This window comes from Geomonas anaerohicana (assembly GCF_016458305.1).
Classification (GTDB): domain Bacteria; phylum Desulfobacterota; class Desulfuromonadia; order Geobacterales; family Geobacteraceae; genus Geomonas; species Geomonas anaerohicana.
The window spans coordinates 230,686-276,483 of sequence record NZ_JAEMHL010000006.1 but is presented as its reverse complement, the minus strand read 5'-3'; the positions used below and the strand labels follow the sequence as shown (position 1 = coordinate 276,483).

Genomic DNA, 45,798 nt, shown 5'->3' with positions numbered 1-45,798 from the left:
CGTCTCTGTAACAGCATATCAGGAAGTTTCTTTGCCTCTTGTTATGCCAGGAGGTGCCTTTAGATGATTATCAGGCTTGCGATGTTGCAATGTCACAAGACATTCCCGCCAATTTAGGGTTCGTAGCCCTGCCCCAATTGTCGCTTAGGTTCCTAAAACGTCTGATACCGCATCATGAAAGTCGATCTCGTGCACTAGTTGCACGTTTCTACCGGTCTTGCGGTAATTTACGGCCGCTTCAACTTTCCTACCATAGCAGGCATAAGCCCAGCACGGGTTCCCCTCTGCTCCGATAACCAAATAGTCGACCTTCCCACTCATTGAGTCAGTAAACTTGCCACCAAGCCGTTCGACCACTTCCTTGAGCTCACGTCGCTTGAATCTGGGTGATGCACCGGTGAAGCAGAACCAGGAACCCTCGAACTTAATGGCAGGGGAAAACGTGCAGAGGCCAACAATTTGGTCCCCCATCAACGTTGGTGGGTTGGTTATAGTTTTATCGTCTGCGAGTTGGATAAATTCCGAAAACAGCCTCTGTAAGAGAAGCTGTTCTTGGTCGTCAATTTTGCCGTCAAGCATCACGCCAGAGACCAAGGACTCAACCTCGTCATAAGGCCAACAGGTCTTCAAATGGTCATGCTCAGAGAGCCAATCCGTGAGTCCCGTCAGTTCTGCTTCAGTAATTTTGCCATCCGCAAGGATACCACCAAGGACGCCGTGTAACTGCTGCATGTCACGTAATACACCTTTGACGTAAACGCCATTGGTATCCAGCCGGTTGCATAGCCAAAGGATATCCAGCTTCTCTTCTTCAGTCAGGACTCCGTCAGCCAATGCAGTATTTATAACTGGTATCAACTCATTGAACGGGTGCAGGTGTCGTACATCGTCGCAATACCTGATCCACTCGTTGAGAAAGTCTATCTCTCTTGCATTTATTATAGAGTCAATAGAAATTCCTTCTAAGATTCCGACGAGCGTTTCCAGCGATTTGTTCAATCTTGATAGTAGAGAAAATCCAAAATAGGTTTCGTGGTCAGAGTGCATAGGCTGCCTCCTCAAATTTATATACTGAAATTCCCGCCCTTCGCCTCTTATGCCTTCGGCAACGCCGCCTGCTTGTTCACCAACGCTGTAAGATCGACACCGGGCAAGAGCCGGCTTAACTGGCCCATCAATCCATCTCCTGCATTTCCGCCGCCGGTGACGAGGACGTCAGGGACGATCTTGATCTTGCCTTCCTGGATGGCAGCGGCGATCAGCTCGACGATCTTGATCTGCTTGATGGCTTCTTCGCCGATCGCTTCCTGCTGCTTGTTGTACGCTTGCGCGGTGGCTTCGCCGATGGCGGCGATCTTCGAGGCCTCGCCATCGCCTATCGCCTTCAATCGCTTCCCTTCGCCTGCACCTTCCAGCGCCTTGGACTCGGCGTTGCCTTCCGCCAGGGTGATCATCTCGGCTTTCTTCTGGGTGGCGACCTTCACGGCGATCTCGGAGGCAACCAGGGTCGGCTGTTGGTCGGCGGTGGCGCGCATCTTCTCCATTTCGGTGCGCTCCGCCTGACTCTTCTGCTCCATCTTGTACATCTCTTGCTGCTGCTCTGCGATGATCCTCTTGGTCTGGGTCTGCATCAGATCCTCGGGGAGCTTGATCTGGCAGATCAGTACGGAGACGCACTCGACGTGATACTTCTCCAGATCAATCCGAGCGCGGGACTCTGCCTTGGCCTGCTCTTCGGAACGGCTCTGCAGGAAGTTCATGGCCGAGGCGGTGGAGGCCTGGTTGCGGAATGAGGAGTCGATCATCGGATGGATGACGTGCTGGATGAGGTTGTCGATGGAGCCGACCTTGGCCACCATGTACGGCGCCTGATCCGGACGGACGCGGATGACGACTTTGACCGACACCTGGATGGGGAAGCCGTCCTTGGAGATGACGGTCAGCTGGTCGAAGCGGGTATCTTCCTGATCGTCCCAGTCGATGGTGATGTTGGTGGTGTCGATGATGTAGGCCATGAAGGCACGACGGTTGAGATAGTAGCGTCCCGGGCCGGCCACTTCTTCCTGGATGCCACGGAACCCTTTGGGGACGACGTACTTCTCCTTCCCCTCTTCTTCCGAGGCGCCGGTCTGGGAGGAACCGAGGCGCCTCTTCATTTCTTCGGTCGGGTCTTCCCCGACGTTGGAAACGATGACACCGACCTGCCCGCGCTCGACCACGGCAACGTCGTCGATGGCGACGCTGAACATGAGCGGGTTGATGTAGTAGGTACCCGGCCGCAGCACGTCGAGCTGCGGGCCGCGCTGGCCATGCTTCAACAGGAATGCGGATCCGTCCTGGTAATCGTTATGGCCGGTGATGGGCGAGGCGACATACTCGCGCTCCGGCAGCGGAATGCCGTCAAGGGCGGTGACGAGACCGATCTTGTTGGCCTCGACCACGGCCGCCGAAGCGACCTGGATATTGAACAGGTTCAGGTTGATGCGGTACGTACCCGGGAGCAGCACATCAATCTGCGGTCCCTTCTGACCACCGTTCTTGAGGAAGGCTTCGCCGTTCTCATAGTTGGAGTGCCCCGGTACACTCTGGGCCAACAGACGCCCCATGGGGATGGGGGCACCGTCCTGGGCGGTAACCATGCCCACCTCCCCTTTCTGGATGATTACGGCCTCGGCCTTGGTCACCTTGAAGAGGTTGGGATGGATACGGTACACACCAGGGGGCAGGATCTCGGTCTGGGGGCCTTTCTGGCCGCCGTTCATGATGAAGTCCTGCCCGGACTGGAAAGAGTTGTGTCCGGAGACCACGGTGGCGAAGATGCGGCCGGCAGGGATGGCCGAACCGTCGGCCGATTCCACGAGACCGATCTCGCCGTCACCTATCTTGGTCGCCGAGCTCTTGGTGACCTTGAAGAGGTACGGGTTGATGCGGTAGTTGCCGGGAGGGATGATCTCGATCTGCGGCCCTTTCTGGCCGCCATTGTTGATGAAGGCCTCGCCGTTTTGGTAGGAGGCGTGCCCGTCCACCGCCTGGGCGAAGATGCGTCCCTCCGGAATGGCGACGCCGTCGACGGACTCGACGATGCCGATCTCGAAGTCCTTGATCTCCGTTACGTTCCCCTTGGTCAGCTTGAAGAGGTAGGGGTTGATGCGGTATTTCCCCGGAGGAAGTATCTCGATCTGAGGCCCCTTCTGGCCGCCGTTACGGATGAAGGCTTCGCCGTCCTGGAAGGAGTTGTGGCCTGGTACGACGGCGGCAAAGATGCGCCCGGACGGGATGGAGGTGCCGTCGACGGATTCGATCAGGCCGATCTCGTTTTCGAGAATCTCAGTGAAGACGCTCTTGGTTGCCTTGTAGATGAACGGGATGAGGAAGTGCAGTCCCGGGCCGAGGGTGCGAGCCTGGATGCCGACCTCGTTGCCCAGGGCCACGACCCGCCCCTGGGGCATCTTGCTGCCGAACCAGCGCCGCTCGATGAGGGCGATCTCGTTGCCGCCAACGATGACAATGGAGTTCCAAAGCAGAATTACGAGAGCGACGAAGGCAAGAATGTAGAGATAGTGATTACCAAGCCAAGTGAAGACATTTACGGGATCCGACATGGTGCCTCCTGGGGGATGTACGGCGGTCGTTGAGACGGCGGTTGCGGCAAAGGCGCTGCGATAAGCGCGCGCCCATTAAAAAAGCCGCCAGTGCGGGTAGGTTGCACTGGCGGCTCCAAAGTTGGACGGTTTTCCTCTTCCTGCTGTCATGCTGACCTCTTAGAAGATTCTGGACGGAATTTGTTTATACTCCCTTTGGCACGGGGGCGTCAATGAGAATGGGTGAAGGTAGGAAAATCCTGATGCAGAAAAGACAAAAGCAAATCCCCTCTGTCTCCCCTTTCTTAAAGTGGGGAACGTTAGGCACGGGCTGAGCTTAAGGGGACAAGGGGGTCAGAGCTGCACAGGAGTGTGAAATAGACAAGGCAAATCCCCTCTGTCTCCCCTTCGCAAAGGGGAGGACGTTAGGGCAAGCGCAGAGGTAAAAGAGCAATGTATTCAGCAAGGCCCAACGGTGGGTCCGGACAAAGCAAAAGAGCCTTCCGGAGTTAACCGAAAGGCTCTTTTTTTATGGTGGCGGTGCAGGGACTTGAACCCCGGACAACACGGATATGAGCCGTGTGCTCTAACCAGCTGAGCTACACCGCCAAGCTCTTATTTGTAATAATGTCAAATACCTACTACACTCTCAACGACTCTTTCGCGCCGCCTCAAGAGACACCCTTTATATTCTAGAGCGGCTTCTTTGTCAATAAAAAAGTCTGCTAAAAGTTTTTCATCTATCCCGGCGCAAAGATCAAAGCAAGCTACTTCACGATATCGAGCAACTCAACCTCGAATACCAGTGTGGCGTTGGCGGGGATGAGCCCGGAGCCGCGCTCGCCGTAAGCAAGATCAGGAGGGCAGATGAGCTGGGCCTTGCCGCCTACCTTCATCTTCTGAAGCCCTTCGGTCCAGCACTTGATCACCTGGTTCAGCCCGAACTCGACGGGCCGGCCGGAGGTGTAGGAGCTGTCGAACTCCTTGCCGTCAACGAGGGTGCCGCGATAGTTCACCTTCACCTTGTCGGTTGCAGTCGGGCTGGCGCCGGTCCCTTCCCTGAGGGACTTGTAGATGATGCCGGAGGGGGTCTTGACGGCATCCTTCTCCTTGGCGGCCTTCTCCACGAATTCCTTGGTTTTGGCAGCCAGTTTCTCGCCCTGCGCATTACGGCGCGAAAGCGCCAGGGCCTGGATCTTCGCCTTGTACGGCTCGACGTCGAAATTGGGGGTCTTGCTTTCGACTCCTTCCTTCACCCCCTTCAGCACCTGGTCCATCTCGTCTTGCGACATGTCGAAGACAGCAAGCTGACGGGCCATGACCTGCCCGATCGCGTAAAAGGTTTTCTGCTCGTCTGCTTTTTTCTCATCGGCCGCATAGGCCGGCAAAGCAAAAAGCGCTACCAATGCAACAATCAAAAGTCTGCTCATAGTTCAGTAATCCTCCTGTAGTGGTTTTTACGAAGGTACAACTATACCAGTTATTGTACGGTGTGCATCCAACAGGTCATACGGGAGAGCCAAACGAAAAACAGCACCCCGACTGGAGGTGCTGTTCTTGATACAAGTGCGGGTCGCGCTACTTCTTGGCCTTGGATGCTGCAGCCTTGGGAGCAGCCTTGGGGGCCTTGGCAGCCTTGGGCGCTTTCGGTGCTTTGGCAACTTTTGCGACTGCCGGCGCCTTGGCCGGTTTTGCAGCCTTGGCAGCCTTCACGGGCTTGGCGACGCCCTCTTTCTTGGCCTCGATGTTGGCCATGCGGACTTCACGGGCCTTGGCGAGGTTGTCGGCCAGTCCGCGGTCCTGGGCCATCTTGCGGCGCGCCTCGGAGTAGCTCTTGGCGGAAAGCGCCTGCTTGCTGGAGATGCCGAACTGCTTCTTGTAGGCGCCCGGTTTCATCTGGTGGGCGGTGCTCAGGTGGCGAGCCAGGGTCTTGAAGCCCCCCTTGCCACAAAGAAGGCAGACCACCTCATTCTTCTTGAACGCCTCCTTGACAGAAACTGAAGGACGCGTCTCTTCTACACCTTCGATTGCCTGGCCGGCTTCGAGGTTTTTGAGTGCTGCATGAACTTTGGCTATTTCCGCAAGAAGCTCGTCCGACGTCATCGGCGTGCTGGAGGCGTGCGATGAGACGAGTTGTGCCGCTATTTCTACCAATGTCGCCATTAATCTCCTCCTCGGTAATATGATTGAGTGATTAATAGCAGAGACGAAAATATTGTCAATAATAAAATACAAATAATGTTGAGCCTGTGTCGGGAATTTCTGAAATAAGGATCATCCGCAGCAAGCAACGCCCCACTCTATCGAGGGCCTGTTGCTTATAGTCGCGCGATGATCTGAGACCTGGCAGGAGTAAACAGTAAAGGCGGGATACACGAGATGAATGTTATGCAAAAACTAGGGATGCAAAAAGATCATCGGGCGTAAAAAGCCGCCCGGCCGGCACCAAGTAGAGCGGTGTCCTCGTTGAGAATGACGTGCACCGGGATTGACTGCACCAGCGGGCTCAGCCTCCCCTTGGCGCTAAAGGAGACCATGAAGGTGGCGCCCTTGAGCAGGTCCAGGATCTTGGGGGCAATGCCGCCCCCCAGGTAAACCCCGCCGGTGGCGAGGAACCTGAGCGCCGCGTTGCCCGCCTCGGCGCCGTAGACGCCGATGAACATGTCCACCGCCTTGACGCACATCGGGCAGCTCCCTTTCAGGGCGGCGCGGCTGATTACCGCAGGGGGGTCCTGGTGCCCCATGGCCTCGGCAACGGCAGGCTGCTCGTCATAGTAGCGCCGGTCGCGCAGGAAACGGTAGATGTCGTGCAGGCCGGGGCCGGAAAGGACCCGCTCGTAACTCACCCGTCCGTGCTTGCCCTGCAGGTACAGCAGCAGCTCGGCTTCCAGGTCGTTGCGGGCTGCGAAATCGGCGTGCCCCGCTTCGGAGGGAAGCGGCCGGTGCGTGTCGCCGTCCCAGTAGGCGAGCGACTCACCCAGGCCGGTCCCGGCGGAAACGACGGCGATGGTGCCGTCGGGTTTAGGGGTTCCGGGGTTGAGGGTATAGAGATCCTGCTGCTTCAGTGCAGCGATGCCGTAGGTGTTGGCTTCCAGGTCGTTGATCAGGCGGACGTCGGAGAGCCCCAAGGTCCGGGCGAGGTCTATACTGTCGATGGTCCAGGGAAGGTTGGGGGTATGGACGCGCCCCTCGATGATGGGACCGGCAATGCCGAGACAGGCGCGTTCGGCGGCGATGCCGTGCTGCTGGGAGAAGTGGCGCAATATCTCGGCGAGACTGCCGTGCGCCGTGCTTTTGTACTGTGCCTGGGACAGCACGGTGAGTCCGGCGGCATCCGCCTCGAAATAGGCCAGTCGCGTCGAGGTCCCGCCCACGTCTCCTGCCAGGATCAGCATACCGCCTCCTTCCGGCCTGGGGCCGGCAACGTCTCAGCATACCATCTGCCAGGGCAGACGCTACTTTCGCAGCATCCCTCACCCGCCCTTCGGGCACCCTCTCCCAAAGGGAGAGGGAACCTGAAACCATCCCTCAGGAACCCGGACAGAGGGGGACAGGCACCTGGCGGAGCCAGTCCCCTCGACCGAGGAACTGGACAATCAGCGGTTACCGGACAGGGTCTTGGCGATCTGGGCGCTTAAACCGGCGAGGGCACGGCTAAAGGCGGCGACAACGGCCTCGTAGTCGGAACCGTTCACCTTCTCCCGTATCTCGGCCCGCCCTTCCCTTCTGTTATTGCCGGCGCCCTTCACCACCCAGCCCGCCTCGACGGTGACGCTGTCGCCGGGAACCGTCTCCAGACGCACGATGTCCACCAGCACGCGGTACTGCGCCGCGGCGGCGGAGACCTGGTCATAGGCGAATACACGGTTAGAACCAAGCAGAGGGCCGAGATCCTGGGCCAAAAGGCGCGGGATCTCGTTTTTCAGGGGCTCGGCCCAGCGGTGCGACTCGAGTACGTCGACCCGGTTAGGCGCCTGCCGCACGACCAGCTGCGGCCGGTTGACCAGTTCGGGGATGGTGACCGGGCCGACGGCGACGGCGCTGGAGAAGTTCTGCTGCACGGCGCCTGCGGAGGTCAACGGGGTCAGGGTATAAAAGGCGACGCGCGGCGACCTGCTGCAGCCGGAAGCAAGCAGCAAGGCGGCGACGATGGCCAGGGAGGCTGTTGTCCTGCGCATGGTTACTTTTCCTCCTTTTTGCCGCGGATCAGCGCTTCGGGGTGCTGTTCGAGGTAATCCCCTAGTACCCGCAGCGACTGGGCCGCACGGGAGACCTCGCGCATGGTGTCGCGCAGGTCGACCTGCACCGGCGCATCGGCGGAGAGGACCTGGCTGGCACCGCCCAGGGTCCCCCTGGCCTCGGTCAGGGTCTTCCTGACGTCCTCCAGCGTGGTCCTGGCATCGCTCAGCACCGACTTGGCCTCGGGCACCAGGGAGCGGTCCATGTTCTTGAGCAGTTGGTCCGCGCTCTTCAAGGTGTCGTCCAGGGAGCGCATGGTGTGGCCGGCATCACCGGCCAGTTTCTCCAGCGGCAGCCGTTCTATCTTCTGGACGATCTCGGTCAGGTTTTTCTGCAGCTTCTCCATGGAGCCGGGAACGGTCGGGAAGCGCGGCGGCGCGGCGCTCCAGTCGATTTTCGCCGGGCGCGCACCGGGGACGAAATCGAGGGCGACGTAGAGCTGTCCGGTCAGCAGGCTGCCGCTTTTGATCTGGGCCCGGAAGCCGTGCGCCACCAGGTCGTCGAGGAGCTTGCGGGTCTGGCCGCCGCCGACGGTGGGCGCCCCCCCTGCCCCGCCCTGGTGCAGATGGGAGAGCAGGTGCTCGGGGTAGAACTGGATCTCCACGGTCACCGAGAAATCGGAGCGGGAACGGTCCAGGGCCACGTCGATGTTGCTGACCTCGCCCACGGTGACGCCGCGCAGGTCGACCGGCGCGCCGACGGCAAGCCCCCGCACCGATTCCCGGAAGCGGAGTGCGAACTTCTCGGAGACCGCAGAGTTTTTCAGCGCCTCGTCATGGGTGTCGTAGAGGGTGTAAGCGGTGTTGGCAGGCGCTGCCTGCGTATCCGGCGCATCGGGGCGCTGCTCGAAAGAAATCCCCCCCAACAGCACGGCCAGCATCGATTCCGTGTTCAGCTTGACCCCGCCCGGGGAAACGGTGAGATCGACGCCGCTTGCGTGCCAGAAGAAGGTGTTGGTGGTGACGAAGCGGTCATAGGGCGCACGGATGAAGACCCGGACGGAAACGCCCTTGCCGTCGCTGTCGAGGTCGGTGGAGACGACCTGCCCCACCTGCATGCGCCTGAAGAAGACCGGGGAGCCGGTATAGAGCGAACCGACGTCGTCGGTGTGCAGTACGAACTGGCGTCCCGGGACGTCCACGGAGACCGCCGGCGGGGACTCGAGTCCCACGAACTGGTCGCGCGCCTCGGTGGAAGCACCCGCCTCGACGCCGATGTAGGAGCCGCCCAAAAGCGTGGTCAAACCGGTGACGTTGCCGCCGGAAATGCGGGCGCGCACCACCCAGAAGCGGGTGTCCTTGACCATGAGCCCCTTGGCGTCCTTGGAGACCTCGGCGGTGACCACGACGTGGGAGCGGTCGTTGGAGATGGCGATGGATTTCACCTCGCCGATCATGACGTCCTTGTACTTAAGCTTGGTCTTGCCCGCTTCCAGACCCTCGCCGGTCTTGAAGGAGATGGTGATGATCTCGCCGCGGTCAATCCAGGCCTTGGCGGCGATGGAAAGCCCGATGATGGCGGCCACGATGGGGATGATCCAGACCAGTTGGACCGAAAAGCGGCGTCTGGGTTCGCTGACCGCTTCCGGCACGTCCTGCATATCGTCTTGTCTGTCAGTCATGAAACTCCTCTTTCTGCACCGGGTCCCAGATCAGGCGCGGTTCGAATTCCATGGTGGCGAACATGGTGAGCACCACCACCGCTCCGAAGGCCACCGAGGCAGGCCCGGCCTTGACCGTGGCCATGGAACCAAGCTGTACCAGAGCGGCCAAAAGGGTTACCACATAGATGTCGAGCATGGACCAGCGCCCCACCGCCTCCACCAGCCGGTACAGGCGGGTACGCTGGCGCGGGTTCCAGGTCGAGCGCCGCTGCACGGAAATGAGCAGCAGGGTAAGCGAAAACAGTTTCAAGAGCGGAATGGCCACGCTCGCTATGAAAACGATGACGGCGATCATCCAGGAACCGGTCTTCCACAGGTGCACCACGCCGCTGACGATGGTGTCCTTGCGGTAGCTGATCAGGGAGCCGGTCTCCATCATGATCAGGACGTTGGCCGGGATGTAGAGAATGTACGAGGCGATCACCAGCGCCCAGCAGCGCTGCACGCTCCCCGGCCTGCGGAAGTGCAGCCTGGCGCCGCAGCGCGGGCAGTGCGCCACCTGTGCCCCCGGTGCACGCCGCGATACCAACTGGCAGACGTGGCACGAGCACAGCCCGCGCGCCGCCGCGATAGGGACCCCCGAGGTCACGGCTCCCCCTGCCCCTGCCACTTGGCATCCAGTTGCGCCCACACGTCACGGGCGTTGAAGGATGCGGCCGCGGCGGCAAGCAGCAGTGTGAGCACGGCGAAGGACCAAAGCGCCATGCCCGGGATGACCCGGAAGTTGTTGGTCAGCTTCACCAGCGAGACCAGCACGCCCAGCATGAGTACCTCCACCATGCACCAGGGCTCGATGAACTGGAGCACGCGCATGAACAGCGGGTAGCTCGGCGGCACCTTGCCCAGTTTGAGCGGCAGCAGCAGACAGGTGAACGAGAGCAGCTCCACGGCGGGGGCGATCATCGCAGTGAAAAACACGAGCAGCGAGATGGTCTTCATGTCCTGGTCCCACAGGGAAAGGACAGCTTCGAACAGGGTGATGGCGCTGCGGTCCCCCTGCACCTCGATGCTGAAGACGGGGAACACGTTGGCGCCCAGGAAAACCATTGCCGCGGCGAGGGTATAGGCGAGGGTGCGATCGACGCTGTCGGTGGCGTTGCGGTACAAAACGGCACCGCAGCGCGGACAACTGGCATAGCAGCCGGGGTTCAACTGTATGTCGCGCTGCAACAGGTCACAGTCGTGGCAGGCGATGAGTTGTGCGGTTCGATCGGGCATCAGGGGGAGAGCTCCCTATGTTAAAGGGACTGGGTTAAAGGGGACAGGCACCTGGCGGAGCCAGTCCCCCAAAAGATACCACAGTTGCAGGCTGAAAACTGAATCAGCCGCTCAGGAAGTCTCCCAAGCGGCTGATTGAAATGGTCGGTGCGACTGGATTCGAACCAGCGACCACTAGACCCCCAGTCTAGTGCGCTACCAGGCTGCGCTACGCACCGATTAAACCTGATAATTACAACTGATCCCTCAAACTGGTCAGTTCCAGCTTCACGTCGTGAAGAAGCGCTGCAAGCGCCTCGCCGGAAAGGTCGGTTTTTCGGTACTTTTTCTTCCCTTCCAGACGCTGCCTCGCTCCCTCGATGGTGAGCTTTTCAACGTAGAGAAGTTCCTTGATCTGTGCGACCAGCTCCACATCCTTCCTGGTATAGAGCCTTTGGCCGCTGCTGCTCTTCTTGGGAGCCAGCGAGGAAAATTCGGACTCCCAGAAGCGCAACACCGAGGTGGGGAGTCCCGTCGCAGCGGAGACCTCGCCGATCCTCAGGTAATGCTTATCCGGGATCCCGGTAATCATCGTTACTGGCTGTTGATCGCGCTCTTGAGGACCTGGCTCGGCTTGAAGGTGAGGATCTTGCGAGCCACGATGGTGATCTCCTCGCCGGTCTGCGGGTTCCTGCCACGACGATCGGACTTCTCTTTCACTACGAAGTTGCCGAAACCGGCAATCTTGATTTTATCGCCGTCTTCAAGAGTGGACTTAATCAGGTCGAAGACCGTCTCAACGAGTTCGGCGGATTCTTTCTTGGAGAAACCGACCTTCTCATAAATTTTTTCTACGATGTCCGCTTTGGTCATAATCCCCTCAACAGGTGAAGCATTTCAGTGTGTTCTCAACAGCGGCTTAATCTAATACCATAGCGTTTTCGATTTCGCAACCGTTTTTATCTGAACGAAACATTTAATTTTTTCTGCAGTGCATCGATAACCCTCTGGTGCAGACGGGTGACTTCGTCGTCGGTCAGGGTCCGTTCCTTGGAACCGTAACGGACACGAATAGCGACACTCTTTTCATGAGACGCGATGTTGCCGCCCATGTACAGGTCGAAGATTTCCACCCCTTCCAACTCGGGCGCCTTGACGCCGTTGACGCAGGAAACCACGTCGGCGACGGGGAGTTCCCTGGGGAGCAGCATGGCGATGTCGCGGAAGGTGGACGGGAAGCGCGACGGCACCTGGGCGGCACCCTGCTTCTTGCGGCAGGCAAGGAGCGCCTCGAAGTTGAGCTCGAGGTAGTACAGGGGGGTCGCGATGCCGTAGTTCTCCTGCACGGTCGGGTGCAGCTCGCCCAAGGAGCCCAGCACCTTCTTCCCGGAGAGGATGCGGCAGGCCTTGCCCGGGTGGTAGTACGGGTCGAGGTCGTCGGCGCTGAAGTTGACGCCCCCGACGTTCAGTTCGGCCAGGAGGTTCTCGGCGATACCCTTCACGTCGAAGAAGTCGATCTCGTCCTTGCCCTGGTTCCACCCTTCCGGATCACGCCTGCCGGTGAGCAGCGCGGAAACGTAGAGCGGCTCCTGCGGCAGTTCCTCCCCTTCCACCGGGAGGTAGATGCGGCGCATCTCGAAGATGCGCAGGTTCAGGGTACGGAAGCTGATGTTCTTGACCACGGTATCCAGAAGCCCGGGGAGCATGGTGGTGCGCATCACCGAGAGCTCGTCGGAGATCGGGTTCAGGAGCACCATGCCGTTGCTGCGCAGGTCTTCCCCGGGGAGCAGTATCTTCTCGCAGGAGGACGGGGCCACGAAGCTGTAGTTGATCACCTCGTTGAGCCCGTGGGCGACCAGGAGGTCCTTGACCTTGGCGGCGAGCCGCTGGGCGTCGGAGGGGAGATCGGAGAAGACGGAAGCCTGCGGCAGGGTCGCCGGCACCTTCTCGAAGCCGTTGACACGCACCACTTCCTCGACCAGGTCGATCTCGCGCTCCAGGTCGACCCTGAACAGCGGCACCTTGACCTGGAATACGCCCGGCTCGGTAGCCGTCACCTCGAACTCGAGGCGGCGGAAAATGTCCTCGACCTCGTCGGCGGAGAGTTCCAGGCCGGAAACGGCGTTGATGCGGCCCAGACGGGCATTGATCACCCGGGGCTCGACCGGCGCAGGGTAGACGTCGATGACACCCTTGGCCACCTTGCCGCCGGAAAGCTCGGCGATGAGCTGTGCGGCGCGGTCCAGGGCCCGGGTAAGGCCGGCGATGTCGGCGCCGCGCTCGAAGCGGTGCGAGGACTCGGTGTGGATGCCCAGGCGCTTGGAGGTCTTGCGGATGGCGGAGGGGTTGAAGTAGGCGCTCTCCAGGAGCACTTCGGTGGTCCCCTCCCCTATCTCGGAGTTGCCGCCCCCCATGATGCCGGCCAGGGCCACGGCCTTCGCACCGTCGCGAATGGTGAGGTCGGTGGCGGTGAGCTCGCGTTCCTGCCCGTCCAGCGTGCCGAACTTCTCCCCCTCACCCGCCGCGGCGACCACGATCTTGCCGCCGGAGAGGAGTTTGAAGTCGAAGGCGTGCAGCGGGTGCCCGTACTCGAGCAGCACGTAGTTGGTCACGTCGACGATGTTGTTGATGGCGCGGATGCCGGCGGCCATGAGCCGGTTGGCGAGCCAGGCGGGGGAATCCGCCAGGGTGCAGCCGGTGATGTGGCGCGCGGTGTAGCGCGGGCAGAGTTCGGGGGCGAGGATCTCGACGCTGGCGATCCCCTCTATCGGGGCGCCGGCCTCGTTCACGTCCAGGCCCGGGTAGTGCACCTTCTTGCCCAGTTTCGCGGCGACCTCGCGGGCGATGCCCACGACACTCAGGCAGTCGGCGCGGTTCGGGGTGAGCCCGATCTCGAAGATGACGTCCTTGGTGCCCAGCGCGTCGAAGAGCGGCGTGCCGACCTGGAAGGTCTCGGGGAGGATCATGATGCCCGAGGACTCGGTGGAGAGGGCCAGTTCCTTCTCGGAGCAGAGCATGCCGCAGGACTCTTCGCCGCGGATCTTGGAGCGCTTGATCTTGAAATCGCCGGGGAGGGTCGCGCCGATCTGGGCCAGGGCGACCTTGTCGCCGGCCTTGAAGTTCTGCGCGCCGCAGACCACGTCGAGGATCTCCTTGCCGTTGTCGACCTTGCACAGGGAGAGCTTGTCGGCGTTGGGGTGCTGGTTCTTCTCCAGCACCTGTGCCACCACCACGTCGTCCATGCCGCCGCCCACTTCTTCCATGCGCTCCACTTCGAGTCCGAGCATGGTGAGCAGGTGCGACAGTTCCGCGGGGGGGAGGTCGCAGTCGACGAATTCCTTGAGCCAGTTGTAGGTAACTATCATGTCTTTGCCATCCATTTGAGAGTCAAAGGCTTCGCACACGGATTTAACGGATACCTTACGGAAAACTTCAGATCAAACGAAATGTTGTCTTAAAGCTTGATCTGTCTCTATCCGTGACGTTTTAGCTGTTTCCGTGTGCGAGCTTTTGACTTTGATTTTAGAACTGCTTCAGGAACCTGAGATCGTTCTCGAAGAGCAGCCGCATGTCGGCGATGCCGTACTTCAGCATCGCGATCCTCTCGATCCCCATGCCGAAGGCAAACCCGGTGTACTGCTCCGAGTCGTAGCCGACGTGACGGTAGACCTCCGGATCGACCATGCCGGAACCGAGGATCTCGAGCCAGCCGGTTTCCTTGCAGACCCGGCACCCCTTGCCGCGGCAGATGACGCAGGCAATGTCGACCTCGGCGGAGGGCTCGGTGAAGGGGAAGAAGGAAGGACGCAGCCTGACGCCGATGTCCTTGCCGAAGAGCTGGCTGATGAACAGGGTCAGGATCCCCTTCAGGTCGGCGAAGGTGATCCCCTTGTCGACCATGAGCCCCTCGATCTGGTGGAACATGGGCGAGTGGGTGGCGTCGGAGTCGCAGCGGTACACGGTGCCCGGCGCGATGATGCGCACCGGCGGCGGCTGCTTCAGCATGGTGCGGATCTGCACCGGAGAGGTGTGGGTACGCAAAAGCACGCTCTCGCCGAAGTAGAAGGTGTCCTGCATGTCGCGCGCGGGGTGATCCTTGGGGAGGTTCAGCGCCTCGAAGTTGTAGAAGTCGAGCTCGATCTCGGGACCTTCGGCGACGGCGAAGCCGAGCGCGGCGAAGATGGAGCAGATCTCCTCGGTCACCAGTGTGATCGGGTGCTTGGAACCGAGCGGGCTTTTGCGGCCGGGGAGCGTCACGTCGATCTTCTCGGCGGCGAGCCGCTGCGCCTTGACGGCAGCGCGAATCTCGGCGCCGCGCGCGTCCAGGGTCTCTTCGAGCTTAGCCTTGACGGTGTTCACCACCTGGCCCACCAGGGGACGCTCCTCGGGAGAGAGGGCGCCCAGCCCTTTCATGACGCCGGTGATGGCCCCCTTCTTGCCCAGGTACTTGACCCGCAGTTCCTGCAGCCCCTCTTCAGTGGAGGCCTGGGAAAGTTCGGCAAGTGCCTCTTGTAAAAGTGCTTCAAGTTGTTCCTTCATTGCAATCGCCCTATTGCGGATAAAAAAAAGAAATGGGACATCGCTATCCCATTTCTTTTTATGCCCGCGGTATGTATTAAAATTTTGCTTTGGCTGCTGCCGCGATAGCTGCGAAACCCTTGGGATCGGAAACGGCCAGGTCGGCCATCACTTTCCTGTCGATCTCGACGTTGGCGAGCTTGAGACCGTGGATCAGTTTGCTGTAGGAAAGGCCGTTGATCCTTGCCGCTGCGTTGATCCTGGTGATCCAGAGAGCCCTGAAGTCCCTCTTTTTCACCCTCCTGTCCCTGAACGCGTAGTTCAGTGCGCGATCCACCGCTTCGGTGGCGCTCCTGAACAATTTGCTCCTTGCGCCGCGGTAGCCCTTGGCAAGTTTCAATACCTTGTTTCTTCTCTGTCTCGCTTTAAAACCGCGCTTTACTCTTGGCATACGAACTCCTTCTGGTTTTTAAATTAGCCGGATCCGCAAGGGGAGACGTTTCCTCACGGTTCTCGGACTTCGGTAAACCGGGGGGCTAGGGGCTGGGGGCTAGGGGCTGGCAACATCACAGCATCCCGGCACCGCCGCAGCACGCACCCTGGTTATAAGTTTTTTAAGTCTCCGGTTCCAGTTCCCGGGTTCCAGGTTTTACTAGCCCCTAGTCCCTAGACCCTAGTCCCTGCCTTCCACCCCTTGCTTACTTGTAGGGAATGAGGCAGCAGATGTTCTTGTGGTCGGAAGCAGCGACGATACCGCTCTTGCGGAGGTTGCGCTTGGTCTTCCTGGTCTTGGAGGTCAGGATGTGGCTGGTGAAGGCGTGAGCCATCTTGATTTTGCCTGTGCCGGTCTTGCTGAAACGCTTGGCGGCGCCCCTATGGGTCTTCATTTTAGGCATTGTTTTACTACTCCTTTGTGGTGGTGTTTATTTTTTTACTTTCGGGGCGACGATCATGAACATGCTGCGCCCTTCCATCTTCTGTCGAACCTCTACTACGCCGATGTCGGCCAGTTCGGCAGCAACTTTTTCCAATGCGGCCATGCCGAGTTCCTGGTGCGTGATTTCGCGCCCGCGGAAAACGACGGTTATCTTCGCCTTGTTCCCTTCTTCGAGGAAGCGACGTACGTGCTTCACCTTGAATTCGAGGTCATGCGTATCGGTCTTGGGACGAAGCTTAACCTCTTTGAGCTCGACCTGTACCTGTTTCTTCTTCGCCTCGGCCTGCTTCTTGGCCTGCTGGTATTTGAACTTGCCGTAATCCATGATACGGCAGACAGGGGGAACGGCTGTCGGCGAAACCTCTACCAGATCCAGTTGCTGGCTCTCAGCCAACGCCAGAGCTTCGCGAAGCGGAAGAATACCAAGCTGCTCACTTTCGGCACCTACTACCCTCACCTCTTTGGCCCTGATTGTCTGATTGATGTTGACTGTAGGTTTAGCTATGACGCCACCTCCTATTTGTAGGTTTTGACTTCGTTTTCTATGAACGCGATGAACTGTTCGGGGGTCATCGCCTCGAGATTCTTGCCGTCGCGGAAGCGCGGAGCGAGCAGGCCGCCTTCGACCTCCTTGTCACCAACCACGAGCATGTACGGTATCTTCTGCAGCTGCGCCTCGCGGATCTTGAAGCCCAGCTTTTCGTTTCTGAAATCCTTCTGCACCCTGACGCCGGCAGCGCGCAGTTTGTCGAACGCAGCCTGTGCGTAAGGGATCTGGTTGTCGGTAACCGTGAGAACGGTCGCCTGAACCGGTGCCAGCCAAGTCGGGAAGTTTCCGGCGAAGTGCTCGATGAGGACACCGATGAAGCGCTCGATGGCGCCCAGGATGACCCTGTGCACCATGACGGGGCGCTTTTTCTCACCGTCTGCGTCCACGTAGGTGAGGTCGAAACGCTCCGGGAGGGTAAAATCGCACTGGATAGTAGCACATTGCCATCTTCTGTCAAGTGCGTCGCGCAGCTTGATGTCGATCTTGGGGCCGTAGAAGGCGCCGTCGCCTTCGTTGATTTCGTAGGGGCGGCCGGAGTCCTTGAGTGCATTCAAGAGGGCGCTGGTGGCCAGTTCCCAGGCATCGTCGGAGCCGATAGACTTCTCGGGACGGGTGGAAAGCTCCATCTCGAACTCGAAGCCGAAGATCCCCATCACCTCGGTGACGAACTGGATGACGCCCTTGATCTCGGCGTCCAGCTGCTCCGGGGTGCACAGGATGTGGGCGTCGTCCTGGGTAAAGCCACGCACGCGCAGCAGGCCGTGCAGAACCCCTGCCCTCTCGTGGCGGTGCACCGTGCCGAGCTCGAAGTAGCGCAGCGGCAGGTCGCGGTAGGAACGAAGCTGCGAGCGGTAGATCATCATGTGGGCCAGGCAGTTCATCGGCTTGACGCCGTAACCCTGCTCGTCCACGGTGGTGAAGTACATGTTCTCGCGGTAGTTCTCGTAGTGGCCGGAACGCTGCCAGAGCTCGGTCTTCAGGATCTGGGGACCCTGGACGATGTCGTAGCCGCGCTTTAAGTGCTCTTTGCGCTCGAAGTCTTCGAGGATGGTGCGCAGCATGGCCCCTTTCGGGTGCCAGATCACCAGGCCGGCGCCGACCTCGTCGTTGAAGGAGAAGAGATCGAGCTCCTTGCCGAGTTTCCTGTGGTCGCGCTTCTTGGCTTCCTCGATGCGCTCCAGGTACGCGTCCAGTTCCTTCTTGTCGGCGAACGCGGTGCCGTAGACGCGCTGCAGCATGGCGCGCTTCTCGTCGCCGCGCCAGTAGGCGCCGGCGATGGAGGTAAGCTTGAACGCCTTGCAGTAGGAGGTCTTGGGGAGGTGCGGACCGCGGCAGAGGTCGGCGAAGTCGCCCTGGGTGTACAGGGAGACGTGGTCGGCGCCCAGGTCCTCGATCAGCTCGACCTTGTAGTCCTCGCCCATCTTCTTGAACAGCTCGATCGCCTCGGCGCTGGAGAGTTCGGAACGCTCGATCTTGAGATCGGCCTTGGCGAGCTCGCGCATCTTGGCCTCGATCTTCTCGAGGTCTTCCGGGGTGAAGGGGTGATCGACGTCGAAGTCGTAGTAGAAACCGGTCTCGATGGCGGGACCGATGGTCACCTTGGCCTGCGGGAACAGCGCCTTGACCGCCTGCGCCATGAGGTGCGAGGTGGAGTGCCTGATGATCTCGAGCGCCTCGGGGCTCTTCTCGGTGATGATCTCCACCTTGGCGCCGTCGGCGAGCTTGGTGTTGAGATCGACCAGGTTGCCGTCGATTTTGCCGGCGATGGCAGCCTTGGCGAGACCCGCTCCGATGGAAGCGGCCAGATCGAAGATAGAGGAGCCTGCAGGCAAGGGCCTTTGGGAACCGTCCGGAAGCGTGACCTTAATCTCGTTCATGCAAGACCCCTTTTGAAAAACTAGTGGCAAAACAGAAAGAGGCATCGAAACTCGATGCCTCCGTCGAACCTCGTACTGAAGGTCTCTTTTGATTGGTAGGCGCGGGCGGTTTCGAACCGCCGACCCCTAGCGTGTCGAGCTAGTGCTCTACCCCTGAGCTACGCGCCTGTTTTTGTTGCCGCTTTGTGCAACTCGGACTTTGTACCAATTCGCCATTTTAAAGTCAAGGCTTTTATTTCAGGCAAATGAATTTTTCTCATTGGAGAAAACGGCTAGCCGCCGTACAGCTCCGTAAGCAGCTGAAGTAGCGTCTTTGCCACTTCGGCGGGATCGGCGTCGATGCAACTCCCCTGGTGCTCGCAGGGCGGGATGGTGCCCCACTTGGCGCAGGGAGCGCAGGGAAGCGTCGAGGCGAAAACGCGATGGCGCTCCCCTTTGGGAGCCCACTTGGCGGGGTCGCTCGGCCCGAACAGGGAAACCGTTGCCGTTCCCAGCCCGGCGGCGATGTGCAGCAAACCGGAATCGCCGGTTACCAGGGCCATGGCGGCCTCGATAACCGCGGCGCTCTCAGCCAAAGTGGTCGCCCCTGCCAGGTTGACGCCTCCGGTAGCACGGGCAATGGCGTCGGCAACGTCTTCGTCTCCTTTGCCGCCGAGTACGACCACGGCGCATCCGGCAAGCACCAGCGAAGCAGCCAACTGCCGATATTTCACACCGCCCCACTCTTTAGCCGGCACACTGGCACCCGGGAAGATGGCGACGAAGGGGCGGTCCCCCAGTCGAGCCAGCAGTTGTGTGGCGCGTTCACGCGCTGCAGCCGGCAGTTCCAGAAACGGGACGGCAAGGTCAGCCGGCGCCTCAATGCCCAGCGGTGCCAACAGGCGGAGGAAGGAATAGGGTTCGTATTCTTTGAGGTCGTAGGGAACGGCATCGCTGAAGAGGCGCTTGCGCTCGTTGGTGGCAAAGCCTATGGAGCGGCGGGCGCGCACCAGGCGGGCGACAAGGGCGGAAAGCCGGTACCACTGCTCGGTGTCGATGACCAGGTCGTAGCGTTTTTTCAGGACCGCGCGCAGTTCGCCCGGCTCGTCATAGCGATGCACGGCGTGGAGCCCAGGGCACATTTCGAAGGCGGCGGCGTTTCTGTGCTCGGCGAGGATGTCGATGCGGCAGGAAGGGTACGCCGACTGGAGGGCGCGCAGCATGGGGATGAGCAAAACGGCGTCGCCGATGCCGCCGGGGCGGATGATGAGGGCGGAGCCGGGCGCCATGGCCGCGGCGGGCTTATTCCGGCGCGGCAGCAGTCGGACCAGGAGCGGACCGGCAAGTGAGTCGAAGCGTTTCAGATGGTTTGCCTGCAAGACAAGCTCCCCTGGACAGGATTTCCGGCGGCGAACGCCGCAGGTGACAATATCTATTACCAAAAAATGCAGGGTGTTGGCAATGGCGGGGTTAAGTCCCTTCCCCCCTCCCGGCCTCCCCCCTCCGGGGGGAGGAGCTAGTGTGCGTGTGACTGGACGGGAAGATAACAGAGAAAGGAGAAATCTACGGGCAGAAATGATGGGCGTAAAGTCCCCTCCCCCGGAGGGGGAGGGACAGGGAGGGGGAAAGAACCGCTACCGCAGGCAAAAAACCTCGCCTACCGCCCCGGCAACTCCAGCTCCTTCATCTTCCTATATAAGGTATTGCGCGCGATGCCGAGGGCCTTGGCGGCTTCGGTGATGTTGCCGTCATACTGGGCCAGCGCTTCCTTGATGGTCTCGGCCTCGGAATCCTTGAGGGCGTGCAGCGGCGGCACGATCTTCTTCCTGCGCATGACGGTGAGCAGGTTGGACTGGGCCTGGCGCAGGGAGGCAAGCATCCCGTTCAATTCGTCCGCCCCCAATCGATCCAGACAGTCGCAACTGCGACATTGCTCGATGAGATCGCCTCCGGCGTGTACCGATTCGGGCTCGGCGAAGCGCTGCGCCGGCTGGGCAACCGAACGCACCGGCGCCGACGGCCCGGCCAGGAAGGTCCCGCCGAGGTGCTCGGGGAGAATGGTGTCACCGTTACAGATCACCACCGCGCGCCGCATCACGTTGGCGAGCTCGCGGATGTTGCCGGGCCAGGTGTAACCCTGCAGCAGGCGCACGGTGCCCGGGGAGAGCCGGAGGTCCCGGTTCAACTGCTGTACGAAGTGCTCGGCCAGAAGCGGTATGTCCTCGTGGCGCTCGGCCAGGGACGGGATCTCCAGGCGCACCACGTTGAGCCGGTAAAAGAGGTCCTCACGGAAGGTCTTCTCCCTGATGGCCTGCTCCAGATCGACGTTGGTGGCGGCGATGACACGGACGTCGGTCTTGATGGGGCGCTCCCCCCCTACCCTCATGAACTCGCCGGTCTCCAGTACCCGCAACAGTTTCACCTGGATCTGCGGGGTGGCGTCGCCGATCTCGTCCAGAAGCAGCGTCCCGTTGTTGGCCAATTCGAAGATGCCGCGCCGGGTCTGGTTGGCGCCGGTGAAGGCACCCTTCTCATGTCCGAAGAGCTCGCTTTCCAGGAGGTTCTCGGGAAGCGCGCCGCAGTTGACCGGGATGAAGGGTTGGCCGGCGCGCGCGGAGGCGGCATGAATGAAGCGCGCCAGCACCTCCTTGCCGGTGCCGGTCTTACCCTGAATCAATACGGAAATATCCTTGCTGGCGACCTTGTAGGCCAGGGACACCATGCGCTTCATGGGCGGCGACACGCCGACCCGGAAACCGACCCCCTGGGCCACCTCGGCCCACTCGTCGGCGGCGGCAAGTCCACGGCCGTGCACGGCGCCCGCGCCGGCTGCCCGCTCGATCATCAGCTCGATCTGGTCGATGTCGTCGAAGGGCTTTTCCAGGTACTCGTAGGCGCCCAGTTGCATGGCGGTGACCGCGGTCTTGACCGTCGAGTACCCGGTCATGATGATCACCTCGCAGGAGGGCTGCCTCGACTTGATGATTTCAAGGAGCGTGATGCCGTCCGTGTCGGGAAGCTTCAGGTCCACCAGGGCGACGCTGAAACGCCCGGCCTCCAGTGCCGCCAGCGCCTCGGGCTCGTTGGCCGCGGTGACCACCTGGTACCCCTTGCGGGTCAAAAGGCGGCGGAAGAAGGTGCACACGTCCCTCTCGTCATCGATTATCAGTATTTGCATTTGAGACTCTGTCACGGCCTGCTCCCAACTATTAGTCGTTGCGTTCGTCTACCGGCAGTACGAGACTGAAACGGCTCCCCTGCCCCAAGGTGCTCTCCACCTCGATGTTGCCGTGGTGCGATTCGGCGATGCCGAGGCTGACCGAGAGACCGAGACCGGTCCCCTTGCTGGCCTCCTTGCTGGTGTAAAACGGTGTGAAGATCTTGGAGACGTTTTCGGGCGCTATGCCGATGCCGTTGTCGCTCACGCTCAGGACGGCCCAGCGCTGGTTGCCTTCGACGCGCAGCGAGGTGGCGACCTCGATCACCTTCTCCTTGCCGTCCACCTCGGTGAGCGCGTCCCGGGCGTTGATGAGGAAATTGGTCAGCACCTGCTGGATCTGCGGACCGTTGGCGTTGATCCTTGGGAGGTCGCGGTCGAAATGCTCGAAGATGGCAATCTGGCTGCGGTTGATCTGGTACTGGATCATGTCCAGCACCCGCTCCGCCTCGGCGTTCAGGTCCACCGGCGAGAAGGGGGCCTGGTCCTGGCGCGAGAAGGTAAGCAGGTTCTGGATGATGCGCTTGCAGCGCAGTCCGCAGTTGATGATGTCGGAGAGCGCCTCGACGTGCTCGGAATCCTCCTCCCCCTGCAGGTCGCGGGCGAGCATCTGGGCGGTGCCGATGATCACGGTCATGGGGCTGTTCAGCTCGTGGGCCACGCCGGCCGCCATGACGCCCAGCGCCACCATCTTGGCCGACTGCACCAGTTGCGCCTCCATCTTCAGCTTCTTGGTCACGTCCTTCATGATGATGGTGACCGCGGCGAGTTGCTTATCCTCGTTGAACACCGGGTAGTAGGAAAGCTCCAGAAACTCCCCTTCCGGGGTATTCCACTGCTGGAACACCGGCTTGCCGGTTTCCTTGATCTCCTGAATGGGGCAGTTCTGGCAGGGCTCGGTGCCTCCCCGCAGTTTGGCGAAGCACTTGTTGCTGATGGCCTGGTTGAAGGCGTCGCTCATGCCCGGGGGGAGCTGGCCGTTATGCAGCAGCACGTTGTAGTCGGTGTCGATCAGGAAGATGGGATCGGTCACGGCGCGGAAGGTCGCTTCCCACTCCTTCTTGGCGCGGGAGACCTGCTTGTACAGCCGCGCGTTCTGCATGCTGATGGCAAGCTGGTCGGCCAGGTGCTGCGCGAAGTTCAACTCGGCACGGGCGTAGGCCGCGTCGATGGTGCTTCCCAGGAGCAGCAGTCCGGTCACCGAGGATCGCTCAAAGAGCGGTGCCGCGGCGAGAGAGCGCAGCGGTTCGACATGTTTTTTGGTCACCTGGGCCAGGCAGAGCGGGTCCAGCATCGGATTGTAGCTGGTGGCCCCCTTGTCCCGGAAGGCGTTCCAGAGGATGGACTGCTTGGGGATGTAGCCCAGGTCGGTGAAGTCGCGCGGGGCGACGGCAATCAGCTTGAGCTTCCCCTCGGTGAGCTTGGCCAGCGCCAGGAAGTCGCAGGGGAGCGCCTCGGGGAGCTTGCGGAACGCCCTCTCGATGATGTCGCCGATGGACATGTCGATGTTGATGTCGCGGGTCAGCTGCTGCAGAATCTCCAGGCGGCTGTTTTGTTTCAGCACGTCCTGGTTCCTCTTTTTTAGCTCGACGTAATAGTTGAGCTTGGAGGAGTCGACGCCGGTCAGCTGTTCGAGGAGTTTACCCCTGTTTTTCACGGCACTTCCTTTGCGGCCCCTGGCCTACATCGCGTTGCGGTAGATCTGCTCGATCTGCTCGCGGGTTGCGTAGCGCGGGTTGGTGACCAGGCAGGCGTCCTTGGTGGCGTTCTCGCTCAAAAGCGGGATGAACTCCTCCTTGAGCCCCAGTTCGGAGAGCCCCTTGGCGAGCCCGATATCCTCGATCAGGCGCTGCACCGCCTCGATGGAACGCTCGGCGGCGGCAATAAGCTCCAGTCCGGTGACATCCTCCCCCATGGCGACGGCGATGTCGCGGAAACGCTCCGGGCAGGCCTGCAGGTTGAAACGCATCACGTGCGGCAGGATGGAGGCGTTGGTTTCGCCGTGGTGCTGGTCGAGCAGGCCGTCGACCTGGTGGGTCATGGCGTGGGCGGCACCGAGGATGGCGTTGGAGAAGGCCAGGCCGGCGGTGAGGCTCGCCATGGCCATGTTGGTGTTGGCTTCCATGTCGCTTCGCACGCTGACGGCCCTTCTCAGGTTGCGGGAGATGAGCGAGATCGCCTTGAGAGCATGGATGTCGGTGAGCGGCGTGGCGGCCAGCGACACGTAGGACTCGATGCCGTGGGTGAGCGCATCGACCCCGGTGGCGGCGGCAAGCTTGGCGTCCTTGGTCTTGAGCAGTTCGGGATCGACGATGGCGATGTCCGGGATGAGGGAGCGCGAGATGATGGACATCTTGAGCTTGCGGTCGGTGTCCACGATGATGGTGAACTGGCTCACCTCGGAGCCCGCCCCCGCGGTCGACGGTACGATGACCATGGGGGGAAGCGGCGTCGAGATCTTGTTGATCCCCTCGTAATCCTTGAGGCGCCCGCCGTTGGAGGCGATGGTGGCGATGGCCTTGGCCACGTCGGTGGGGCTTCCGCCGCCGACCGAGACGATGCCGTCGCAACCGGAGGCCAGGTACTTGGCGGCCCCCTCGGTGACCTCGCAGTCCTTGGGGTTGGTGGTGAGGCTGGAGAAAATAACCGTGTCGAGTCCGGCGGCACGGAGGTAATCCACCGCTGTGTCGACCCATCCTGCCGAGATGACGTCGCTGTCGCTGACCAGGAAGACCTTGGACACGCCCAGGCGCACGACACTTTCACCGATCTGGCTCAAGGAGCCCCGGCCGAAGATGATTTCGGGTGCAACGAACTTGCTGATTTCCATGTGCTGTGACTCCTGAAACTGGCTCTGCACCTGCGCGGTCGCGCCGGTAGACACCGTATACACTGGCAAGATCGATACCAAAATCGGGCCAAGGGTGCCCGGGCGCGGCAGCATCTCTAATGAGGAATACGGGTAATCCATTGAATACAAAACAATGAGACGGTTTTTTACGTAGTGCGAAAAAATGCCGCTTCGATTTGGAACAGTGCACTGCTCAAAGCGGTGACAGTGTCACTATATCTAACAACTGTCTCTTTATGGAACAGAAAAAACGTACCGTTTTGTAACAGGAGGGGGTTGGAGAACGGCGCCGGCGGCGCAAAGATGGGACAAGTCTTTGAGAAAAGGGAGTTTGCACTGCTAGAGGGTATGAACGGGCGACTCAACTCGCCTGCAGGGGCGAAAGGTTCTATTTATGTGTAAACAAAGGCGCAGAGAGGGACTGGCTCCCTCAGGTGCCTGTCCCTATAGCGGAACGCACCTGTCAGCTCAGCCAGCTTCACAAGCGGCAAAGGGGACAGGCACCTGGCGGAGCCAGTCCCCGCTCAGTTACTTTGCCTTTACTTTCAGGTGGGGCTTGAACTCCCAGGGGGGCTGAGGGTTGTCCTGGGTCCAAAGACCGTTGCGCTTGGCGCGCGCAGTACGCTCGGTGGCAAAGTACAGCGGGTGGTCCCCCCGTCCGAGCAGCCTGCGGTAGGCCCAGGCCCAGCCGTCGTTGATCATTTCCAGGTTGATGTTGCGGCCGTCCAGGTAGACGACGGCGACGGCAACCTGTGTGGGTTCCGTCTTGAAGACCAGCGTTTCACGGATCTCGATGCGCACCACCTGGTGCAGCACCTTCAGGGACAGGGCGCGGAAGGCGTCCTCGGCATAGGGTTGGCCCGCCTTGTACCAGCCGGTGAACTTGTCGATCTTGGCAGTCTGGGGAGCGGCGATACCGTAGAGCCGTACCGGTATTTCGGTGCCGTAGGAATTAACGGTGAGGCGATCGCCTTCACTTACCCCCACCACCAGCCCTTCAATGATGTGAACCTGATGATGGGGATCGTTCTGGGCCCGGACAGGCACTACCCAAAGGAGCAGGCACGACCAGAACGCCACTAGACAGCCGGCTTTTTTCAACAACAGCCTCCCTCCACCATCACAACCCGTTAATTTGCGAATACGCGCGCCATGTTAGCAAAAGAGAGTGGGCAAAGCAATGCTCAATAGCGGGCCTGCGGCGCAGGAAGCCGGGGAAGAAACTTAATCAGCAACTGGTAGGCGAGTATTTCCAGCGAAACGATGCCTACTGCGATCATGACCTCGGCGAAAGAAGGGAAATAGTGCCAGCCGTTGCCGGGGTTGAATCCGATCAGGTAGACGTTGAAGCGGTACAGTCCGCCTCCCAAAAGCATCACCACGGCGGCCAGGAACAAGCGGCGCGGGGAATGCCTGGTGCCGACGCCGAAAAAAGGAATGGCGCCGATTCCCATCAGGAAACATTCGGCCAGGAAGAAGATGGAGTAGAAATCGCCGTGAAAGACGGCGGGGACCTGGTCGCGGCGCATGACGTCGCCGATGCGGATCACCAGCCAGGCCATGGTGAGCCAGGGAATGACCCGGCCGACGGCGGCAAGCTGGGCGTTGTAAAAGCCGCGATGCAGAACGAACGAGGAGAGGATCGACACGAAAATGACGATGGCGTAGCCGAAGTAGATGCAATTGATCAGGAACAGCAGGGGGAGAAAGGGGCTGTGCCAGAGCGGGTGCAGTTTGGTGGAGGCGATCAGCATCAGCGAACCGAGCGCGGACTGGTGCATGGTGGGCAGGATGATGCCGGCGCCGGCGGAGCAGATCAGGATCCGGTTGATGATGGTCCCCAGCCGGGGCGACGCGACCGGCCTCCTCCCCTCCCCTGTCGGCTGCCAGTCAACCAGCCCTTTGTGCAGGAGAGAATTGAGCACGATGGTGCGCAGCGACGTCGGCCTGCCCTGCCCCATGAAGGCGAGCAGGTTGGGGAGGTATTCCAGGCTCAGCGCGATCAGGTAGCCGAAAAGGCAGAGCAGGAGTTCGAAAAAGGCGGAGTTGGGTTGCCAACTGGTGGCGGAGAGGAGACCGTGGGCGTTCCAGGGGCGGCCGATCTCCACCACGATGGACAAGGCCGCCAGGAAGGAGCCGAAGAGGCTGGTGAGGATGGCGGATTTGACCAGGGTATGGTAGCAGCCGCGGTTGATTATGTAGCTTAACAGGGCGACCGTGTAGCCGCCGCAGGTCACGGCGGTGCCGATGGCGACGTCGTAGGCGACCCAGATCCCCCAGGGGTAGCCGTCGCTTAGGTTGGAGACGGCTCCGATCCCCTTGGTGAAGCGGACCGCGGTGAAGAAGATGCCGACCAGGGAGAGGATAGACAGGACGAAAAAGGATTTCGTAAAGATATGTCCGTTGGCGCCGGGGGGCCGTGTGCTGTCACCGATCATCTCTGTCCCTGAATGTCTTACGCTGATGAAGCGTCGCAAGTGTAAGGGGTGGAAGGGGCAACTGTCAACAGTTGCGTATACCGGCTGGTTTTAGAAGCAAATCCCCCCTGTCCCCCTTCGCAAAGGGGGGGACGTAAGGCCCAGGGCAGCGCTTCGGGTGGGACGTAAAGAAGCCGACCGTTCCTGGTTCCCAAGCTCCTGCTTGGGAACCTCATATGGCGCAAAGCTCCAGCTTTGCATCCGAGGGAAGTTTAGCTTCGGAGAGGCTTTGCATTCCCAAGGTGGATCTTGGGAACGAGATCAAACGCAGATTGCAGCGCCCTCACCCCACCCCTCTCCCGGAGGGCGAGGGTGCAAGCAGCGAACAATCCCAGGCCGGTAGCGGAGGAGGAGTAGCTTTCGGTAAGTTGGCTGGGCGGAAAGTAGCGCTCCGCTAGAGGGACAGGCACCTGGCGGAGCCAGTCCCTGCCGCAAAAAAAAAGCCCCGGGGGACCCGGGGCTAGGGACAGACTTGAGGTTGTGACGGTTACGCTTCTTCGAAGAGCGCGGTGGACAGGTAGCGCTCGGCGAGGTCCGGGAGGATGACCACGATGGTCTTACCTGCGAATTCGTCGAGGTTGGCGAGACGCACGGCGGCAGCCACGGCTGCACCGCTCGATATACCGACGAGGAGTCCTTCTTCCTTGGTCAGGCGCTTGGCGAACTCGAGCGCCTCGTTGCTGTCGACCTGCTCGACGCGGTCGACGACGGAGAGGTCGAGGGTTTCCGGGATGAACCCGGCACCGATGCCCTGGATCTTGTGCGGACCGGGCTTGAGCTCCTGGCCGGCCAATTTCTGGGTGATGACCGGGCTTTCTTTGGGCTCCACGGCTACCGCTATGACGGGTTTGCCCTTGGTGTGCTTGAGGTAGCGCGCGATACCGGAGATGGTGCCGCCGGTTCCGACGCCGGAGACGATGACGTCCACGGCGCCGTCGGTGTCAGCCCAGATCTCGGGGCCGGTGGTCTTCTCGTGGATGGCCGGGTTAGCCGGGTTCTTAAACTGCTGCGGCAGGAAGTAACGGGCCGGATCGGATGCGGCAATCTCTTCGGCCTTAGCGACAGCGCCCTTCATCCCTGCAGAGCCGGGGGTGAGGATCAGGTTGGCGCCGAGAGCGGCCAGCACCCTGCGGCGCTCGATGCTCATGGTCTCCGGCATGGTGAGGGTCAGCTTGTAGCCGCGTGCGGCGGCGACGTAGGCGAGAGCGATGCCGGTGTTGCCGCTGGTCGGCTCGACGATCTCGACCCCGGGTTTCAACACGCCACGTTCCTCGGCGTCCCAGATCATGTTGGCGCCGATACGGCACTTGACCGAGTAGGCGGGGTTGCGACCTTCGACCTTGGCCAGGACAGTTGCCTTGGCCCCCTTGGTCACATGGTTCAGCCGCACCAACGGTGTGTTGCCAATGGATTGGGAGTTATCTTGGTAGATACGGGACATGTTGAGTGTTCTCCTTTCGGGTGAGTGACCTTCGTTGGCAGCGCCAACTTTAACATCTGTGAAATTATCGGCAATCTCTCAGCGTTTTGGTAATTCTTATATTTAACCTGCAACATTGTCAACTATTTTATTTTGGTACTTGATCGACGTGATGTGTTTTGTCAAAATTCGCGCTGTCGCCCTCCCCTCACGCCCTCCCCTCACGCCCTCCTGCAACGCCATGGTGAGGAAGTGGTCCGCTGGCTGATTCAGGCAACAGTATTCACGCATGATTCGATCAATTTTCAGCATCGCCACCGGCAACGGCTCCGCACTCATCCAGTAAACAACGCTGTCCAACCAGCCGACAATTCGCACTTTGCGAGGCATGCGGCATGGTTGCCCGAGCATTCGTATGACATGATAGCAGCATCGACAAAAGCACAAACCGTGGCAGGAAATGCCGATTCAAATACAACACCTGCACGCTATGACAATTGTTATTTATTTCTTGACAAAAGGACTTTTAAAAATTACCCTCCCCGCAGTCACCGGTACAACAAAAGTATCGGCATGTATTGGGTGAGCCGTGATTCGGCACTGGAGGGGATGTGGCAGAGGCAGCACAAGAACTACGATTCGACACCAAGTTGATTCATGGCGGGACCAGCCTCGGCCCTTCCGGCGCCACCAAGCTCCCCATCGTGCAGGCTTCGGCATTTGCCTACCAAACCGCAGAGGAACTCGAGGACATCTTCAGAGGCCGCGCGATCGGCCAGGTCTACACCAGGATCGGCAACCCCACCCTGGAGGGACTGGAGAAACGGCTGGCGGTGATAGAGAAGGGCATTGCCGCGGTGATCACCTCCTCCGGGATGTCCGCCATCACCACTGCGGTGATGGCCGTGGTGCGCAGCGGCGACGAAATACTCTCATCTTCTTCTCTCTTCGGCGGCACCTACTCTCTCTTCCACGATACGCTGGCCAACTACGGCATCAAGACCCGCTTTTTCGATCCCACCGACCTTGAGGCCCTGGCAGCGGGGATCAACGACAGCACGCGCCTCATCTTCGTAGAAACCATCGGCAACCCGAAGATGGACGTGCCCGACATCGAGGCTTTTTCCCTCATCGCCCGGAAACACGGCATCCCGCTCATGGTCGATGCCACCGTCTCCACTCCGTACCTCGCCCGCATGCGGGACCTAGGCGCGGACATCGTCATTCACTCCACCAGTAAATATATAAACGGCACGGCAAACTCCATCGGTGGAGCGATCATCGACGCGGGAAGCTTCGACTGGCGCAGCGAAAAGTTTCCCCACTTCGAACCGTTCCATCGCAAGTACCGCAATTTCGCGTTTACGGCCCGCGTCAGGAAGCTGATCCACAAGGATTTCGGCGCCTGCGCCGCACCCCTGAATGCGTTTTTGTCCGGCGAAGGGTTGGAAACACTGGCACTCAGGATGGAGCGCCACTGCTCCAACGCCCTGGAGTTGGCGCAATTTCTCCAGGCACACCCGAAGGTCGCCTGGGTCAACTATCCGGGACTGCCCGACTCCCCCTTCCACGAGGTGGCCTCGCGCCAGTTCGGCGGCCGCTTCGGCGGGTTGCTCACCTTCGGCCTTGCCGACAAGGCATCGGCCTTCCGTGTGATCAACGCGCTCAGGCTCGCCAAGAACCTCGCCAACATCGGGGACACGAAGACCCTGGTGATCCACCCTGCCAGCACCATCTGCGCCGACTACACCGCGGAAGTGAAGGCGCTCATGGGGGTGAGCGAGGAACTGGTCCGGGTCTCGGTGGGGATCGAGGATCCGGCCGACATCATCGAGGATTTCCGTGCCGCCCTGGCAGGGGTTTAAAAACTATTTTTTACCATTTTTCTATGCTACTAAACGAGGAGCGCATCTAATGAATCTGACTGTGAACGGCAAGCCCGCCACCATCGCCGAGGGGACCCCGGTCTCCCTCAACCACCTGCTCGAGGCCTTAAAGGTCGAGCAGCGCGAGTATGTCACCGTGGAACTAAACGGGGACATCATGGATCGCGGCGACTTCGAGGCCACCACGGTCAAAGACGGCGACAGCATCGAATTTCTCTATTTCATGGGCGGAGGTAGATAGTGAAGCTCACCGAAGAGCAGATTAACCGGTACTCGCGGCACATCCTTCTCAAGGAAGTCGGCGGCAAGGGACAGTTGAAGCTGATAAACGGCAAGGTGCTGGTGATAGGCGCAGGCGGCCTCGGCTCCCCCATCGCGCTCTACCTCGCCGCGGCAGGGGTAGGCACCATCGGCATCGCGGACGCCGACCAGGTTGACCTCTCCAACCTGCAGCGTCAGATCATTCACAGTACACCCGACGTGGGCAAGGCGAAGGTGCTCTCGGCCAAGGAGAAGATGCTCGCCATCAACCCGGAACTGAACGTGGTCACCTACGAGACCTGGGTCAACGCCGAGAACATACTTCCGATGATCGCCGACTACGACTTCATCATCGACGGCACCGACAACTTCGCGGCCAAGTTCCTGATCAACGACGCCTGCGTCCTGGCCGGCAAGCCCTACTCCCACGGTGGGATCCTGCAGTTCGACGGGCAGACCTTCACCGTGGCCCCGGGCGAATCCCCCTGCTACCGCTGCGTCTTCCCGGAGCCGCCGCCCAAAGACGTCATCCCGACCTGCTCGCGGGCCGGCGTGATCGGCGTTCTTCCCGGCGTGATCGGCACGCTGCAGGCGACCGAGGCGATCAAGTACCTGCTCGGCGCCGGCGACCTGCTGCACGGGCGGCTGCTCACCTACAGTGCGCTGCGCATGCGCTTCCGCGAGGTGCCGATCCGGAAAAACCCGAAGTGCCCGATCTGCGGCGAGCATCCGACCATCACCGAACTGAAGGACGAGCTGGACGCTCTCACCGTCTGCGACCTGGGGCACTGAGATGCTGGAGATCCCGAGGGAGATACTGGACGCGGCGATCGCCCAGGCACAGGAAGGTTTCCCGCTGGAGGTGTGCGGCCTGATGGGAGGGACGGTTAAGCGCGTGGCGAGCCGCTATCCCATGACCAACACCGACGCGAGCAACGAGCACTTCATGATGGACCCGAAGGAGCAGTTCGCCGCGGTGAAGGCGATGCGCGCTGCGGGCGAGGATATGCTGGTGATCTACCACTCCCACCCGGAGTCCCCCGCCCGCCCCTCGCAGGAAGATATCCGGCTCGCACTGACACCCAACGTCTGTCACCTGATCATCTCGCTCGAGAACCGGGAAGAACCGGTCGCCAGGGCGTTCCGGATCACGGCCGGAGTGGTCGAAGCGGTGGCAATCGAAATCATGTAAACAGGATGCATGGGAATAATGTGAGTAATGGGAATTATGGGATTTGGCGAAAGGGCTTGATCCTATTCAGCCTTGAATCTATTGTTTTCAGCCTTAGGAGAGAATTGTGGCAGAGCAGAAAATTGATCTGAGAAACCTGAAGGCCGGCGGCTTCATCAAGGAACGCGGCAAGGACCTGTTCACGGTACGCCTGCGCGTGCCCGGCGGCAGGATGAGCGTGGACCGCCTGTCCAAGATCGCGGCTGTGGCTCAGAAGTACGGCAAAGGGTACGTGCACCTGTCGGTGCGCCAGTCCATCGAACTGATCAACATCAACTTCGCCGACTTCGACGCCGTGGTCGCCGAACTGGGCGAAGAGCAGCAGAAGGTCGCCTCCTGCGGCGCCCGCGTGCGCGTCCCTACCGCCTGCGGCGGCTGCGAGTACAACCCCAACGGCCTGGTAGACACGCAGAAGTCCGCGCTGGAGGTGGACCAGAAGCTCTTCGGGACCGCCACCGGTCACCACAAGTTCAAGGTCTGTTTCGCCGGCTGCCCCTTCGACTGTCCCAAGTCGGCCATCAACGACGTCGGCTTCCAGGGTGCGGTCTGGCCCAAACTGGACGCGGACGGCTGCATCAGTTGCGGGCTGTGCGCAAAGTCATGCACCGAGGGGGCTCTCTCCATGGGTGCGGACAACAAGCCGGTGTTCGACGCCACCAAGTGCATCTACTGCGGCGACTGCATCAAGGTCTGCCCGACCGGTGCCTGGAGCGCCGAGAAGAAAGGGTACACGGTGAGGATCGGCGGCAAGTGGGGACGTCGCCCGCTGGTGGGTACTCTCTACGCCACCTTCGTACCGGAAGAGCGCGTGGTGGATTTCATCTCGGCGGTGCTCGGATGGTATCAGGAAAAGGCAGAGGGTGCCGGTCGCGTGCGCTTGGGGGACATCATCATACGCGAAGGATGGCAGTCGTTGCTGGAGCGCCTGCGCAGCGAGTTCCCGGAGTACGTGGTGCAGGAAACGATCGCACCGCAGGTAATCCAGACCCAACTGCCGCTGCCCGGCCAGCAGGCTTAAAGCAGAAAGCGAGGAAAGTGCATGCAAACTGTAGATCTCAGGGGCGTTACCTGCCCAACCAACTTCGTCATGGCCAAACTGGAACTGGAGGACATCGAGGCGGGCACCACGGTGGAGTTCCTGCTCGATGACGGGGAGCCGGTCAAGAACGTGCCCAGGAGCCTCAAGGATGAAGGACACAAGCTGCTCGGGCTCCACGAGCGGGAGGGGTACTACGTGCTCACGCTGGAGAAGGGCGAGGAGTAAAACGCAAATCCCCCTGCCCCCCCCTTTCACAAGGGGGGGACGTTGTGCCCTTTGTCTCGTTATTGGATGGAGCGCAGGGGTAGTTCCAAGTCTCTGATGAACTTGCCATCCCCCCTCGCCCTCCGGGAGAGGGTGCCCGAAGGGCGGGTGAGGGCAACGCCACGGAGGGAGTTGGTTGCCTTTGGCAGCGCCCTCACCCCAATCCTCTCCCATAGGGAGAGGGAGTAAACTCTATGGAAACAAAGAATGTCAGGTAAAAAACGCGTAGTAGTGGCAATGAGCGGCGGCGTCGATTCATCGGTGACCGCCGCTCTTCTCAAGGAACAGGGACACGACGTGATCGGGGTCTCGCTCCAGCTTTACGAACGCCCGGAAAAGACGCCGTCGGGCGGAAAAACCTGCTGCTCCCTCACCGACGTGATGGACGCAGGACGGGTCGCCAAACGCCTCGGGATCCCGTTCCAGGTGATCGACCTGCGCCAGCGTTTCAAGGAATTGGTGATCGACGACTTCGTGTCGGAGTACAAGGCCGGCAGGACGCCGAACCCCTGCGCCCGCTGCAACGAGAGGATCAAGTTCGGCCTGCTCCTGGAGATGACGGCCTCCTTCGACGCCGACCTCCTCGCCACGGGCCACTACGCCCGCATCGAGCCGGACGCCGCCGGCATCTACCGGCTGCGCAAAGGGCTCGATCCCCGCAAGGACCAGACCTATTTCCTGTTCGGCATGAACCAGCAACAGCTTGCCCGCACCATCTTCCCGGTGGGGCACCTGGAAAAGCCCGAGGTGCGCCAGCTCGCCGCGCGCTTCAACCTTCCCGTGGCGCAGAAGCAGGAAAGCCAGGAGATCTGCTTCATCCCGGATAACGACTACGTCCGTTTCCTGGAGGAGAGCGGCGTGACGCCGCGCGCAGGCGAGATCGTGGACCGCGACGGCAACGCGTTTGGGCGCCACGACGGCATCCACCGCTACACCGTGGGGCAGCGGCGCGGCCTGGGCATCGCCTGGAAGGAACCCCTCTACGTCACCGGTCTCGATACCGATAAGGCGCGGGTAATCGTGGGTCCAAAGGAGGATCTACTGACAGGTAGCCTCTGCGCCGACCAACTCACCTGGACCGACGCACCCATCGCCGGTACCTTCCGGGGCACCTGCAGCATCCGCTACCGGCAGCAGCCGGTGCCGTGCCGCGCCGAAGTGTGCCCGGACGGCAGGCTCCGGGTCGAGTTCGATACACCGCAGGCGGGGGTAACCCCGGGCCAGGCGGTCGTCCTCTACGACGGCGACATGGTGGTCGGCGGCGGCTGGATCCTCTAGCAGCCGTTCCTCAACTCAGGCGGCGGAAGGACGATGCCTTGATAACGGCGTAAACCTCGTTGCGCGCCTGGATGGCCAGGTCGTCGGCCGCCTGCACCACCACCTCCGCGATCAGCGTTTCGTGCCCGCAGCGCAGTTCCACCCCCACCTTGTTTCCCGAGGGGAAGGTATCCATCACGGTGCACTTGAGGAGATTGCGGGCACTCACCGCCTCGGGATGCCTGGTGAACAGGATGATGTCCCGGGAGGATAGCTCGAACACCGCCATCGGCTCCTCGTCGCCGGCAGAGACGAAGATCTCCTCCAGCCCCCACCGGTAGACGTACAGTCCCCCCATCTTGCGCAGTTTTTCCACCTGCAACAGGTTGATGTAGCCCACCTGGCTCTGCCCCATCCGATCACGGGCCAGCTGTTCCGGCGTCGTCTGCCCAAGCACCCTCCCCTCCCCCATGGCCAGCACCTGGTCGGTCAAGAGCCGTATTTCCAGCAGAGAATGAGAAATGAAAAGGTATGGAATCCGAAACTTTTCGCTGGCTCGTTTCAAGTAGTGGATGATCTGCAGTTTGAGGGCGTCATCGAGGGCCGACAGGGATTCGTCCATGAGCAGCAGGCGCGGATTGGTGAGAATGGCCCGCCCCAGGGCGACCCTCTGCTTTTCTCCGCCGGAAAGCCGGTTCACGCCGCGGTCGAGCAGTCCGTCCAGTTTGAGCACCGAGACCAGGGCCTTGACGTCGATCTGCCGGTGCCGGGCCGGACAGCGCCGGTAGCCGTAGAGCAGGTTGGACTCCACACTGAGATGCGGGAAGAGACAACTGTCCTGGAACACGATGGCAACCCGGCGCTCCTGCGGCGGGAGGTTGATGCCGCGCTCGCTGCTGAACAGGCACACGCCGTCGAGGACCATCTCTCCTTGGTCTGGCTCTACCAGGCCGGCGATCAGGCTGACCATGGTGGATTTACCGCTCCCGGAGACGCCGAAGACGCCCACCTGCTCCCCACTGACGGTGAAGTCGGTCTCCAGGTCGAAGCCCCCGGCAAATCTCTTGTAAACCGCCATGCTCAGTTCCATCTCACTGCCTCCTGGTGAGTTTCCTGGTGAGACTCTCGTGCACCAGCAGCACCACTACTGAAAGTGCGATGGCTACGGCGCACAGGACCAGCGCGGCCTGCTCGCCACCCGGCGATCCGGCATAGTCGTAGATGGCCAGGGGGATGGTGCGGGTAACGCCCGGAATGCTCCCGGCGACGATGATGGTCGCTCCGAACTCGCCCATGCTGCGGGCGAACATGAGCGAGGAACCAGCCACGATACCGGTCCGGGACAAGGGGAGGATGACGGTCAGCAACGAGTCCAGCGAACCGGCACCCAGGGTGCGCGAGGCCTGGACCAGGCGGGTGTCGATGGATGCCATGGCGAGACGGATCGAGCGCACCAGCAGGGGGAACCCCACGAGCGCGGAAGCGAGCACGGCGGCCTTCCAGGTGAAAATGAGTCGCATCCCGAAGGGCTCCAGCACGGGGGCCAGCAGGCCGTTCTTTCCCAACGCCAGCAAAAGCAGGTAGCCCATGACCACGGGGGGGAGCGTAAGCGGAAGGTTCACCAGGACTTCGAGAAGCACCTTTCCCCTGAACTTGAAGAATGTCATCAGGTAGGCGTAGAGGAAACCGAACGGGAGGCTGAGCAGGGTCGCAGTGAAGGCGACCTTGAGGGAGAGGACGATGGCATCGATATCGGGACTGCTCAGAACCGGCATGGCTCACCTCGCTGTGATGCCGTTCCGGTAGCAGGTTCCGTTCCAGATATGGTAAACGGCGCATGTAGCTGAGGTGGCGGGGTTCTGGGGGGATTGAGGCGGCATGGGGCAGGGAGTGGGACGGGCGGTGGGTGCTGATTTTTAGGGCACGTGGGGGCGGGTTGCGGGCAGTGGGTGGAGAAGGGGACTGGCTCCGCAAGGTGCCTGTCCCCTTGGTACTTGTGAAGCTGGCTGAGCTGAAGGGAGCGTTCCGCTAGAGGGACAGGCACCTGACGGAGCCAGTCCCTTCTGCCGCACGCGCCAGCACGGACTAGCCGGCGAGCTTGAACTGGGCCATGATCCGCTCCAGGTCCTTGACACAGACGGTGAGCCGGGTGGCCTGCCCGGCACAATTCTGCGAGCCTTCGGCAGTGCTCTGCACCAGATCGGTGATCTGCCGTATGTTGCCGCTGATCATGCCGGTGGTTGCCGTCTGCTCTTCGGCGGCCTGGGCGATCTGCACGATCTCGCCGGCGACGACGTTGACCTGGTCCAGGATCTCCCGCAGCGCCGCGCTCGACTTGGTCGCTTCGCTGGTGCCGGCCTCCACTTCGCGTACCCCTTCCTCCATGGCGCCCACGACCCCGCGGGTCTCCTGCTGCATGGTGTTGATCATGTCCCCGATCTCGCGGGTGGCCCGGGTGGTCCGCTCGGCAAGCGCCCGCACCTCGTCGGCAACGACCGCAAAACCACGCCCCTGCTCGCCGGCACGGGCTGCCTCGATGGCCGCGTTCAGCGCCAGAAGGTTGGTCTGGTCGGCTATGTCCTCGATGGTGCCGATGATCTGGCCGATCTGGTCGCTGCGCTGCCCCAACTGTTCCACGGTTCCGGACAGCCCCTTGACCCGTTCTGCGATCTGCTCCATGACCGTGATGGTGCCGGCGACAACGGTAACGCCGGTCTCGGCGATGCCGCTGGTGCAGCGGGAGTTTTCGGCGGCATGCTGGCAGTTACGCGAGATCTCGTGCGAGGTGGCTGCCATCTCTTCGCTGGCGGTGGCCATGGTTACCGACTCGGTGGCAGCGTACCCGGCATTGCTGGCAATCTGCTCGGAGACCACCGAAAGCTGGTCCGCCGCGCCGACAAGGGTTGCCGAGGTGGCGTGCAGTTGCTGCATTACGTCCCTGAACTTTTCCACCATGGTCTTCAAGCTGATCATCATGCTTCTGACGCTGCCGCCCCCCTGCACCGAAACATCGACGGAAAGGTCCCCCCCGGCGATGCGGTCCATCACCGTGGTGCAGGCAACGAAGGTGTTTTGAATGTTCCTGATGATGAAGGCGCTCAACAGGAGGCAGCCGAGGGTGACGGCGATGCAGAGCGTAACGAGCAAGGCGGTGGAGCGGCTGAGCTCGGTACCGGTGCTTTTCTCCAGTGCGGTCCCCTTGGCATCGGCCACTTTGACCAGCTTGTCGATGCTGGTGCGATGCTGCTCGTACAGCCCTGACAGGGTTGCAACCGCCTGGCTCGCCTTGGCCTGGTCACCGGAGAGCAGTGCCGGGAAGAATTCGTTTTGCGCGACCTGGTAGAACTGCACCGCGGGACGATAGGAGGTCTCGACGATGAGCTGTTTCTCCTCTCCTTCCTTGAGTTCCCTGCCCCAGTAGGCGTGGCGCTCGTCATACTCGCCCTTGAGTTTCTTGAAGGAGTCCTGCAACGCCCGGAGCTTGGTTTGATCGGTCTCCCGCGTGGCCTGGAGCACGACCAGGTAGGATTCGATGATGTATTCCGGCGGGGGGAGTATGTCGGCGACCAGGTCCTTCCCCTGCACGAGTTCGCTGTAGATCGGCCCGTTTACCTTGACCCGGTTGATTATGGAATACGCTGTCACGGATACGATGCTGAGCCCGACAACGCAGACGAGCGCCAGGAAGACGATCTGCTGCAATACGCTGAACCTGGAGATGGAAGAATGCTTCATTGCACACCCCTGATAGTGATGGTCGTTAGTGCGACTCTATCAAGTATCGGCCGGTGTGGTCGCAGCTTTAGCGATAAGGATGATTGCCGGGCACGAAGGGATGGGAAAGCGAAGAGGAGAATCAGGCTGAGATCAGGAGCCGTTGGCAAGGCGGGCGCCGCGCAGCAGGTCAAGAGCCTCCCCTGCGCCGAGGATCGACTCGATCGCGGCGAACCCGGCCACCAGCATCTCCCACAGTTTTTCGCTGCTGTGCCCGTCGCTGCCGACACAGGAGTACAGGCCATGCCGGAGAAACAGCAGGGCGCGCTCACGAACCTCGTAGCCGTAGTACCCGGCAAAGCTGCCGAGGTTGCCCTGGAACCTGCAGCCGAGTCGCTTGAGTTCTACGATCTCCGAATCCTCCAGCTGGGGTTCGGCGTCCCTCCCCAGAACCATGGAAAGCGCTCCGCGCACCCCCCCCACGGCCCGGGCTGGATCAAAGGCAGTGCAGCGCTCCGGGTGGGCGATGAGCGGGGCAAGACCGTGTTCGGCGAAGGTCTGCACCATGGGACGCAGCAACTCAGGACCGGCATGGAAGGGAACCTCGACCAGCAGATAGCGGGAGTCGCCTGACCTGAGCGCACCGTGCAGCATCTCTGGCAGGTACTGGTCCAGGTAATGCTCGTTGCCCGGCACCAGGCGTAGGGGAATACCTTCGTCATCGAGACGCCGCTGCATGAGTTGTACGGCGCGAACAACACGGGCAGGATCATTCTCATAGCCGCCGCGGATCAGGTGCGGCGTACAGTGCACCGTACCGAAACCAAAGCTTGAGAGCGTGCGCGCCATGTCGAGCGACTCTCTCAAATCCACGGCCCCGTCATCGAGCGCCGGAAGCAAATGGCAGTGATAATCAGTGAAGTCCGAAGGCATGCATCATTCTGTAACACCTGAAAGCCGTGAAGTCAAAGATCCGCACGATTACAATGGTCTAAAAGAATGACGGGCGCCAGTGAGTGAATCACCCTCTACGCCTTGCCATCATCAGCGCTCCCGGTAAAATTATCACTTGCGCGAGGAGGTACTGTGGCAAACAACTTCCTGAAAACGTCAAGGCTGGATCAGTTTCTGGACGCGCTGCGCCTCTTCGGAGAGCTGCACGCACCGACCACCTCCGAGAGCGGGGTGCACAGGTTCTCGCTCCTTGACGACCCCGCCGACCTGAACCTCGACTACCGCCGCACCCAGATCCCCCCCAAGAAATACCTGCTCCCTTTCAGGGAAGAGATCCTCCACTGCGCCGGTGACACGTACCGTGAAGGGCACTGCGGAGCCGTCGACATGGTACTGTTCGGCGTCCACAGCTGCGACCTGGAAGGGATCGCCTACCTGGACCGGGTTTTCCTTGCCGACCCCGCTGACCCCGGTTATTCCGCGCGCAGGGCCAGCCTCACGCTGGTCGGCGTCACCTGCCACCCCGACGACTTCTGCTTTTGCCCGGAAGGAACGGTATCCACCGCCTGCGATCTCTTCCTGGCCGCTTCGGGAGACGGATTTCATCTCACCAGTCACAGCGTTAGAGGAAATGCCATCCTTGCCGCAGCGGAGCACCTGCTCGAGGAAGGAGTCCCCCTGCAGCCAGCGACCTCCTCCGGCCTCTGTTTTCCGCCCCAGGACCCGGAGCTTCGCTTTTCCGACCACCCGCTTTGGGAGAAGTTCGCCTCCACCTGCGTCTCCTGCGGGGCCTGCTCGGTCTGCTGCCCCACCTGCTACTGCTTCGACGTGCGCGAGTACCCTGCCCTTTCCGGGGGCTGCACGCGCATCAGGGAGTGGGACAACTGCCTGTTCGCCAGCCATGGCGAGGTGGCCGGGGCCAACTTCCGCCCGGAGCGGCTGGACAGGCTGCGCTATCGCTTCCTGCACAAGTATTGCGGTTTCACCCCGCTGCAGGGGATCAGTTCCTGTGTCGGCTGCGGCCGTTGCAAGGAGGTCTGCCCGGTGGACATCGACCTGCGCGAACTGACCGTTGCGCCGAAGCAGGTGCAGCCATGAAACAGCCCCACCACTCGCCCCATGTCCCCTACGCCGCGCACCTGGTCGAGCGTCGCGACCTCTCGGATGATACCGCCCTGTTCCGCATCGCACCCGAAGCCGACGCCCTCGCCCAGCTTTCCTCCTTCGTTCCCGGGCAATTCGTGCAGCTCTCGGTCCCGGGCGCCGGGGAAATCCCGATTTCGCCCGCGGACCTTCCCGCTGCTGAAGGGACGGTGGAGTTGTGCGTGCGGCGCGTGGGACACGTCACCGAGCTGCTGCACAAGCTCGAGCCCGGGGCGCAACTGGGATTGCGCGGCCCCTTCGGCTGCGGTTTCCCGCTCGACGAGATGGCCGGCCGCCCGGTCCTGCTCCTCGCCGGGGGACTGGGGATCGCCCCTCTGCGTTCGCTGCTCATGCACCTTTTGCGGCAGAGGGAGCGTTACGGGGACATCACCCTCATGTACGGGGCCAAGCAGCCCAGGCTCATGCTGTTCCGTGAGGAGTTGGCGGCCCTCGCCGCCGCGGGTGGCATGCGGCTCTACCTGACCGTCGATTTCGCGCCCGAGAAGCTGGAGGGGGGCTATTCCTGCGCCGTCGGACTGTTGCCCGACCTCCTGAAGGGGTTCCGTTTCGACGCCGCCAGCACCTATGCCGCGGTCTGCGGCCCCCCACCGCTGTACCGCTGCCTGGTCGCCGACCTGGAGCGTGCCGGGGTCGCGGCGCAACGGATCCTGCTCAGCCTGGAGCGCAGGATGCGCTGCGGCGTTGGACGCTGCTGTCACTGCGGCATCGGTCAGAAACTGTGCTGCGTGGACGGGCCCGTGTTCCGGGCCAGTGACTTGAAAGGGATACCGGAGGCGCTGTGAGACCCATGAAATTGGCGATAACCGGCCTCACGGCCTGTTCCGGCTGCCAGCTAACCCTCCTGAATTGCGAGGACGAACTTCCCGAACTGCTCGCTCGCTGCGAACTGGTCTACTTCCCGCTCGCCGAGAGCGGCAATAAGCTGGAGGTGCAGTTCGACGCCGCCATCGTGGAAGGGGCCGTCTCGACACCGAAGGACCTGGAGCTCCTGTTCCGGCTCAGAAATGCCAGCAAGGTTCTGGTCGCCTACGGCACCTGCGCGCTCTTTGGCGGCGTTGCCGCCATGAACAACATGACCTGTTCCAGGCACGACTTGCTGCAAGCGGTATTCGGGGCAGCAGAGAAGCTGCCGGAGAGCTTTGCCCCCGCCCCTTTGGCCAACTACGTGAGCGTGGACGCCGTTGTCACCGGTTGCCCGCCGGAGAAGCAGGAGATCGCGGAACTGCTGGCAGCCCTCGCTGCCGGCACCCTCCCCCCGCCCCGCTCCTACCCGGTCTGCACCGAGTGCCGCAGCCGGGAGAATCTATGCCTGCTGCTGGAGAAAAATGAGCTTTGCCTGGGCCCCGTGGTGCAGGGAGGCTGCAACGCACGCTGCCCCGCCACCGGGATCGTCTGCGAGGGGTGCCGCGGACCGGTGCGCGAGGCCAACGTGGCCCAGGAGCTGGAGCTGCTGCTGGAGCGCGGTTTCGGCAGGGATGAGATCGAACGCAGGATGAGCCGTTTTAAACCGGAGTGGGACTATGGGCAGCGTCATTGAGATAGCGCCTCTGACCAGGCTGGAAGGTCACGGCAAGGTCCGGGTCTACCGCGAGGGGTGCCGGGTCGAGCGGGTCGAACTGCAGTTCGTCGATTCGCCCCGGCTCTTCGAGGCGCTCCTGGTGGGGAAGAGCTTTGCCGAGGTGCCGGAGATCATCTGTCGCATCTGCGCGCTCTGCTCCACCGTGCACAAGGTGACCGCGCTCCTGGCCGTGGAGGACGCCTTCGGCGTCGAGGTCTCCGAGGTGACCTCCCTCACCCGCGAGCTTATGCTGCAGGCGGGCATGATCCAGGACCACGCGCTGCACCTTTATTGCCTGGTGCTCCCCGACCTGCTGGGCGTGCGCGGCGTAGCCGAACTGGCGCAGGTCGCGCCGGAACTGCTCAAGACGGGACTGGCGATCAAGAAAGCCGGCAACCTGGTCCTGGAAACCGCGGGGGGGAGGCTCATCCACCCGGTCAACATCCGCCTTGGGGGGCTCGGCCGTTGCCTCAACAAGAAGGAGCTGACGCGGCTCAAAGACGCACTCGAGAAGGTGCTCCCGGCGGCGCGGGAGGCACACCGCCTCTTCAGCACCCCGTTCCCCTTCCCGCAACTTCCTGCCCCCGATTTTCTCGCCCTGCACCCATCCGACCGCCCGCTGCAGGGCCAACTCTGCCGCATGGCCGACGCGCTCACATTCCCGCTGCGGGATTACCGGCAGCATATCGAGGAAACGTTGCTCGACTACTCCAACGCCAAACTATCCAAGGTGCATGGCAAGGAGGCAACCGTGGGCGCCCAGGCCCGGCTCAACCTTGACCCCGACCTGGAACCGCTCGCGGCGACGCTTTTTGCGGACCACAAGCATGAACTGGTCGGCAAAGACATGCGGGGCAACAACCTGGCCCAGGCGATAGAGATGTGTCACGCCACAGAAAGGGCATTGCGCCTGGTGGACCGGCTTATAGAGCTTGGTCCGGAGCGCGCGGAAACGCAGCCCATTGCCCCGCGTGCCGCGACCGGCTGTGCGGCCTGCGAGGCGCCGCGCGGCACCCTGATCCACAGCTATTCGTTCGACCCGCAAGGGATCTGCATCGCGGCCGACGTGATCACCCCCACCGCGCTGAACCAGGGGGCCCTGGCCCGCGACCTGCTCGCCCTGGCCCGCGGCATGGAGGGGGAAGAGAGCAGCCGCATGACCACCGCACTGGAACGACTGATCCGCTGCTACGATCCCTGTATCTCCTGCTCGGTACACGTCCTGTCACTCTAACAGCCTTACCGGTGTGACGCTCGTCACACTATTAGGCCATCGATGCACTTCCCGCCGCTGCAATCTTCGTTGCACCCCGCTGCTTGCCACGGAATGAGAACGAAGGGCAACTGTCATACCAACATTGTGAAAAAGTGGTCTGACAGCCTTGGGTAATGCGGTACTCAAGGAACAGAAACCGGCGAAATGACAGCCGCTTTTAGCGCATTGCAAAACCAACAAAGATACTATTTTTCAACACGTTACATCAGATGAAATTAATTTCATGTCAGCCTTGACTCTCATTGCCCGGTTGTTAGACTTGGGTCAAGCTTTAGCATGTCAATGCGAGCGGCTCTGGAATACTCGTTGCGCATCCGTTTGGGTCCCTGACTACCTTATTTATCAAGATGTCCCTGGTTTCAGTCGTGGTGAGCAAGCCCTCAACAAGGCAGAGGGAAGCCTGAAGCGTCTCACCGGGGTATGTTGCGACACAGGTCAGTAATCCAATCTTCCTCGTAGCGGTATTCCGGAGCAAAAAAATTGGCGTTAGTCGGGACAACGCTGAAAGCGACTTATCTCATCCGCCAGGCGGCTACGCTTGAAAAAGGGAAGCCGACCGGCACGCGCTGCGAGGAGGCACCGACCACGCAGCACCCGGCCGCGAAGCTTTACCGACGGATTGGTAGAAAGTGCCCCGCTCTAACGCCAATGCAGGGAAAAGGCCCATGGATTCCATGGGCCTTTTTTAGTTTCCGAATCGAACGTTTTATCTAAGTAGCTATATTTTTACGACAAAAGATGTAAGGGATATTCCACAACAACTGTGGAAAACTCTGTGGGTAACGCCCACGGCAGCGGAAAAAACTGACGTGGCAATCGCTAATGATAGCGTTTTGCCCACTTTTTAGGCAGCAAACTTTCGGCACAAAAAAAGGCGCAGCCAGCGCCACGCCCTTCCCCTCCGAAAACGCCTCCGGCGCCGGTCATTCCACGTGCAGCTTGGTGAACCGGTCCTTGATCACCTCGGATTTCTTCAAGGCACGCACTTCGAGGATGCCGTCCCTGAAGGTTGCCCGGGCGCTATCGGTTATGATCGCCACCGGGAGCCGGCAGGTCTTGATGAACGATCCGTAGGAGCGCTCCATGCGGTAGTAGTCCTTGTCGTCGATGCGCTGTTCCTTGCTCTTTTGCCCGGAGATGGTGATGTTTTCCGGAGAGAGCTGCACATCGAGATCTTCCCTTTTGAGCCCCGGTATCTCGGCCTTCACCACCACGGAGTCAGCTTCCTCGTAGATGTCGATGGGCGGGTTCAACTCCTCCGTCACATCACCCGACATCCTTTGTGACAAGTGATGGAAAAAGGGCCTCTTGAACACCTCGTCGAACAGCCGGTCCATCTGAGCCATGGCCGAGAGTTGCCGGTCATCCTGTTCTTCGCGGCGTCCCATCTGCGGTCGCCGTTCCGCCTGGCGCCGGTCCTCCCGCTTCAGCAGGTCGCTTTCCTTTTCCAGCATCTGAGCACCTCCCACCTCGTATTTTTGAGTGGGAAAACACTAATGCAGAGCCGGGTATTGTCAAGGAAACGCGGGATGAGCAAAGGCGGGCGAATGATTATTCGCCCTTGCGGGTGGACGACGGGCGGTCAGTCCTTCAGGCCGGCCTCAAGGTTGGGGTAGAGCAAGGTGATGCCGAGTTCCTTGAGCATCTTGCTGCTGTCGACGATGCGCCCCTCGGAGAAGTAGGAGATCATGAGCGGGGTCATGAGCTGGCGCGCCTCGGCCATGGTCACCTGCCTGGGCCTGGGAAGCCCGAGTTTGTCGGCAGCCGCATTGAAGTAAGCGGTCATGGTGCTGGGGGAGCCGTCGCTCACGTTGAAGACTGCGCCGTCCTGGCCGCGTTCCAGGGCGGCCAGACAGATGCGGGACAGGTCGTCTGCGTGGATCCTGTTGCTGGGGAGGCATTCCTCCTCCAGGAGCACTGGCTGACCGGTGGTGAGTTGAGTGACCGGCAGACGGTCGGCCGCGTAGATGGCAGTGACCCTCAGCACGACCACGGCGACCCCGCGCTCGCGCCCCCACGCCTGCAGCAGGCGCTCCGCATGCAGCCTTCTCTTGCCGCGCGCGGTCTGCGGGTCGGGCTCGGTCTCCTCGGTGACAACATTGCTCCCTCCGCCGTAGACGCCGCTGGTGCTGATGTAGACGACCTTGCCGGGCTCATCGCCGGCGGCGATTGCCGAGAGGAAGTTGCGCATCCTGGTATCTTCGTGGCCGCCACCCGGCGGAGGAGCGAGGTAGATCACCCCGGCACCGCGGGTGGGGAGCCCCCGCAGCGTATCGGGCTCATCGAGATTGCCGCTATGGTGCTGCACACCGGTTAACGGAACCTCGCTCCTGTTGAAGGTGCAGACGCTCTGTCCCTGCGCGAGTGCCAGTGCCGCTACCCGGCGGCCGACGGCACCACACCCGACGATCAATAATGGTTGCATGTAGAGACCTCTTTACGGCGTAGTTATGCTGCAGCAGGCGCTGCAGCCATCCATATCTAGCAGAAACCCCGCCACCATGTCAGCAAAAAACACCCGAGGGTGGGGACTGGCTCCGCCAGGTGCCTGTCCCCTTAGGAGCTGAAAGAAGCGTTCCGCTATAGGGACAGGCACCTAACGGAGCCAGTCCCTTCAGCGCGCTCCGTCCTGCATGGCATCCCTGTTTTGTAAAAATAATTTAATCTGTTATGGTTTTGCTTTCACGG

The 45,798-nt window shown here is 61.2% G+C and carries 41 protein-coding genes, 3 tRNA genes and 1 other RNA gene; 12 read left to right on the top strand and 33 right to left on the bottom strand.

The features are described from left to right. Positions 1–144: 144 nt before the first annotated feature. The 27 genes from JFN91_RS13500 to cysK form a co-directional block, all read right to left on the bottom strand. Positions 145–1,047 (bottom strand): BRCT domain-containing protein, encoded by a 903-nt coding sequence (locus JFN91_RS13500; RefSeq protein WP_199389710.1) that lies wholly within the window; start codon positions 1,045–1,047, stop codon positions 145–147. A 47-nt stretch (positions 1,048–1,094) separates the two neighbouring features. Next, positions 1,095–3,602 carry an SPFH domain-containing protein gene (locus JFN91_RS13495; RefSeq protein WP_236015129.1) on the bottom strand — a complete coding sequence of 836 codons (2,508 nt, stop codon included), beginning with the start codon at positions 3,600–3,602 and terminating at the stop codon, positions 1,095–1,097. A 511-nt stretch (positions 3,603–4,113) separates the two neighbouring features. Continuing rightward, positions 4,114–4,190: transfer RNA gene (locus tag JFN91_RS13490), tRNA-Met, on the bottom strand. Positions 4,191–4,348: 158 nt separating this feature from the next. Beyond that, complete coding sequence (locus JFN91_RS13485) at positions 4,349–5,011, bottom strand: FKBP-type peptidyl-prolyl cis-trans isomerase (RefSeq protein WP_199389709.1); 663 nt, start codon at positions 5,009–5,011, stop codon at positions 4,349–4,351. Between the two features lie 148 nt (positions 5,012–5,159). Further along, on the bottom strand, positions 5,160–5,744 hold the full coding sequence (locus tag JFN91_RS13480) for a MucR family transcriptional regulator (protein ID WP_199389708.1): 585 nt from the start codon (positions 5,742–5,744) through the stop codon (positions 5,160–5,162). Between the two features lie 251 nt (positions 5,745–5,995). Then, a complete protein-coding gene (gene glk / locus JFN91_RS13475) occupies positions 5,996–6,976 on the bottom strand; it encodes a glucokinase (protein ID WP_199389707.1) in 981 nt (326 codons plus the stop codon). 201 nt (positions 6,977–7,177) lie between these two features. Further along, on the bottom strand, positions 7,178–7,759 hold the full coding sequence (locus JFN91_RS13470; protein ID WP_199389706.1) for a PqiC family protein: 582 nt from the start codon (positions 7,757–7,759) through the stop codon (positions 7,178–7,180). 2 nt (positions 7,760–7,761) lie between these two features. Beyond that, positions 7,762–9,441: a PqiB family protein gene (locus JFN91_RS13465; protein WP_199389705.1), complete on the bottom strand. Its 1,680-nt coding sequence runs from the start codon at positions 9,439–9,441 to the stop codon at positions 7,762–7,764. Then, positions 9,434–10,072, bottom strand: a complete 639-nt coding sequence (locus JFN91_RS13460) for a paraquat-inducible protein A (RefSeq protein ID WP_199389704.1) — start codon at positions 10,070–10,072, stop codon at positions 9,434–9,436. The genes JFN91_RS13465 and JFN91_RS13460 overlap by 8 nt, the downstream gene beginning before the upstream one ends. Next, complete coding sequence (locus tag JFN91_RS13455; protein WP_199389703.1) at positions 10,069–10,701, bottom strand: paraquat-inducible protein A; 633 nt, start codon at positions 10,699–10,701, stop codon at positions 10,069–10,071. Before JFN91_RS13455 ends, JFN91_RS13460 begins: the two co-directional genes overlap by 4 nt. A gap of 141 nt (positions 10,702–10,842) precedes the next feature. After that, positions 10,843–10,919 (bottom strand) — tRNA-Pro (locus JFN91_RS13450). A 14-nt stretch (positions 10,920–10,933) separates the two neighbouring features. After that, the gene (locus JFN91_RS13445; RefSeq protein WP_199389702.1) at positions 10,934–11,272 is read right to left on the bottom strand and encodes a MerR family transcriptional regulator; all 339 of its coding nucleotides are present in this window, start codon (positions 11,270–11,272) and stop codon (positions 10,934–10,936) included. A gap of 2 nt (positions 11,273–11,274) precedes the next feature. Next, positions 11,275–11,553, bottom strand: a complete 279-nt coding sequence (locus JFN91_RS13440; RefSeq protein WP_015720522.1) for an integration host factor subunit alpha — start codon at positions 11,551–11,553, stop codon at positions 11,275–11,277. An 86-nt stretch (positions 11,554–11,639) separates the two neighbouring features. Next, complete coding sequence (gene pheT, locus JFN91_RS13435; protein ID WP_199389701.1) at positions 11,640–14,045, bottom strand: phenylalanine--tRNA ligase subunit beta; 2,406 nt, start codon at positions 14,043–14,045, stop codon at positions 11,640–11,642. 157 nt (positions 14,046–14,202) lie between these two features. Then, positions 14,203–15,219: a phenylalanine--tRNA ligase subunit alpha gene (pheS, locus tag JFN91_RS13430; protein ID WP_199389700.1), complete on the bottom strand. Its 1,017-nt coding sequence runs from the start codon at positions 15,217–15,219 to the stop codon at positions 14,203–14,205. Between the two features lie 76 nt (positions 15,220–15,295). Further along, on the bottom strand, positions 15,296–15,649 hold the full coding sequence (gene rplT / locus JFN91_RS13425; RefSeq protein WP_015720525.1) for a 50S ribosomal protein L20: 354 nt from the start codon (positions 15,647–15,649) through the stop codon (positions 15,296–15,298). 247 nt (positions 15,650–15,896) lie between these two features. Continuing rightward, the gene (rpmI, locus tag JFN91_RS13420) at positions 15,897–16,094 is read right to left on the bottom strand and encodes a 50S ribosomal protein L35 (RefSeq protein WP_129128247.1); all 198 of its coding nucleotides are present in this window, start codon (positions 16,092–16,094) and stop codon (positions 15,897–15,899) included. 27 nt (positions 16,095–16,121) lie between these two features. Then, complete coding sequence (gene infC / locus JFN91_RS13415; protein WP_199389718.1) at positions 16,122–16,640, bottom strand: translation initiation factor IF-3; 519 nt, start codon at positions 16,638–16,640, stop codon at positions 16,122–16,124. 11 nt (positions 16,641–16,651) lie between these two features. Then, positions 16,652–18,562 (bottom strand): threonine--tRNA ligase, encoded by a 1,911-nt coding sequence (gene thrS / locus JFN91_RS13410; protein ID WP_199389699.1) that lies wholly within the window; start codon positions 18,560–18,562, stop codon positions 16,652–16,654. Positions 18,563–18,655: 93 nt separating this feature from the next. After that, a tRNA-Val gene (locus JFN91_RS13405) sits at positions 18,656–18,730 on the bottom strand. Between the two features lie 104 nt (positions 18,731–18,834). Continuing rightward, positions 18,835–19,920 (bottom strand): lipopolysaccharide heptosyltransferase II, encoded by a 1,086-nt coding sequence (waaF, locus tag JFN91_RS13400; RefSeq protein WP_199389698.1) that lies wholly within the window; start codon positions 19,918–19,920, stop codon positions 18,835–18,837. Positions 19,921–20,198: 278 nt separating this feature from the next. Continuing rightward, entirely contained in the window at positions 20,199–21,719 is a 1,521-nt protein-coding gene (locus JFN91_RS13395; protein ID WP_215907379.1) for a sigma-54-dependent transcriptional regulator, read from the bottom strand. Between the two features lie 31 nt (positions 21,720–21,750). Further along, positions 21,751–23,415, bottom strand: coding sequence for an ATP-binding protein (locus JFN91_RS13390; protein ID WP_199389696.1), 1,665 nt, complete (start codon positions 23,413–23,415; stop codon positions 21,751–21,753). A gap of 24 nt (positions 23,416–23,439) precedes the next feature. Next, complete coding sequence (locus tag JFN91_RS13385; protein ID WP_199389695.1) at positions 23,440–24,588, bottom strand: iron-containing alcohol dehydrogenase; 1,149 nt, start codon at positions 24,586–24,588, stop codon at positions 23,440–23,442. 549 nt (positions 24,589–25,137) lie between these two features. Continuing rightward, positions 25,138–25,710: a thermonuclease family protein gene (locus tag JFN91_RS13380; RefSeq protein ID WP_199389694.1), complete on the bottom strand. Its 573-nt coding sequence runs from the start codon at positions 25,708–25,710 to the stop codon at positions 25,138–25,140. An 83-nt stretch (positions 25,711–25,793) separates the two neighbouring features. Further along, positions 25,794–27,047, bottom strand: coding sequence for a Ni/Fe-hydrogenase cytochrome b subunit (hybB, locus tag JFN91_RS13375; RefSeq protein WP_199389693.1), 1,254 nt, complete (start codon positions 27,045–27,047; stop codon positions 25,794–25,796). Between the two features lie 526 nt (positions 27,048–27,573). Continuing rightward, the gene (gene cysK / locus JFN91_RS13370) at positions 27,574–28,527 is read right to left on the bottom strand and encodes a cysteine synthase A (protein ID WP_199389692.1); all 954 of its coding nucleotides are present in this window, start codon (positions 28,525–28,527) and stop codon (positions 27,574–27,576) included. Positions 28,528–29,117: 590 nt separating this feature from the next. On the opposite strand from cysK, the gene JFN91_RS13365 reads away from it, so the two are divergent. The 7 genes from JFN91_RS13365 (at position 29,118) to mnmA (ending at position 34,465) form a co-directional block, all read left to right on the top strand. Further along, entirely contained in the window at positions 29,118–30,371 is a 1,254-nt protein-coding gene (locus JFN91_RS13365; protein ID WP_199389691.1) for an O-acetylhomoserine aminocarboxypropyltransferase/cysteine synthase family protein, read from the top strand. Positions 30,372–30,420: 49 nt separating this feature from the next. Beyond that, positions 30,421–30,633, top strand: a complete 213-nt coding sequence (thiS, locus tag JFN91_RS13360; RefSeq protein ID WP_199389690.1) for a sulfur carrier protein ThiS — start codon at positions 30,421–30,423, stop codon at positions 30,631–30,633. Then, positions 30,633–31,445 carry a HesA/MoeB/ThiF family protein gene (locus JFN91_RS13355; protein ID WP_199389689.1) on the top strand — a complete coding sequence of 271 codons (813 nt, stop codon included), beginning with the start codon at positions 30,633–30,635 and terminating at the stop codon, positions 31,443–31,445. Before thiS ends, JFN91_RS13355 begins: the two co-directional genes overlap by 1 nt. Before the next feature lies 1 nt (position 31,446). Next, positions 31,447–31,845: a Mov34/MPN/PAD-1 family protein gene (locus JFN91_RS13350; protein WP_199389688.1), complete on the top strand. Its 399-nt coding sequence runs from the start codon at positions 31,447–31,449 to the stop codon at positions 31,843–31,845. A 106-nt stretch (positions 31,846–31,951) separates the two neighbouring features. Further along, the gene (locus tag JFN91_RS13345; RefSeq protein ID WP_199389687.1) at positions 31,952–32,902 is read left to right on the top strand and encodes a 4Fe-4S binding protein; all 951 of its coding nucleotides are present in this window, start codon (positions 31,952–31,954) and stop codon (positions 32,900–32,902) included. Between the two features lie 21 nt (positions 32,903–32,923). After that, positions 32,924–33,148: a sulfurtransferase TusA family protein gene (locus tag JFN91_RS13340; protein WP_199389686.1), complete on the top strand. Its 225-nt coding sequence runs from the start codon at positions 32,924–32,926 to the stop codon at positions 33,146–33,148. Positions 33,149–33,394: 246 nt separating this feature from the next. Beyond that, a complete protein-coding gene (gene mnmA, locus JFN91_RS13335; RefSeq protein ID WP_199389685.1) occupies positions 33,395–34,465 on the top strand; it encodes a tRNA 2-thiouridine(34) synthase MnmA in 1,071 nt (356 codons plus the stop codon). A gap of 10 nt (positions 34,466–34,475) precedes the next feature. Here mnmA and modC read toward each other — a convergent pair whose 3' ends face one another. The 4 genes from modC to JFN91_RS13315 all read right to left on the bottom strand — a co-directional run bounded on the left by modC (position 34,476) and on the right by JFN91_RS13315 (position 39,091). Then, positions 34,476–35,534 (bottom strand): molybdenum ABC transporter ATP-binding protein, encoded by a 1,059-nt coding sequence (gene modC / locus JFN91_RS13330; RefSeq protein WP_199389684.1) that lies wholly within the window; start codon positions 35,532–35,534, stop codon positions 34,476–34,478. A 1-nt stretch (position 35,535) separates the two neighbouring features. Next, a complete protein-coding gene (modB, locus tag JFN91_RS13325) occupies positions 35,536–36,219 on the bottom strand; it encodes a molybdate ABC transporter permease subunit (protein WP_199389683.1) in 684 nt (227 codons plus the stop codon). Positions 36,220–36,529: 310 nt separating this feature from the next. Further along, the gene (locus JFN91_RS13320; RefSeq protein WP_199389682.1) at positions 36,530–38,179 is read right to left on the bottom strand and encodes a methyl-accepting chemotaxis protein; all 1,650 of its coding nucleotides are present in this window, start codon (positions 38,177–38,179) and stop codon (positions 36,530–36,532) included. Positions 38,180–38,311: 132 nt separating this feature from the next. Beyond that, entirely contained in the window at positions 38,312–39,091 is a 780-nt protein-coding gene (locus JFN91_RS13315) for a tyrosine-protein phosphatase (protein WP_199389681.1), read from the bottom strand. A 153-nt stretch (positions 39,092–39,244) separates the two neighbouring features. Here JFN91_RS13315 and JFN91_RS13310 point away from each other — a divergent pair, with 153 nt between their 5' ends. The 5 genes from JFN91_RS13310 to ssrS all read left to right on the top strand — a co-directional run bounded on the left by JFN91_RS13310 (position 39,245) and on the right by ssrS (position 43,587). Then, positions 39,245–40,210: a 4Fe-4S dicluster domain-containing protein gene (locus JFN91_RS13310; protein ID WP_199389680.1), complete on the top strand. Its 966-nt coding sequence runs from the start codon at positions 39,245–39,247 to the stop codon at positions 40,208–40,210. Continuing rightward, on the top strand, positions 40,207–41,058 hold the full coding sequence (locus JFN91_RS13305) for an FAD/NAD(P)-binding protein (RefSeq protein ID WP_199389679.1): 852 nt from the start codon (positions 40,207–40,209) through the stop codon (positions 41,056–41,058). The genes JFN91_RS13310 and JFN91_RS13305 overlap by 4 nt, the downstream gene beginning before the upstream one ends. A 5-nt stretch (positions 41,059–41,063) precedes the next feature. Beyond that, positions 41,064–41,813, top strand: a complete 750-nt coding sequence (locus JFN91_RS13300) for an NADH-quinone oxidoreductase subunit B family protein (RefSeq protein WP_215907377.1) — start codon at positions 41,064–41,066, stop codon at positions 41,811–41,813. Continuing rightward, entirely contained in the window at positions 41,797–43,068 is a 1,272-nt protein-coding gene (locus tag JFN91_RS13295; RefSeq protein ID WP_199389677.1) for a Ni/Fe hydrogenase subunit alpha, read from the top strand. Before JFN91_RS13300 ends, JFN91_RS13295 begins: the two co-directional genes overlap by 17 nt. A gap of 330 nt (positions 43,069–43,398) precedes the next feature. Further along, a non-coding RNA gene (gene ssrS / locus JFN91_RS13290) (6S RNA) lies at positions 43,399–43,587 on the top strand. 446 nt (positions 43,588–44,033) lie between these two features. Here the strand turns inward: ssrS and JFN91_RS13285 are convergent. Both JFN91_RS13285 and JFN91_RS13280 read right to left on the bottom strand, forming a co-directional pair. Beyond that, positions 44,034–44,564: an Hsp20/alpha crystallin family protein gene (locus JFN91_RS13285; protein WP_199389676.1), complete on the bottom strand. Its 531-nt coding sequence runs from the start codon at positions 44,562–44,564 to the stop codon at positions 44,034–44,036. Positions 44,565–44,692: 128 nt separating this feature from the next. Then, a complete protein-coding gene (locus JFN91_RS13280) occupies positions 44,693–45,535 on the bottom strand; it encodes an NAD-dependent epimerase/dehydratase family protein (RefSeq protein WP_199389675.1) in 843 nt (280 codons plus the stop codon). Positions 45,536–45,798 lie beyond the last annotated feature (263 nt).

What these genes read in the sequence shown, in the direction of transcription:
- JFN91_RS13440 (WP_015720522.1), bottom strand. Translation starts at nt 11,553, where the DNA reads ATGACCAAAGCGGACATCGTAGAAAAAATTTATGAGAAGGTCGGTTTC.
- JFN91_RS13485 (WP_199389709.1), bottom strand. Translation starts at nt 5,011, where the DNA reads ATGAGCAGACTTTTGATTGTTGCATTGGTAGCGCTTTTTGCTTTGCCG.
- JFN91_RS13280 (WP_199389675.1), bottom strand. Translation starts at nt 45,535, where the DNA reads ATGCAACCATTATTGATCGTCGGGTGTGGTGCCGTCGGCCGCCGGGTA.
- JFN91_RS13500 (WP_199389710.1), bottom strand. Translation starts at nt 1,047, where the DNA reads ATGCACTCTGACCACGAAACCTATTTTGGATTTTCTCTACTATCAAGA.
- cysK (WP_199389692.1), bottom strand. Translation starts at nt 28,527, where the DNA reads ATGTCCCGTATCTACCAAGATAACTCCCAATCCATTGGCAACACACCG.
- JFN91_RS13395 (WP_215907379.1), bottom strand. Translation starts at nt 21,719, where the DNA reads ATGCAAATACTGATAATCGATGACGAGAGGGACGTGTGCACCTTCTTC.
- JFN91_RS13350 (WP_199389688.1), top strand. Translation starts at nt 31,447, where the DNA reads ATGCTGGAGATCCCGAGGGAGATACTGGACGCGGCGATCGCCCAGGCA.
- JFN91_RS13465 (WP_199389705.1), bottom strand. Translation starts at nt 9,441, where the DNA reads ATGACTGACAGACAAGACGATATGCAGGACGTGCCGGAAGCGGTCAGC.
- JFN91_RS13285 (WP_199389676.1), bottom strand. Translation starts at nt 44,564, where the DNA reads ATGCTGGAAAAGGAAAGCGACCTGCTGAAGCGGGAGGACCGGCGCCAG.
- JFN91_RS13470 (WP_199389706.1), bottom strand. Translation starts at nt 7,759, where the DNA reads ATGCGCAGGACAACAGCCTCCCTGGCCATCGTCGCCGCCTTGCTGCTT.
- rpmI (WP_129128247.1), bottom strand. Translation starts at nt 16,094, where the DNA reads ATGCCTAAAATGAAGACCCATAGGGGCGCCGCCAAGCGTTTCAGCAAG.
- JFN91_RS13295 (WP_199389677.1), top strand. Translation starts at nt 41,797, where the DNA reads ATGGGCAGCGTCATTGAGATAGCGCCTCTGACCAGGCTGGAAGGTCAC.
- JFN91_RS13300 (WP_215907377.1), top strand. Translation starts at nt 41,064, where the DNA reads ATGAAATTGGCGATAACCGGCCTCACGGCCTGTTCCGGCTGCCAGCTA.
- JFN91_RS13320 (WP_199389682.1), bottom strand. Translation starts at nt 38,179, where the DNA reads ATGAAGCATTCTTCCATCTCCAGGTTCAGCGTATTGCAGCAGATCGTC.
- JFN91_RS13455 (WP_199389703.1), bottom strand. Translation starts at nt 10,701, where the DNA reads ATGCCCGATCGAACCGCACAACTCATCGCCTGCCACGACTGTGACCTG.
- JFN91_RS13445 (WP_199389702.1), bottom strand. Translation starts at nt 11,272, where the DNA reads ATGATTACCGGGATCCCGGATAAGCATTACCTGAGGATCGGCGAGGTC.
- mnmA (WP_199389685.1), top strand. Translation starts at nt 33,395, where the DNA reads ATGTCAGGTAAAAAACGCGTAGTAGTGGCAATGAGCGGCGGCGTCGAT.
- modB (WP_199389683.1), bottom strand. Translation starts at nt 36,219, where the DNA reads ATGCCGGTTCTGAGCAGTCCCGATATCGATGCCATCGTCCTCTCCCTC.
- JFN91_RS13385 (WP_199389695.1), bottom strand. Translation starts at nt 24,588, where the DNA reads ATGGAAATCAGCAAGTTCGTTGCACCCGAAATCATCTTCGGCCGGGGC.
- modC (WP_199389684.1), bottom strand. Translation starts at nt 35,534, where the DNA reads ATGGAACTGAGCATGGCGGTTTACAAGAGATTTGCCGGGGGCTTCGAC.
- rplT (WP_015720525.1), bottom strand. Translation starts at nt 15,649, where the DNA reads ATGCCAAGAGTAAAGCGCGGTTTTAAAGCGAGACAGAGAAGAAACAAG.
- thiS (WP_199389690.1), top strand. Translation starts at nt 30,421, where the DNA reads ATGAATCTGACTGTGAACGGCAAGCCCGCCACCATCGCCGAGGGGACC.
- JFN91_RS13340 (WP_199389686.1), top strand. Translation starts at nt 32,924, where the DNA reads ATGCAAACTGTAGATCTCAGGGGCGTTACCTGCCCAACCAACTTCGTC.
- JFN91_RS13305 (WP_199389679.1), top strand. Translation starts at nt 40,207, where the DNA reads ATGAAACAGCCCCACCACTCGCCCCATGTCCCCTACGCCGCGCACCTG.
- hybB (WP_199389693.1), bottom strand. Translation starts at nt 27,047, where the DNA reads ATGATCGGTGACAGCACACGGCCCCCCGGCGCCAACGGACATATCTTT.
- glk (WP_199389707.1), bottom strand. Translation starts at nt 6,976, where the DNA reads ATGCTGATCCTGGCAGGAGACGTGGGCGGGACCTCGACGCGACTGGCC.
- JFN91_RS13495 (WP_236015129.1), bottom strand. Translation starts at nt 3,602, where the DNA reads ATGTCGGATCCCGTAAATGTCTTCACTTGGCTTGGTAATCACTATCTC.
- JFN91_RS13480 (WP_199389708.1), bottom strand. Translation starts at nt 5,744, where the DNA reads ATGGCGACATTGGTAGAAATAGCGGCACAACTCGTCTCATCGCACGCC.
- pheT (WP_199389701.1), bottom strand. Translation starts at nt 14,045, where the DNA reads ATGATAGTTACCTACAACTGGCTCAAGGAATTCGTCGACTGCGACCTC.
- JFN91_RS13315 (WP_199389681.1), bottom strand. Translation starts at nt 39,091, where the DNA reads ATGCCTTCGGACTTCACTGATTATCACTGCCATTTGCTTCCGGCGCTC.
- pheS (WP_199389700.1), bottom strand. Translation starts at nt 15,219, where the DNA reads ATGAAGGAACAACTTGAAGCACTTTTACAAGAGGCACTTGCCGAACTT.
- thrS (WP_199389699.1), bottom strand. Translation starts at nt 18,562, where the DNA reads ATGAACGAGATTAAGGTCACGCTTCCGGACGGTTCCCAAAGGCCCTTG.